Consider the following 57,671-nt stretch of genomic DNA (forward strand, 5'->3'; position numbering starts at 1 on the left):
TCCGTTCGATTCATATGGTTTTAGTATAGGAAAAGGAATTTCTCGGGGCCGCCTCTCGGCGGCCTTGCGAAAAACAAATCCAAGTTAGACCATTTCAAATGGTTCGATGTCTGCCCGGATGCGACACTCAATGTGTCCATCCTCGCAGTATCCGGTTCTCAAGGTGCACGCCCCGCGGCTGATCCGGTTCCACCGGGCCGCGCGGCAAGGAGATATATTGCCAGACCGGAGGGGCGCCGGGGGCGGGAATTCCACTCTTCACAAGTCCTACACAATACATCGCTTCCTATATAAGTAATAGAAAGGCTGGTGCAGAAATACTGCACGTATCAGATGATGACCCTTCGGTTAAGAGATATATAAAGATCGGTCACCTGTAAGTGTCTATCTACCCGCGCTTTTGCTATATAAACCAGCGCTTCAGATAAAAAGAGGGAGCGCCGCGCACAACGCGACACTCCCCTAGCGATTCAAGAGAATCTATTAGGCCTCGAGAGCCTTCTTGGCGATGGTAGCCAGCTCGTTGAAGGACTCGATGTCCTCGTAAGCCATCTGGGCCAGGACCTTGCGGTCGAGCTCGATGCCGGCAACCTTCAGGCCGTGCATGAACTGAGAGTAAGAGATGTCGTTCAGGCGAGCAGCAGCGTTGATACGAGTGATCCAGAGAGAACGGATCTCGCGCTTCTTGTTGCGGCGATCACGATACTGATACTGCAGGGAGTGCTGGACCTGCTCTTTAGCATGCTTGTAAGTACGCGAAGCGGCACCGTAGTAACCCTTCGCACGGTGCATAACGGTACGGCGCTTCTTCTTGGCGGCAACAGCGCGCTTAATACGTGCCATGTTCTATCAACTCCTAGACGGTAAAACGAAAAACGGGAACGCGAACTTAGGCGAGACGCGACTTGATGACCTTGCGGTCGGCAGCGGCGATCTCGGTCTCCTGACGGAAGCCACGCTTACGCTTGGTGGACTTCTTGCTCAGGATGTGGCTCTTGAAAGCCTTGGCGCGCATAAGCTTGCCGGTACCAGTCTTGCGGAAACGCTTTTTGGTGCCGCTGTGGGACTTCATCTTAGGCATGAAATACTCCTTAATCGGTTACAGAACACTAGTTACTTGGTATCACTTAGCCGCTTTATCCTCATCGAAGGCGCCCTTAATCGGGGCGAGCAGCATAAGCATGTTACGGCCTTCCATCTTAGGCTTGGACTCGACCGTAGCGTAAGGCTTGAGATCCTCGGCGAGACGCTCGAGAACGTTAAGGCCCTGCTCCGGGTGAGCCATCTCACGGCCGCGGAACATGATGGTGATCTTAACGCGTGCGCCCTTCTTGAGGAAACGCAGAACGTGGCCCTTCTTGGTCTCGTAGTCGCCAACGTCGATCTTGGGTCGGAACTTCATTTCCTTGACCTCGACCTTGGACTGGTTCTTACGAGCAGCCTTGGCCTTCATGGCCTGCTGGTACTTGAACTTACCGTAGTCCATGACCTTGCAGACCGGCGGCTCCGCGTTGGGAGCGATCTCGACCAGGTCGAGACCCTGATCGTCGGCGACGCGCTGGGCATCGCGGATGGCGAACAGGCCGAGCTGAGAGCCATCGACGCCAATCAAACGGCACGAAGATGCAGTAATCTCGTCGTTGATGCGGGTGTCATCAGACTTAGCTATTTTCCCTACCTCCATTCATAAAAAATAACCCGGCGCTTCTCAGCAACCAGGTCGTACACATAGACTTCCTCGATTTGAGGAAGGGAATCTAAGTTGTATGACCAGTCAGCTGCTCATTGGCGCCAAAAGGTGGGAGCCCTCGGGTTCCTCTTTAGGGCATTGTGGGAACAACGCCTTGCGAATAATAACACGTACAGCGCATTATCACATTACGTACACGAAAAAGGGGCCACAACCCCCTCAAAGCGCAGGTACATGTATGGTGCCCGAGGCGAGACTCGAAGGGCCTTCGCTTCGCGAAGCCCCGGGCTTCGGGCGCGCGGCGCCCTCGCCACGCTCCGCTACAAACAGGCCACAGGCCTGTTTGCTTAACGCTTCGCGCGCTCACGCGAGTTCGGCACGAAAAAGGGGGCCGCAACCCCCTTGAACGCTCGCTTGCATGTATGGTGCCCGAGGCGAGACTCGAACTCGCACGTTGTTGCCAACGGTGGATTTTGAGTCCACTGCGTCTGCCAATTCCGCCACTCGGGCACGTAATGCGTGAGTTAGTTTATCACAGCTTTCTAGCGATTAGTCCGAAAATGGAACTTCGAGCATTTCGATGAGTTCGACCGTGCGGAGCATCTCGCGCTGACGGCATCCGCGACCGTCGACCGAAGCCTCGCCCATCTGGTTATCGTAAGGGTCCTCGCGCATGCCGTCGAAAGAGGGGTCAAACCCTGCCTGGAATCGATTGTTGGCCACCATACGCCACGGGTCGAGATTGCCAAAGTAGTGACGGCGGCGCCACTCCTCCCCCATCCTGCGAGCAGAAGATCCAAATGACACGTCGGCGTTGAGCCAACCGGTCTGCGGCGTATAGAACTCTGCCCAGTCGTGCGACCCCACCGAATCGGGCGCAACGTACAGGCCGCTCTGCCAACGGGCAGGCACGCCCGCGATACGGCACATGGTGATAAACGTGAGCGCCATAACGCCGCAATCGCCGCGGAGCGAATGCGCGCAGTCATCGGCAATAGATCCCAAAAGCAAGTACGGCGGCTGATAGCGATAGTCGATATGCTGCGTCAGATAATCATAGATAGCACGAGCGCGATCGAGCGGATCCTCGAGTCCGTCAACAACACCGGCCGTCAGCTGCTGCAGATACGGCGTGAATGCAATGTGCGGACGGTCCTCAGAAATATCTTCGGGCAACGGCGCGTCCATACACGGATGCGACGGAAGCGCACCCCCATAAATATCGCGATAAGCGGCATTGATTTGATAGCGATAGGTCACCGAGAATGAGCGATCACTCGAAGAAGACCACGAGGCGGTACGCGCCGAAGCGTTCGCGGGAGCAACAGCACCCTCCGGCGTCATATCGAGAACCTCGATATGAGACTGTTGACGACAGGCGGCGGCAACGGGTAGCCAAGCGCGAACGGTCTCCCCCTCTAGAGCGCCGGGGACAGACAAGGACGCCTTAAGCGTAATAACGCGAGTCAATCCGTTTTGCGACTCCATCTCCTTGAGCATCTCGTTGCGCAGTGCTATTCCGTCCGTAGAATCGGGACGCATGCCGGGGACCTCTTTGGGATATACGCGAAGCGAATCGAGGAAGTTGTCGAGAACGAACAGCTCACCATCGATAAAGCGCCAGTCAATACGCTTACGGTCAATCAGATCGTCAAACTGCTCCTCGGTAAACTCAGGCCACTCCTCGCGAATCATCGCAATAGCCCGATCGCGCGACACCGAAAAATGAAGCGGCGTCTCAAGCATGCGATACCGCTCGGCACGAACGCAGGCAGCAAGCGAGGGATCGGGATTCTGCCCCAAAAGACGATCACAAGCCGCAACAGCCTGCGTCAAATATCCGGCATCCTTGAGACGAAGAATCTCGGGCGGCAGTCCAATATCGAGATGACGGAAATCATCACAGCAAACATCAACAGAGCAACCAACAGGACCCTCGTCAATGACCTTCCCATCCGAAGGCAGCACATTAATAACAGCCATACCAAAACTCCAAGTCACTAGAACGCTTGAAGCCCATTGTAGCGAGATAAAAAGAAAGCCCCAACAAGGGAGCCATCAACACCGCCGAACGGTAGTCAAAAAAAATGAATTCAGCCCAGTAACCCTGCGGCGTTAAACGAAGGAAGCCCCGTCCCCCGGAACTGTTTCCTTGGCGCGACTTCTGGCGAAGCCAGGTGAGCGCAAAGGAAACAGTGTAGGGAGACGGGGCTTCCGGCGGGAAGTTTAGCGACGCTTACGCCTTGTTGACGGAGCCAAACTCCTCCATGAGCTCCTTGGTGCGGGCAACGATGTTGTCGCGACCAGGCTTGAGGAGCTTGCGGGGGTCGAAGCCCTTGCCCTGCTGATCCTTGCCAGCCTCGATGTACTCGCGAACACCCTTGGCGAAGACGAGCTGCAGGTCGGTGTTGACGTTGATCTTGGAGATACCCAGGGAGATGGCCTTCTTGATCTGATCCTCGGGGATGCCGGTGCCACCGTGCAGAACGAGGGGCAGGTCGCCGGTCTCGGCCTTGATCTCGCCCAGACGCTCGAAGGAAAGGCCAGCCCAGTCGGCGGGATACACGCCGTGGATGTTGCCGATACCGCAGGCGAGGAAGTCGACGCCCAGGTCAGCAATCTGCTTGCACTCAGCAGGATCAGCGAGCTCGCCGCTGGAGGTCACGCCGTCCTCGGTGCCGCCGATGCCGCCGACCTCGGCCTCGATGGACATGCCCTTGGAGTGGGCAAGCTCAACGAGCTCCTTGGTGCGGTCGAGGTTAAGCTGGAAGGTCTCCTCGTGAGAGCCGTCATACATGATGGACGTGAAGCCGGCCTCGATGCACTTGAAGCAGTCCTCGTAAGAACCGTGATCGAGGTGAAGGGCGACGGGAACGGTAACGCCCGTGGCCTCGACGGCAGCCTTGACCATGTCGGCGCAGACCTTGAAACCGCCCATCCACTTAGCGGCACCAGCGGTGCACTGAAGGATCAGCGGAGACTTGGCCTCCTCGGCGGCCTGGAGAATAGCCAGGGTCCACTCGAGGTTGTTGGTGTTGAAGGCACCGAGACCGTACTTGCCGGCCTCGGCCTTCTTGAGCATGTCTGCTGCGTTGACGAGCATAAAAGAAACCTCCTGTAAGGTTGCTCCGATAACGCCTGAGATTTTACCACGACATACCCGAGCATAAACGTTCGTTTGTTCACGAATACCATCCGATTGGACAAATTTTGACCGTTTGCCCCACAGAATCGACCCACTGGGGAAAATAGCTTGACGATTGAGCGGTCTTCGTGGTTCGAAAGACGGCTTCGAGCCTACATCTGCATAAACGGGTTCTGCATAAGTTCGCGCGCCATCGTGGTCGAATCGCCATGGCCCGTCAAGCAAACGGTATCGGGCGGAAGCATCTTGGCAAGTTTGGAGAGCGAGCGCATAATCGCCGCCTCGTCACCGCCGGAAAGATCGGTACGACCGTGGCTGCCCGGGAAAAGCGTGTCGCCCACAAAGGCGATGTTCCCCTGCTCGGTCGCGGCGAACAGGACGATGCCGCCCGGCGTATGCCCCGGCGTCTCGATCACCTGCAGGCAGACGTCGCCCACCTCGATTGTATCGCCCTTGGCAAGCAAACGCGTCGGCTCACCCGGATCGGGCGTCTCGATACCCCACATGGCGCGCTGCTCCTCGATATTTGCGCGAGGTACCGTCACATCCTTAGCGCACAACTCATATAGTGCGCCGTCGCCAACGACAGCCCGAACCCCGGCAACCCCGCCAACATGGTCGGCATGACCGTGCGTGCAGACAGAGCCGAGTACACGCACCTCGGGATGCGCGGTGCGGATATGCTCCACAAGACGCTCGCCCTCCCACGCCGGATCGACGATTAAGCACTCGTCATTCGAAATCACGGCGTAGCTGTTGGTCTGAATCGGGCCGTTGACGAGCGCCTCAATCGAAGCCGTGCCTCGGGGTGTCAGGTCCAAAGTCATATCGTCCATGCGCATACCCTCCTTCTAAAATACGCTCGAGGCACCAAACGATGCCTCGAACGTAACCAATATCTATGATGCTGAGAGGCTCTCGCACCTACACACGGCGCTTGAGTTGCGCTCCGCCCTCGCCGGGCATAAGACGGCGAGCGTCGTAGACCGAATCGACACTGCTGATGGAAGCCAGCAGCGGATCCAGACCGCTCGCATCCGAAATTTCGACCATAAAGCGCAAGGTCGCAATACCCTCGCGGTTGGTCGACGTGGCGGCAGAAAGGATATTGCCGCCCGCATCGCCAATGGCAATGGTGACGTCCTTGAGCAGACCCATGCGGTCCAGGCACTCGACCACGATCTCGACCTGGAAGAGGGTGTCGGCAGCGCCGTCCCACTCCACATCGATCATGCGCTCGGGATGTTCCATAAGACCCTTGACGTTAGGGCAGTTGGCGCGATGCACCGAAACGCCACGACCGCGCGTGATGAAGCCGACGATGTCGTCGCCCGTCACGGGGTTGCAGCAATGAGCCAGACGGACCAGCAGGCCGCTGTTGCTCTCGCCCTTGACGATAATGCCGTTACTGGCGCTCTTGCCGCGCTTTTGCGGCTTGCGGTTGGAGCCGCGAGCGGGCTGCTTCACGACCTCGGCGATAGCCTCGGCCTTGGTGAGCTGTTCCTCGGGCTTGGGGTCCAAGATTTGCTCGACCTTATTGCCCACAGCGCGCGGGGCAACCTTGCCGGCGCCGACGGCGGCAAACAGGTCCTCGAGCTGCTTGAAGTTAAACTGCTCCGCCACGGCGTTGAGTGCACGCGTCGAACGCGGCGTAGAAATGCCATAGCCACGCTTACGCAGGTCCTTGGCCAGCATATCGCGACCAGCAGCAGCGTCGTCGTCCTTGGTCGCGGCGGCAAAATAGCGGCGGATCTTTGACTTGGCCGAAGGCGTCTTAACGATCTTGAGCCAATCACGCGACGGCTTGGAACTCTTGTTGGTCAGGATTTCAACGCGGTCGCCCGTCTTGATCTCGTGCGTGAGCGGAGCCACCGCACCGTTGATTTTGGCGCCGACGCAATGGTTTCCCACCTCGGTGTGAACGGCATAGGCAAAGTCGAGCGGCGTGGAACCGGCACGAAGCGCCATGACCTCGCCTTTGGGCGTGAAGACAAAAATCTCCTGATCGAACAGATCGACCTTCAGCGAGTGCAGGTATTCCTTGGCATCGGTGATCTCGTCGGAAGCCGCCCAATCGAGCGAATGCTTGAGCCAGTTGATCTGGTCGTCCAAACGTTGAGCGTCATTGGTCTTGGAAGCAGACGATCCGCCCGACTTCTTATATAGCCAGTGGGCGGCAATGCCGTACTCGGCCTGCTCATGCATCTCGTAGGTTCGAATCTGAATCTCGAGCGGACGAGCCGTGGGGCCGATGACCGTCGTGTGGAGCGACTGGTAGTTATTGACCTTGGGCATGGCGATATAGTCTTTAAAGCGACCAGGCATGGGGTGCCACAGCGTATGCACCGCACCGAGCGTGGAGTAGCAATCGCGCACCGAATGGGTAATTACGCGCAGCGCCACCAGGTCGTAGATCTCGGAGAACTCCTTGCCCTTGCGCTTCATCTTTTGGTAGATGGACCAATAGTGCTTGGAACGGCCGTTGATCTGGAAGTCCTCCAGGCCAATGCGGTTGAGTTCGTCGGTGAGCGTCTTGATGGTCTCGGCCAGATAGCGCTCACGGACTTCGCGCGACTCCGCCACCATGCGCGCGATGCGCTGGTAGGCATCGGGCTCCAGGTAGAAGAAGGACAGGTCCTCGAGCTCCCACTTAATAGAGCTCATGCCCAGGCGGTCGGCCAAGGGCGCGTACACGTCCATGGTCTCACGAGCCTTAAACAGGCGACGATCCTCGCGCAGGGCTGCCAGCGTTCGCATGTTGTGCAGACGGTCGGCAAGTTTAACGATGATGACGCGAATGTCCTTGGACATGGCGAGGAACATCTTGCGCAGCGTGAGCGCCTGCTTCTCGTCCATGCTGTCGACTTCGATGTTGGTGAGCTTGGTCACGCCATCGACGAGCTCGGCCACCGTATCGCCAAACAGGCCGGAAACATCGGTGAGCGAAGTCTCGGTATCCTCGACGGTATCGTGCAGTAGCGCGGCACACACCACATCGCAGTCCATCTTGAGATCGGCCAAAATGATGGCAACCTCGACGGGATGGTTAATGTACATCTCGCCCGAGCGGCGCTTTTGGTTGCAGTGCTTCTCGGCGGCAAAGCAGTAGGCCTGCTCAACCTTGGAGAAGTCATCCTCATTCATATATTTGAGGCACAGACGCTCCAGCTTGTCGTAGCTGTCCGCCATAATCTCGGGCGGCAGCTCATCGGCATGCTTATAGTGCTCCATCTCCGAAAACGGCTGGAGGGTGGAATCATGGGCGGTACGGGCTGCGGCATCCATCGAGGTCCCCTTCCCCTAGGCCCGCGGTACGATCGGGCGGTTAACTTTGGCTAGCATATCAGAAGCGCACGAATCGAGCGCCCAGCTCCGGAAAGCCGAGAACTCCATGCGCGAGCGCAAGCCCTCCAAATAGCGAATTGACCTGCTCAATTGAACGCGGCCGGGGTTTTCGGCCATCGCGATGCGACGGGTGTCGTCAAACCCCGAAACTCGACAGAAACCAAGCTCTTCGAAGATTCCCAGGCCGCTTTCCACCGAACGCTCGTCGACCGGCGTGCGAGCATCGATGGCAAGGCACATCTGCGCGATGTCGATATCGCTCGCGCTAAAGGAATCGTCCCCGGTCTTGCCGCGGTTGGAGCGCCACATGGTCTGCAGCGCGCGATAGAGCGTGACGAGCTCGTCGCGCTCGGGCGCATAGCAGTCGAGCAGGCGCTCGTTAATGCGGGCGTCGCGCGACGAATAGAGCAGATGGATCACGGCGGGCTGGCCATCGCGGCCGGCACGGCCGCTCATCTGGTTGAACTCGATGGCGCCAAACGGCATGTGGTAGAGCACAACATGGCGGATATCGGGCAGGTTGACGCCCTCGCCAAAGGCAGATGTCGAGACGATGCAGCTGAGGCTGCCGTCTCGGAATGCTTCCTCCACGCGACGGCGATCGGAACGCGCAAGCCCCGCGTTATAGAACGCGATATGGGTTGCGCAATCGGGCACACGCTTGCGCAACGTCTTGGCGAGCGCCACGGACTGGTCGCGCGAATTGACGTAGATGACGGTCTTTTCCCCCGTCGCCACAATCGACACCAAACGGTTCTCGCGACTTGCAAGATCGCGGTCGTCCTCGAGCTGCAGGTTCTCGCGCACCGTCTCGTCGACCACCGTGCGAGTGATCGGCAGCATGCGGGCAAGCTCGGCCACGACCGGAGCCGTCGCGGTGGCCGTCGCAGCCATAACGACCGGGTCGCCCAGGGCTTTGAGGATATCGGGCATGTCAAGATAGGCGCTGCGGTCGCCGCCCTTGGCAAGGCCGGCGTGGTGTGCCTCATCGATAACGACAAAGCCGATGCGGCCCGAACGCGCGAAGCGGTCACGATGGATAGACAGGAACTCGGGCGTCGTGAGCACGATACCGGTGCGGCCCGAAGCTAGGCCGGCGAACACGTCATCGCGTGCGGCCTCCACGGTCTCGCCGGTCAGCACGCCAACGCCAATGCCAAGCGCTGCCATCGTCGACGAGAGGTGATAGGCCTGGTCGGCAACGAGCGCACGCAGCGGATAGACAAAGATGCTCGCACGCCCGCGAAGGACCGCCTCGCGCGCGGCATGCACATGGAAGATGAGCGACTTGCCGCGCCCCGTTCCCATAACGGCCAGAACACTTTGGTGATCGGCCAGGGCATCGAGCGCCTCGACCTGCGCGCGGTGCGGCTGGTTCGAGCCGATAAAGCTATGGATAAGCGAGCGTGTCAGCTCGGTATAAGAAAGCTGGGCGAGCGTCTCGCGCTTGCGCGACTCCAGGCGCAGGCCGGAATCCGCCGGCTGCACGCCACGACGAAGCTCGCATGCCGGATCGTCGACGCTGGGCAGCGTGGTATCGCGGACCAGAACATCCTTGACCATGAGCTTGGGCTTCACACGACCCTGCCAATGCTCGGCAACGGCCTCGAACACCAAGTCGACGGCGCTGTCGCAATTGATAAGCTTGTCGATCTGCGGTACACGAAACATGATGGCCGACACACTCGCGGCGCCATCCGTCGCCACGAAGCGCATGTGCTCGCCGGTCTTACCCACCACGGCGCGATCACACATCGTCACGCCCTCGGCAGCCAGCAGCGGCACCTTATTACCCTGGCCAAACGGCTCAAGGCGGGAAATCTGCTCGATGGTCTCGATATTCAATTCGGAAAGGTCGACCGTGGCGGCAACCTCGTCGGTGTCCTCAAAGTCCTCGGCGGGAAGCTCGGACAACACAGCTGAAAGGCGACGGCGGAACTCATCGAGCTTGGATGCCTCGATGGTCACACCCACCGCACCGGCATGTCCGCCGCGACGAATCATCAGGTCGGAACAGCGCTCGATGGCGTCAAACAGGTTAACTTTGCCCACCGAGCGACCAGAGCCGCGCGCGATACCGTCCTCGATCGAGAACAGCAGCGCCGGCACGTGGTAGCGGTTGGTCAGACGGCTTGCCACGATGCCCTTGACGCCCTCGTGCCAGCCTTCGCCGCCCACGACGATCGCGCGTCCGCCGTCATAGGTCTCCTCGACCTTTGCCATGGCATCGCGCGTGAGCTCCGCCTCGATCTCACGGCGCTGGCGGTTGATTTCCTCGAGCTCAGCCGCCAGTGCGCTTGCTTCGATGGGATCGCGGGCAAGCAGCAGGTCGAGCGCCAGCTTGGGATCGGCCATGCGACCGGCAGCGTTTAAGCGGGGAATGAGCGAGAATGACAGGCCATCCGCCGTAATGCTCGAAAGGTCCGCCTTGGCGAGCGCGGCAAGCGCGATATAGCCGGGGCGAGCGGTTACGCGCATCTGCTGGATGCCCTCGGCAACCAGCGCGCGGTTCTCGGGCGTGAGCGGCATCATGTCGGACACGGTGCCCAGCGCCGCGACCTCGATTAGCGAACGCCAATACGACGGCTTGCCCAGGCGCTCACCCAGGACTTGCACCAGCTTGAGCGCCACACCAGCACCGGCAAGCTCACGCGAGGGGCCCTCGTCCTCGAGCTTGGGGTCGGTCAGGGGCACACCCTGCGGCACCTGGTCGGAGGGCTCGTGATGGTCCGTGACCACCAAATCGATCCCCAGGCTCTCCAGATAGGAAACCTCTTCCTTGGCGGCAATGCCGTTATCGACGGTCACGATCAGCTGGGGGCAAGCGAGCTCGTTAACGCGGTCGAGCGCCGCGCGCGAAAGACCGTAGCCCTCATCAAAGCGATGCGGAATAAACGGCGTGACATCGGCGCCAAACGTGCGCAGCGCCTCGGTCAACAGGCAGGTCGACGTAATACCGTCAACGTCAAAATCGCCAAAGACTGCAATGTGCTCGTGGTTGCGAATAGCACGCTCGACGCGGTCGGCAACGACCGACATGCCCGGGATAATGAGTGGGTCGGCCCAGTCGCGATCGAGCGAAGGCGTCAAAAACAATTGGCCCTCTTTGATGGAGCCAATACCGTGCGCGACCATAATGCGCGCCACCAGCCCGGGAATGCCCAGACCAGTCGAAAGCTCCTTTTCGAGCTCGGGGTTTTGCTGAGCGACCGCCCAGCGATGCGTCGTCTTAAGCGATGACATAGGCACCCACCCCCGATAGGGGCAGGTCGCCGCGATACCTCTCACGGTTCATAGCGATGAGTCCTCTGTGTATGCCCACTTCGGCAGGCAGATCTGTTGAACGGATTTATTATACCGTGCGGCGCGGACGCAAATCGCCGCAGCACGCCGCGGTTTCGGTAAACGATGCCGGTAATAGCCTCGAAATAATCGAGCGTTTCTGACGCACGGACACATGTGAGCGTCTAGCATATCCAGTCAAAACGGATTCACGAGCAAAGGGAGTCACAAGAGCATATGAAGCAATGGGTTGGACTGGGCAAGTTTCTCGCGGGGCACATGCAAATCATCGTTCCTATTTGCGTGGCACTCGGCGTGCTCTTTCCTCAACAGATCGGCGTTCTCAAGCCCATCGTTCCCACCTTGTTTGCCTTTATGACGTTCCAAGGTGCGCTCAGCAACACCTTTCACCAGGTAGCCGAGGTGTTCCACCGTCCGCTGCACCTGATTGTGGCATTGTTGGTCTCGGCGGCGCTTATTCCCATCGCGGCCTATGCCATGGGATCGTTGTTCTTTGGTTCCAACCCCAACCTTGTCTGCGGCATCGTGCTCGAATACAGTGTGCCCGTGGCAGTCACCGCTTTTATGTGGATCAGCATGTTCGGCGGCAACGGCCCGCTCGCACTCACCATCATCCTGACGTCCTCGGTCATCTCACCTGTGACGATTCCGCTTACGCTCAAGCTCCTGCTGGGCGCCACCGTCTCGATCGACGTGCCAAGTATGATGCAGAACATGGCCTTTATGATCGCCATCCCCGCCGTGCTCGGCATCGTGATCAACGAGCTCACGCGCGGATGGGGGCACGAAAAACTCTCCCCCGCGCTCTCGCCCGCCTGCAAGTTCATGATGATGGGCGTTATCGCCTCCAACTCCACCGCCATGAGCGAGTACGTGCTGCACATGAACGCGGTGCGCTTGGAAGTCGCCCTCTTTATTTTGGTCTTCGCCATCAGCGGCTTTGTCGTCGGCATTCTGGTCGCCCGCGCGCTGCATCTGCCATATAGCGAAACGACCACCATGTGCTTTACCTGCGGCATGCGCAATATCTCTTCGGGCGCCGTCATCGCCACGCAATACTTTCCGGGCGAAGTTGTGTTTCCCGTCATGTGTGGAACGTTGTTTCAGCAGGTGCTCGCCTCGCTTATCGGGCACTTCTTCGAGCGTCTGACCGGCGAGGAGCGCGCCGCCCAGCGCAAGCGCGTCGAGGCCGGCCGCGATGCAATGGCGCGCTAAACCGTCCGCAGTGTGCGGGCGCTCACTTTACGATGTGAGCGCCTCCAGATGTGCGCGGAGTCGCTCCGCATCGACATCGAGCGTGGTCTCAGCATTGACCTGAGCCAGCCGATACCCGACAAAGTAGGGTGAAACCACCCAACGTGGAAGCGCCTTGGCAATGGTCCGGCCGCTCATGTGATAGAAGAACAGGTTGTACGACTCTGCGCGACCACCATGGTGCTCGTTCAGGATATAGCGCAGAGCTACCTGAATCGCATCGGCGAAGAGGTCCGTCTCGGCTTGGTCTCTCGTGTCATCGCTGCCGGCGATTCCCTGCGGGGCTGAAACGTTGACCTCAAAGAACCCCATGATCGGTTCGGTTGAGATGTCGACCGAGATTCTCCCCTGTTGCCAGACACTGATGCCTTCAAAGTTGGCTGAGGTCAGCGCCGCATAGCCGTCCTCCTGTTCCAGGCCCACAATCTGCATGTGTGGATGGACGAGGCTGCCGCCCGAAAGCGGGCCTTTGTTCTTGTACATGAGCACACTGCGGTACTGTTGGGAATCGATCATCTGCTGCCAACAGCCCAGGGCAAACCGCATCACATGATGCAGCTCATCCGGTTCATAGGTCACCAGGTCGGCGTCGTGATTGGCAGACTCGATCAATACGGTCTGACGTGTGGCCCGCAAGGTCTTGAACTTATTCTCGAGCCAGATGCAGTCACCATCACGCTGGATGATATTGGCAAGTCCCTCCGTGTCGCAAAAGGGGCACGCGGTGCCAGGGCGACGATTATCGTCGGGCTTACCGCTCGCCTGCTGAACGTCAAATACCAGCGCCACGGGTTATACCTCCAGCGGCACGATCTTGGTGCCATGGAGCTCGGAGACGCCTAGCGCCGCCGCCACGGTATCGCGGTTGGCCGTGGAAATGCCGCCGCCGGGAAGGATGGTCAGGCGGTCTCCCGCACACTCGATAAGACGCGACAGATGCTCCAGGTTGTCCTCGATCGGCGTGCCGGCGGCGCCGCCGTGCGTCAGGATGCGCGTAACGCCGCAATCGGCGAGTGTGTCGACGGCATCGAGTTGAGCCTCGGGCGAGAGCTGGTCAAACGCCATGTGAAAGGTGATGTCGATGGGCTCACGCTTGCATTCCTCGGTCGCGCAGCCCGCGGCCATCACGAGGGCGCCCAACGTAAGCTCGTCGAGCGCCCATCCGCCAGCGCAGGGCTTGCAGCAGCCAAAGACCAAGCCGTCAACGCCGGCGCTCACGGCAAGGCCCAGGTCCATCTCCATCATACGCAGCTCGTCCTGGTTGTAGTGAAAGTCGCCGCCACGCGGGCGAATCATGCACATCACCCGTGCATCGTGCTCGTGGGCATAGTTGGTCGTAGCGCTGATAACGCCGGCCGAAGGCGTGGTGCCACCAACGGCAAGGTTGTCGCACAGCTCGATACGCCTTGCACCGGCATCGATAGCCGCCGGCACCCGCTCAAAGTTCTCGGCACAAAACTCGTACAGCATAGATGGACCCCCAGATGACATTTCTATTTCCACACGGCATTGTCGCACTTTAAAAACCAACCCGCATGACAGAGCAAAATGATTTGGTGGGGACGAAGGAAAACGTCCCCAACGACTACCTCCAACGCCGCAGGCAGAGGACCGACAGCGAGCGGGCGCCAGAGCGAACAAATTGGCATGAAAAGAGGGCGGCATAGACCTTCTGGTCATGCCGCCCTCTTTGAATGACAAGTTGTCGCTCTGGCGCCCGCGCAGCGTCGACTGGTCCGCCGTTCGGTAGAACGGCGGAACCGCCTAACCGCCCAGATAGGCCTTGCGGACGTTGTCGTCGTGCAGGAGCTCTTGGCCGGTGCCGGTCATGGTGATCTTGCCGGTCTCGAGCACGTAACCGCGTGTGGCGATGGAAAGCGCCATCTGCGCGTTTTGCTCGACCAGAAGCACCGTGGTGCCGGCCTTGTGCAGGTCCTCGACAATCTGGAAGATCTGTTCGATCAGAATCGGTGCCAGACCCATGGAAGGTTCGTCGAGCATAAGCAGTTTGGGGTTACTCATAAGGGCGCGCCCCATAACGAGCATCTGCTGCTCGCCACCTGAAAGGGTACCGGCGACCTGGCGACGGCGCTCCTTCAGGCGCGGGAACTGCTCGTAGACACGCTCCAGGCCCGGAGCAATTGTGGACTTGGGCTGTGTATAGGCGCCCATCTCCAGGTTCTCCTCAACCGTCATCTGCAAAAAGGCGCGACGACCCTCGGGGACCTGAGCCAGGCCCTTACCAACCAGCTTGTCGGCGGGCGTATGGGTAATGTCCTCGCCCATAAACTTGATGGAGCCGGTCTTGGAGCGCAGCAGGCCCGAGATGGTCTTGAGCGTTGTGGACTTGCCGGCACCGTTGGCACCAATCAAGGCCACGATCTCGCCCTCGTTAACGTTAAAGGAGATGTCCTTGATGGCGTGGATGGCGCCGTACCAGACGTTGATGTTGTAGACGGAAAGCATCGGCTCTGCCATTTAGTTCTCCCCCTTATCCTGCTTACCCAGATACGCCTCGATAACGGCGTCGTTGTTCTGGATTTCCTCTGCCGTGCCCTTGGCGATAACCTTGCCAAAGTTAAGCACGCAGATGCCCTCGCAGATGTTCATAACGAGCGACATATCATGCTCGATAAGCATGATGGCAATGCCAAAGGTGTCGCGAATCTTGACGATGTTCTCCATGAGCTCCGCGGTCTCGGACGGGTTCATGCCGGCGGCAGGCTCGTCGAGCAGCAGTAGCTTGGGGTTGGTGGCAAGCGCGCGGACGATCTCCAAACGACGCTGAGCGCCGTAAGGCAACGATCCGGCCTGCTCGTTTGCCAGATGCTCCATATCAAAGATGGACAGCAGCTCCATGGCGCGCTCGTGAGCAGCCTTCTCGTGCTTCCAATACGTCGGCAGGCGCAGCACGCCCTCAAAGCCGGAGTAGCGCTCCTGGTTGTGCAGGCCGACCTTAACGTTATCCTCCACCGTCATGGTGTTGAACAGACGAATGTTCTGGAAGGTACGGGCAATACCCATGCGGTTGACCTGATAGACCGACTTGCCCGAGGTGTCCTCACCGTCGAGCAGGATGGTGCCGTGCGTGGGCTGATACACCTTGGTGAGCAGGTTGAAGACCGTGGTCTTACCGGCACCGTTGGGGCCGATCAGACCGGCGATCTCGGTCTTGCCGATAGTCAGGCTAAAGTCGTCGACCGCCTTAAGGCCACCGAACTCAATGCCCAGGTGGATGCACTCGAGTGCCGGGCGCTCGCCCAGGTCGCGGTCGGGAACGATGGCGCCAGAAGGATACGGGACCATCTTGCCCTTGTTGAACTCAAATTTACTGGGCATCGGCTGCCACCTCCTTCTTGGAAGCAAAGCGATCCTTGACGCGACCGAAGAACGCCTTGAGCTGCGGGTTGTTGGTAAAGATCATGACCAAGATCAGCACGATGGCGTAGATGAGCATGCGGTAGTCCGAGAACTGACGGAGCAGCTCGGGAAGCACCGTGAGCAATGCCGCCGCGATGACGGAGCCGCGCATATTGCCCAGACCGCCCAGGACCACGAACACCAGGATGAGGATGGACGTGTTGAAGTCGAACTTGGTGGCGGAGAGCTGCGAGAAGTTACCGCCGAAGAGAGCTCCGGCAGCACCGGCGAGGGCAGCGGAAACCACGAAGGCGATCATGCGGTACTCGGTGACGGAGATGCCCACAGACTCGGCAGCGATCTTGTTGTCGCGCACGGCCATAATGGCACGGCCGGTACGGCTGCGAACCAGGTTGAGCACGATCACGAGTGCGACCATGACCAGGATGGCACCGGCGAGGAAGGTCGAGTACGTCGACACGCCCGAGGCGCCCTGGGCGCCCTTGATGATGGCGGTGCCGTCCTCGAGCAGGTGCAGGTCATCGATCGTGGAGTTACCCGTGATGTTAAAGATCACATGCAGGCCGCGGGAATCGACGCCCACAATGAGGCAGGTGACGATCTCCTTGATAATCTCGCCAAAAGCCAGGGTCACGATAGCCAGATAGTCGCCGCTCAGGCGCAGGACCGGGATGCCAATCAAGAAGCCCAGGATAGCGGCAGCGATGGCGCCGACCACGATGCTGATGATCAGGCGCACCGGATCGGAGGGAACGGCGCTCTCGAGGGCGACCGCGGTGACGATGCCCGTGTAGGCGCCGACACTCATAAAGCCCGCATGGCCCAGCGACAGGTCGCCCGCGATGCCGACGACGAGGTTAAGGGAGATAGCCATGACGATGTAGGCCGTAATGGGAACCAGCTGACCGGCGATCATGCGCGGAATCATGTGGTTAGACTGCATAAAGAACACGATGGCGAACGCCACAAGGCACATGGCGTACGTAACAAAGTCGTGACGCGTCTGCTTGTCTTTAAGAAACTTCATAACGCTCACCTACACCTTCTCGGGGACGTACTTGCCCAAGAGGCCGGCAGGCTTGACGAGCAGGACGATGATCAGAACACCAAAGACGATGGAGTTGGCAAGGCTCGTGGAAATGTAAGCCTGCGCCATCGCCTCGATGATGCCGATGAGAATGCCACCGACAAAGGCACCGGGGATGGAGCCGATGCCGCCGAAGACGGCGGCGTCGAAGGCCTTGATGCCAGGCATGGCACCCGTCGTGGGCTGCAGCACCGGCGAGTAGGAGCACAGGAGCACGCCGGCGATGGCGGCAAGCGCCGAGCCGATGGCAAACGTCATCGAGATGGTGCGGTTGACGTTGATGCCCATGAGCTGAGCGGCGGCCTTGTCCTCGGACACGGCGCGCATGGCCTTGCCCATCTTGGTCTTACCTGTAAAGAACATCAGGCCGGCCATGATAACCAGGCAGGCGACGATGGTGACGAGCGAGACGGCGCTTACGTTGAACTTGGCCAAGAACTCCGGCACCTGGAAGGTGACGAGCGAAGTGAAGTTCTTGGGCGTGGCGCCCCACAGAAGCTGCGCGGCGTTCTGTAGGAAGTAAGACACGCCGATAGCCGTGATCAGAACGGCCAGCGGGCCTGCTTGGCGCAGCGGCTTATAGGCCAGACCCTCGATGAGAACGCCGAGAACCGTGCAGACCACACAAGAAAGAATTACAGATGCCCAGCCCGGGAGGCCGAGATACGACGTGGCACAGAACGAGACATAGGCACCGACCATGATAACGTCGCCGTGAGCGAAGTTCAGCATCTTGGCGATACCGTAGACCATGGTGTAGCCCAACGCGATGATGGCGTAGACGCTGCCCATGGACAGGCCGTTGACCAGGTATTGGATAAAGACCGTCATGTTCCACATCCCCCTTTCGAATAGGTTTCCAGTTAATGTATGAAACAGGGACGTTACACTGTCCCTAGATACCAAGCAAGCAGGGAAGGCCAAAACCTCCCCTGCTTGGGATCAAAACCGCTCTATGTAAGGCGGCCAATTAGGCCTGTACGTACTTGCCGTCGGTGATGACGTACGCCGTGGGCTCCTTCTGGACCTGGCCCTTATCGTTCCAGGTGAGCTTGCCGGTCAGACCGTCAACGGTAATCTTGAGCATAGCCTTGGACAGCTTCTCGGCGGCCTCGGTCGGGTCGGCGTCGACACCAAGACCGGCCTCCTTGAGGGCCTCGGCCACCGCGTGCACGCCGTCGTAGGCGTCGGCGGCAAACTGGTCGGGGGTATCGCCGTACTTATCCTTGTAAGCGTTGACGAAGTCGGCGTTCTTCTCGTCGTCGGCGGAGAACGGGGTCATGAGCAGCAGACCCTCAGCAAGAGAGGTGTCGAAGCCCTCAACGCCCAGGATGCCGTCCATGCCGTCGCAGCCCATCATCTTGACGTCGTAGCCCATGTCCTTGGCGTTCTTGAGCAGGACGGACGCCGGCGTGTAGTAGATCGGCGCAAAGATCATGGTGGCGCCGGCCTGCTTGGCCTTGGTCAGCTGGTTGGTAAAGCTCGTGGCGGAGTCGTCCTTAAAGGTCTCCTCGTCAACAATCTCGAGCTTGGACTCAGCGGCCTGGGCCTTAAAAGAATCTGCGATGCCCGAAGAATAGGCGTCGCCGGAGTTATAGAACAGCACGAACTTCTCGTCCGCATACTTCTGCGCCAGGAACTTGGCAGCGTTGACGCCCTGGTTGGGGTCGGTGAAGCAAACCTGGAAGACGCAATCCTTGCCGTCGGTGACGTCCTCGGAGGACGCGGACGGGGTGATCATGAACGTCTTGGGGTCGTTGCCACACTCTGCGGCAACGGCAACCGACGCACCCGTGGTGGTCGGACCGACGAGGGCCTGCATGCCCCAGTCGAGCAGGGTGTTGAAGGCGTTGACGGCCTTCTCGCCGTCGGCCTGGTCATCTTCGGCCTTGCTGGCAAGCGGCAGCTCTTTGGTCGAGAAATCCTTACAGCCAAGCTCGACACCCTGGGTAACGGACTTGCCGTAGGACGCGTTGGCGCCGGTCAGCGGGCCGATGGTACCGATCTTAAACGAAGCGTCGCTCGAAGCGGAACCGCTGTCGCCGCCGTTGGAGGAGCAACCAGCTAGAATGGACATCGCCCCCAGACCTGCTGCGCTCGCGATAACGCTCCTGCGATTCATAACAGGGTTCAATGACTTACCGGTGAGGCTCGACATGCGGCTCTCCTCTCAAATCTCGTCGGGTTTCGGTTACCCGACAGGCCATCCTTCGCCGTGTTCGGCGTTCGCAAAATACTAGACGCTTTAGTTAAGGAAAGTGGCGATTATTTCAACTTTTCTTTGGATTTGTTCATTTATCCATAGTTCTGCGTATTTCTATTACTTTATGCAGTAATGCCACTTTATTGTGTGAAAGTAATGTTTCCGTTCTGTTACAGGCGTCCCTGCCCTGAATAAAACGGCCTCACCGGTCGCGCTTTATGCGCACTTAGGCGGCGATGTACTTGCCGTCCTGGATCACATAGGCTGTGGCGGGCTTTTCGACCTGGCCCTCGTCATTCCACGTCAGCTCGCCTGTCAGGCCCTCGATCTTGATCTTGCGCATGGCCTTGGCAAGGTCGCCGGCAATGTCGGCACCGTCGGCCGAAATGTCAATCCCCGCCCTATCGATAGCCTCGGCGATGGCGTGGACGCAATCGTAAGCGTCGGCGGCAAACTGGTTGGGCGTCTCGTCGTAGGCATCCTTATAGGCCTTGACGAAGTCGGCGTTCTTCTCATCGTCAGCCGAAAACGGGGTCATGAGCAGTACGCCCTCGGCAAGAGAGGTATCGAAGCCCTCCACAGAGAGCAGGCCGTCCATGCCGTCGGTACCCATGAGCGTCATGTCGTAGCCCATGTCCTTGGCGTTCTTGAGCAAAACGGACGCCGGCGTGTAGTAGATCGGCGCAAAGATGAGCGTGGCGCCGGCCTCCTTGGCCTTGGTGAGCTGGTTGGTAAAGCTCGTGGAGGAATCGTCCTTAAAGGTCTCGGTATCGACGATATCAAGTTTGGACTCCTTGGCCTGCTCGGCAAAGGCATCGGCAACACCCGAGCTGTACGTATCGCCGGAGTTGTAAAACAAGGCGATCTTGGCGTCCGCGTACTTCTCGGCCAAGAACTTCGCGGCGCTGGCGCCCATGGTGGGATCGGTGAAGCAAACCTGAAAGACCGTGGTCTTATCCTTGGTGACATCGAGAGACGAGGCCGAGGGCGTGACCATGAGCATGTCGTCGGCAATCTCGCCCGAGACAGCGACGGCAGCACCGGTGGTGACCGGACCGACGAGCGCCTGCATGCCCCAGTCACACAGGGTATTGAAGGCGTTGATAGCCTTCTCGCCGTCAGCGACGTCATCCTCGGACTTAAGCGAGAGTTTGAGGTCCTTGGTCGAGAAATCCTTGGCGGCGAGCTTGGCACCCTTCTCGGCCGAAACGCCATAGGTTGCCGCGGCGCCGGTCAGAGGGCCGATGACACCGATCTTGAAGGTCTTACCGTCATCGGCGGAGCCGCCGTCCGAGCCACCCGACGAGCAACCAGCGAACACCGCGGTGCCACCGAGCGCCGCGGCGCCAGCCAAGAAACTCCTGCGGTTAAGTACGTTGTTGATGCTAAACATGGTGTCCCCCTTTTCGCTGGCCGCGGTGCGGCCGTCTTGCAGTACAGGGCAAACCTTATGGTGCAAACGTTGACAGTTTGTTACGGAGTTCCGTTTGTAGCGAGCATGTTTCCAATGTTTCCGCAGCGTTTCGGGGGTGCCGTTTTGTGCGACTCCTGTTGCCTGGCGAGCACGCGCCCTCGGTTCACGCTAGAATGCACTCAACCTTTAAGCGGTTAATCCATCCATAAGATGCACGAAGGAGCTATCTATGAGCGAACCCCTGCGCACCGTGAACGTCGGTCTGATCGGTCTTGGAACCGTCGGCGGCGGCGTGGCCCGTCTGATCAAGAGCCACCACGATGAGTACCTGGCCGCCTACGGCATCGACCTTAAGCTGACCCGCGCCTGCGCGCTTGCCTGGGAGCAGGCCGAAGCTGCCGGTATTGAGCGCGAGGCCTTTACGAGCGACTGGCACGACGTCGTCACCGACCCCGCCGTCGATATCGTCGTCGAGCTCATCGGCGGCGAGCACCCCGCGACCGAAATCTTCACCACCGCCTTCGAGAACGGCAAGCACGTCGTCTCTGCCAACAAGGCCCTGTTGGGCCGTCATGTCGAGACGCTCGCCGAGAAGGCACGCGCGTGCGGCGTGCAGATTAAGTGCGAGGCCAGCTGCGGCGGTGGCATCCCCATTGTCAGCACGCTCGAGCACGACCTGGTGGGCAACAAGATCCTGACCATCGCTGGCATTCTCAACGGCACCACCAACTACATCCTGTCGCGCATGGACGCCGAGGGCGCCGATTACGCTGACGTGCTCGCCGACGCCCAGGCAAAGGGCTATGCCGAGGCCGACCCGTCCGCCGACGTCGACGGCTTCGACGCCGCCAGCAAGACGGCAATCCTCGCTTCCATCGGCTTTGGCACCCGCGTGACCACCGACGATGTCTACCAGCAGGGTATCCGTACCATCGGCGCCGAGGACATCGCCCAGGCCCGCGAGCTCGGCTTCACCATCAAGCTGCTGGGCATCGCACGCAACACCGACGCCGGCGTCGACGTCCGCGTGCATCCCACGCTCATCCCGGCAGACCATATGCTCGCCAAGGTCAACGGCGCCATGAACGCTGTCTACGTGGTAGGCGACGCCGTGGGCGAGACCATGTTCTACGGTGCCGGCGCAGGCTCCTTCCCCACCGCGAGCGCCGTCGTGGGCGATATCCTGTCGCTCTCCGAGCAGATCAGCCGCGGTGTGGCTCCGCTGCCCGAGATTGAGCCCTATGGTCACAACCTCGCCTTTAAGCCCATGGACGAGCTCCAGACCAAGTACTATGTGCGCCTGAAGGTCGCCGACCGCGTAGGCGCCCTGTCCGAGACGGTCGACATCTTTGCCAAGCACAACATCTCGATCTCGCTCATCAACCAGGTCGAGGACGGCAAATCGGGCGTCAGCGATGCCTGCTCGGTCATCTTCCTGACGCACCGCGCGCTCGAGAAGGACGTCCAGGCTGCCGCCGCCGAGCTTGCCAGCGTCGACTGCGTGGCCGAGGTCGCCAACGTCCTGCGCATCGAGGACGTCGAGGCCTGGACCGAAGGCGTTATGGCGAACTAATTCGCTCTTCGCTATACGGCATATATGTTTTCCTGGCGAGCGATATGTCCTTCCATGTCACGGGCGCGTGCTCCCCGTCGACAGAGCCGCCCGCTCCTAAAGGTCGCAAGCCACGATTTCGAACCTCAACGAAGCCCAATGCAAAAGGCGCGCTGCCTGCATCAACCGCAGGCAGCGCGCCTTCTTCTGTTTGAAAGGGAAACTATGTCCCACCATTTCGAATCAGAACGGGGCACGGTTTCCCCCAGGACCTCCTTGCGGAAACTGCATCCCAGTCTGAGCGCCCATTCCGGGACACAGCTTCCCAACGGCCCCCGTTTCGGAAACCGCATCCCGTTCCGAGCCTTCAAAGCAGGACGCGCCTTCCCCTAGGGAAGCATCTCGTTATTTGCCGTCGTCGTCCTCGGCTTCTTCTCTTGCATAGAGCTCCAGCATGCGGCGGCGGTATTCGCGCACGGCGAGCTTGGCGCGCTCCAGGCGGCGACGCTCGCGCGGAGTCAGCTCGGACGGGTCGACCTCGTCTCCATAGGTCTTATCGGCAAGCAGGTGTGCAGCGTCCACGATGCGGGCATCGATGTGGCCGCTCGCCGCCTCGGCGGAAAGACGCTCGGCAATCGTATCGAGCGTAGGCAGGCCCTCGAATACGCGACCGTGACCATGCGAGGTCAGCAGCTCGTGCTCGCGTGCGAGCAGGCTCGCCAAATCGTGATGGGCACGCAGGATGTCGAACGCATCGGATGGATGCTCGGCAACCTCTGCCACGGCGGCGACCGGCGCGGCGTCGACCACGCGGTAAAAGAGCTGCGCGAGCAATGGCATCAAGAACACCGTAATGGCACCGGCGGCAACCATGACCGACGCAATATCTTGTGACAGCGCGCCCGCGTTGACGGCAACGCTCGTCACGGCAACGATGATCGGCAGGGCCGTGGTGCAGTACAGAGCCACGGTAATGCGACCATACGCCGACACATCGCGCGTCGCGGGACAAATGCCCATAGAGATGAGAATGGGCACGGCACGAATAATCAGCAACGCCACGATAAAACCCGCGAGCAAGCCCGGGCGCGACGCCACGGCCGTCAGATCGATCTTTGCGCCCGATACGGTAAAGAACACCGGAATCAAAAAGCCGTAGGCCAGGCCGTCGAGCTTGGTCTCGAGCGTATGGTTGCCCTCGGGGATGATATAGCGCAGGACAAAGCCGGCGGCAAAAGAACCCAACACGATGTCGAGATCAAAGACAGCCGAGAACGCCACGAGCGTGACCAGGATGAGCACCGTCAGGCGCACGAAGGTCTGCGACGTGGTATCGGCGCGTTCCTCGACAAACGCAAAGAAGCGGCTGCCGACGCGCTTGGAGCGGCTCGGGACCACGGCCAGCAACACGCAGACCACCGCAAACAAGCCAAGGATTACAAGCGTTTGGATGCCGGTGCGGGCAGACAGCAGCACCGACATGGCGAGCACGGGACCGAGCTCGCCCCAAGTGCCATACGCGAGAATCGAGTCGCCCACACGCGTGCCGGTGAGCGAGCGCTCGCGCATGATGGGCACAAGCGTACCGAGCGCCGTGGAAGTAAGGGCAAGCGTCACGGCGATACCGTCGAAATGACTGACCGAGAACCACGGGGTAAAGCGCACGGCAAGCCAGGCGATACCAAACGTGACGACCCACGTCGCCAAGCCGTAGCGCCCCTCCACACCCGTGATGCTCTTGGGGTCGATCTCAAAGCCGGCAAGCAGGAACAAAAAGGCCAGGCCGAGCTCGGACACGAGCGAGACCTCGGCATCTACATGGATAATGTCGAGCATATGGGGTCCCAGCACCGCGCCAAACACGAGCAAAAAGACCGTCTCGGGAACGGGTTTCCCGGGGATCGCCGAGGCGATGAAGGGGCTTGCAAAGGCCACGAGCGCGATGATGGCGAGTGAAACGAATGCCATGTGATGCCTTTCTCTTGTTTGCGCTTCACTGTAGCACCCTCGCCGTCCTCAACGCGCCGCGAGCTGTCGTATCATAGTGAGGTTTACAAACATGTGGCTCAAGGCGACCGCGAGGCTTGCCCCGCAAACCGACCGCTGCCGCATACCGTACCGTACGCCCAACCGATCAGGAAGGCAGGAACCAATGGTCTCTCGTATCTACGTGGAGAAGAAACCCGGGTTCGACGTCGAGGCTCAGCAGCTCAAGGGCGAGCTGACCGAAATTCTCGGCATCAAGGGCATCGAGGCCCTGAGGATCATCAACCGCTACGACGTCGAGGGCATCGACGAGGAGCTTTTCCGCTCCTGCGTGCCGACCGTCTTTAGCGAGCCCCAGGTCGATGTGACCTACGACGAGCTCCCCGCAAGCGATGGCGCCGTCTTTGCCGTCGAATTCCTGCCTGGCCAGTTTGACCAGCGCGCCGACTCCGCCAGCGAGTGCGTGCAGCTCATCAGCCAGGGCGAGCGCCCCGCCGTGCGCTCCGCCAAGGTCTATATGATCTCGGGCGCTCTGGACGAGGCCGCCATCGATGCCATCAAGCACTACGTGGTGAACCCCGTCGAGGCGCGCATCGCCTCGCTCGACCTGCCCGAGACGCTGTACATGGAGACCCCCGAGCCCCAGCCCGTCGAGGTGCTCGACGGTTTCCGCGAGCTCGACGAGGCCGGCCTTGCCGCCTTTATCGCCGATCGCGGCCTTGCCATGGACGAGGCGGACATCGCCTTCTGCCAGCAGTACTTCCGCGATGAGGATCGCGACCCCACCATCACCGAGATCCGCGTGATCGACACCTATTGGTCCGACCACTGCCGTCACACCACCTTCGGCACCGTCCTGGATGACGTGACGATCGACGACGCCGTGGTGCAGCAGGCCTTCGACCGCTACATGGAGATGCGCCATGAGCTCGGTCGCGACGCCAAGCCCGTCTGCCTCATGGACATGGGCACCATCGGCGCCAAGTACCTCAAGAAGACCGGCGTCATGACCGATGTCGACGAGTCCGAGGAGATCAACGCCTGCACCGTCAAGGTGAAGGTCGATGTCGACGGCGAGGACCAGGACTGGCTGTTCCTGTTTAAGAACGAGACCCACAACCACCCGACCGAGATCGAGCCCTTCGGCGGTGCCGCCACCTGCGTGGGCGGCGCCATCCGCGACCCGCTCTCGGGCCGCAGCTACGTGTACCAGGCCATGCGTGTCACCGGCGCCGGTGACCCCACCGTCCCGGTTTCCGAGACGCTCGAGGGCAAGCTGCCGCAGCGCAAGCTCGTGACCACTGCCGCCGCCGGCTACTCCAGCTACGGCAACCAGATCGGCCTTGCCACCGGTCAGGTCAACGAACTCTATCACCCCGGTTACGTGGCCAAGCGCATGGAGGTTGGCGCCGTCGTGGGCGCTACCCCGGCAAACCACGTTCGTCGCGAGTGCCCCGCCCCCACCGACAAGATCATCCTGCTGGGCGGCCGCACCGGCCGCGATGGCATCGGTGGCGCCACCGGCTCCTCCAAGACCCAGAACACCGAGTCCATCGAGACCTCGGGTGCCGAGGTCCAGAAGGGCAACGCCCCTGTCGAGCGCAAGCTGCAGCGCCTGTTCCGCCGCGGCGACGCCTGCCGTCTGATCAAGCGCTGCAACGACTTTGGCGCCGGCGGCGTCTCGGTCGCCGTGGGCGAGCTTGCCGACGGCCTGTACGTGGACCTGGACACCGTGACCAAGAAGTACGACGGTCTGGACGGCACCGAGCTCGCTATCTCTGAGTCCCAGGAGCGCATGGCCTGTGCCGTCGCCGACGGTGACGTCGAGGAGTTCATGGGCTACGCCGCCGAGGAGAACCTCGAGGCGACCGTTATCGCCGAGGTTACCGCCGAGCCGCGCATGCGCATGGCCTGGAACGGCGTCGCCATCGTCGACCTGTCCCGCGAGTTCCTCAACTCCAACGGCGCACCCAAGCACCAGGTCGCCCACGTGTGCGCCCGTAGCGTGTGGCAGCCCAGCTGGGCCGGCACCACGCTTGCCGAGCGCATGACCTCGCTCGTCACCGACCTCAACGTCGCTTCCAACAAGGGCCTTTCCGAGCGCTTCGACTCCACCATCGGTGCCGCAACCGTGCTCATGCCCTTTGGCGGCAAGACGCAGCTCACCCCGAGCTCGGCCATGGTCGCCAAGTTCCCCGTGGACGGCGAGACCACCACGGCGAGCGCCATGGCATGGGGCTTTAACCCCTATCTGATGGAAGCCGACCAGTTTGCGGGCGCCTACCTGTCCGTGGTCGAGTCCATCGCCAAGCTCGTGGCTGCCGGCTTTGAGCACAAGCGCGCCTATCTCTCCTTCCAGGAGTACTTCGAGCGTCTGCGCACCGAGGCCGAGCGTTGGGGCAAGCCCACGGCAGCCGTCCTGGGCGCCCTTATGGCCCAGGTCGACCTGGGTGCCGGCGCCATCGGCGGCAAGGACTCCATGAGCGGCTCGTTTGAGGACGAGGCCGGCGAGCTCAACGTTCCGCCGACTCTGATCAGCTTCGCCGTCGCCGTGGGCAAGGCCGCCCGCGCCGTCTCGCCCGAGTTCAAGGGCCTCACGCACCGCGTCGTCCGCATCGCCCCCGCTACCTATGGCGAGGACTACCGTCCCGACGCCCAGCAGCTGCTCGCCGCGTTTGACGCCGTCGAGGCGCTCACCGCCAACGGCAACGCCCTGGCCATCTCCACGCCCGGCTACGGCTGCGGCGCCGAGAGCCTCTTTAAGATGTGCGTCGGTAACCAGATCGGTATCGAGCTTGCCGAGGATGTAGACGTGGAGAGCCTCTTCACCCCGCTCTACGGCAGCTTTATCGTCGAGCTCGCCGAGGACGCCGAGCTGCCCGAGGTCGCCGACGGCGTTGTCGTCGAGCCCCTGGGCACCACCGTCGAGGGCTATGTCATCGACACCGGCTCCGAGGTCATCGAGCTCGCCGAGCTCCAGGAGGCCTGGGAGAGCGGCATCGAGGGCGTCTTCGCCTACCGCAGCGCCGGCGAGACCCCCGAGGTCGAGACCATCGACTTCTGCGCCAAGGATATCCACGTGTACGGCGGCGCCAAGATCGCCCGCCCGCGCGTGATCATCCCCGTGTTCCCCGGCAACAACTGCGAGTACGACAGCGCGCGCGCCTTCCGTGCCGCCGGTGCCGAGGCCGACACCTTCGTGATCAACAACCTCACGCCCGAGGCCGTCGCCGAGAGCACCCACGAGCTTGCCCGCCGCATCCGTGCAAGCCAGATCGTTATGATCCCCGGCGGCTTCTCGGGCGGCGACGAGCCCGACGGCTCTGCCAAGTTCATCACGGCGTTCTTCCGCGCTCCCGAGGTCACCGAGGCAGTCCGCGACCTGCTCAAGGCCCGCGATGGCCTGATGCTGGGCATCTGCAACGGCTTCCAGGCCCTGATCAAGCTCGGCCTGGTGCCCTACGGCGACATCGTCGACGCCACGCCCGATGCGCCCACGTTGACGTTCAACACCATCGGTCGCCACCAGAGCCGTCTGGTGCGCACCCGCATCTCGTCCAACCTATCTCCGTGGCTGTCGCAGTGCAGCCTGGACGACCCCTACACCGTCGCCATCAGCCACGGCGAGGGCCGCTTTGTCGCCAATGACGAAGTGCTCGCCCAGCTGATCGCCAACGGCCAGGTCGCCACGCAGTACGTGGGCGAGAACGGCAAGCCCAGCATGGACCTTTCCGTCAACCCCAACGGCTCCGCACTCGCCATCGAGGGCATCACGAGCCCCGACGGCCGCGTCCTGGGCAAGATGGGCCATGCCGAGCGTCGCGGCGACAACCTGTACCGCAACGTGCCCGAGCATGTCCCCGGCGATAAGTTCATGCCGATCTTTGAGAGCGGCGTGGCCTACTTCGCTTAAACCTTTCCCATCGGGTACAATCCCTTCGGGTAACAACACCCGCCACCGGCACATCCGGTGGCGGGTTCTTTTTTGCTTCGCGCATGTAGGAAGGACATCATGGAAAGCCGCAAGCCGTATCTCGCCACCCTGCCCGGACTCATCCTGGGCTGCCTCGTCTGCTGTGCACTCTGGGGATCGGCCTTTCCCTGTATCAAGATCGGTTACGCGCTCTTTGGTATCCCAGCGCACGATAGCGCCTCGCAGCTGCTCTTTGCGGGCTTGCGCTTCACGCTTGCCGGCGCCCTGGTTATCGTTGGGATGAGTGCGGCCCAACGCCGCCCCCTCATTCCGCAGGCTCGCGACATCAAGCCCATCTTTGTCTTGTCGCTCTTCCAGACTATCGGGCAGTACTTCTTTTTCTACCTGGGCCTCTCGCGCGCCAGCGCCATGTCGAGCTCCATTATCGAGGCCAGCGCCAACTTCCTCGCAATCCTCTTTGCCGCCCTGGCATTTCACACCGAGAAGCTCAATACGGCCAAGGTGCTTGGCTGCGCGTTGGGCTTTACAGGCGTCGCGCTCGTCAACCTTTCGGGCGCGGATGGCACCTTTGGCTTCACGCTCGATGGCGAGGGCTTTATCCTAGCCTCCACCGTCGCGGGTGCCCTTTCGACCTGCCTGATTGGCATCTTCTCGCGCGAGCACGACGGCGTCTTGCTTGCCGGGTGGCAGTTTTTAGTCGGTGGCGTGGTCCTTACCGCCATCGGGTTTTTGATGGGCGGCACGTTGTCCCCCACCGAAATCGCCCCCGCCATCGCGCTCATCATTTATATGGCACTCATTTCCGCCGTCGCGTACTCGCTGTGGTCGCGCCTGCTTGCCGTCAACCCCGTCAGCCGCGTCTCGGTCTTTGGCTTTATGAACCCGGTCTTTGGCGTGCTGCTGAGCGCGCTGCTGCTCGGCGAGGGCGCTGGCACGAGCCCCGTTACCGTCATAGTTGCCCTGCTGTTGGTCTGCGGCGGCATCATCATTGTCAACAAACCCAAAAAAGCCTAGCGAGCTCACCTTTTTAGGAAGGGCATTCGCATACTTTAGCTTAATGGAATACATCGATGAGCTGAGGGCCGCCACGCACGCAAGCGTGCGACCCTTTTCCTAGCGTATCTGGATGCCGGCTTTCTTTTTCTCGGCCTTGACGCGGTAGAGCTCCGCATCGGCAGCGCGAAGTAAGTCTTGCCAGGTATCAACACTATCGCCGACCCGCGCGTAACCGATGGACATCCGCAATGCATACGGTACCTCGGCACGAGCGAGCTCGTCGTCAATCGCCGAACACAGGTCTATGATGTCCTGTTCCGCCGCTGCCTTTTGGAGCACCACAAACTCATCGCCACCATAACGTGCGATAAAGCCACCAGCCGGCGAGCAGACGTCCTTGAGCGCCGTCGCAACAACCTGAAGAGCATGGTCGCCCTCAACATGTCCATAGTGATCGTTAATCTGCTTAAAACCGTCAGCATCCATCATCAGCAGATACACACCCTCGGCCTGGTCAGTACCCGAGAACAGCGACAGCATATAGGTCTCAAAACGGTTGCGATTGTTAAGGCCAGTCAACGGGTCGGTCGAGATCAGCTGCTCCTGGCAGATGATGTAGAGCAGCAGGATGCTCAGCGTTATACCGACGCAAAGGCCCGGTACCGAAAACAAAACCTGGAAGGTACCGCCCACCAGAGCGGGAACCGCAAAAAAGGCGAGGGTGCGATAAATGGCCTTCTTTTGCAGGCTTTCGACTTTTCGAGCCTGAATAAAGGCATGCAAGGACGTATATATGACGTAGCAGTAGCTCACGATGGGCTGGATCATATAAGCAAAGCCGCGACGATATACGCCCTGCACATCGATATAGAACATAGCGTGCGTCCAGTAGCTGGTAAATGCCAGCACGACCACCAATGCGGTTGGCAACGTTAAAAGTACCGCCCTGTAGGGCGTGGTCAGGAGCCGTGAGCCCTGCATCGTCTCGGAATAGAAAAACCAAATGAGGCACGCGATGGCGAACAGCGAAAACGAAACCGCGTTGGAAATCCAGTTGGCCGTGATGCCTACAGGAGTGCTCACGCCGTCCGAGAGCGTCCAGATCATATCGAAGAAAATGTAGGCAGCAGACGTGTAGCCCAGCATGCTAAACAAAAGCTGCTGGGTGCTCGAGAACAGGGAGCGACGGCTTCGCACGGCAAGCCCGATAAGAATAATCATGCACAGCAGGAATATCTCGATCTTGAGTGCCTTAACCACTAGACGCCCTCCCTTCAATATCCAAGTGGTCAGAATCGCCCGATTCGTGTCTGGGCAATAAACGCCCCTTACTCCGCAGGGGTAAAGGGAATAATAGCAGAGCGCCCGAACGTTGCTGTAAGACAGCTCTCGTTCGGGCGCTCTGACGGCGCGAATTGCACACGCCGGCTTAATTGACTCGCGTCGACGATTACTCGCCGTCGATGTCGGTCGCGACGGCCTCCTCGATGGCCTCGACACCGGCAGGCGACAGGTCCTCCTTGCCCTGGCAGAACTTCTTGTCGACCCAGCCGGTCAGAATCGGCGCCATGATTGCCGTGATGATAACGGCGGTGGCGATCTGCGCATACGCGGTGGGCGCAAGCTCGGCATAGCGTGGCGCGACCTCGGCGAGGGCAACCGGCGTGGTCATAGCCGTGCCGGCGATGGTGGAACAAGCCACGGCAGCCTTGCCGTTACCACCGCACAGGCGCTCGAACGCAAAGGTGATGGGACCGACGACAAACAGCGTGACAAGGCCCAGCAAGATGCCGGAAATACCGCCGGTGATAAAGCTCGACAGGCTCATGGACGCACCGAGCTGAAATCCGATGACAGCGATCGCGGGATTGGCGCCGGGGACCAGCAGGTTCTTGATAAACGGGAACAAGTTGCCCAGGACCATGCCGATAACAAGCGGCAGGATGGATCCGATGATAGTGCCGACGGGGATGTTGGCGAGACCCGAGACACCGAGGATGATCATCGTGACGGCGGGGCCGGCCGTAAAGAACAGGATACCGACGGCGCCCTGCTCGGACTCATCGCCGAACTCGCCCATGATGCCCGTATAGAGCGCCATGTTGCAAAACGTGATGCCGCCGATGATAGACACAGAGCTCAGGCCCAGGAAGTTGTCGTTAAAGAAATATGCCACACCCAAGCCGAGAGCCGCTGCGACGACCAGCTTGGGAATCAGCACGACGATGCCGGTCTTGATGGCGCCCGGCGTGGACTTAAAGCTGATGCCGGCGCCCACAAACAGCAGGATCGCGGCGACGATGGTATTGGAGCCACCGCGGCAGGCAGCCGTAAAGAAGCCGCCGATCTCAAAAACCTGCGGGCAGAAGGTGTTGAGCAAAAGACCGACGATCATCGGATAGATCATGATGTCGCCCGGAATGCGCGGGACCTTGAATTTCTTTTGCTCGTTGGCGGTTGCTTCCTGTGCCATGAAACCCCCATTTCCGCTGACGGGGTACAAAAGCCCACGTCACGCTTTGCTACAGTAAAGTTTGACCATGGTACCAGAAGAAATAGACCAGCTCGGTGAAAAATTCGACAAGTTGGGATGGAACGAGATTCGGCGCCCGCGACGCCACCCCTATATAAGGCTCAAGACGATATAGAGTACGATGCCCGAGACGCAGCACCACAGCATCGATTTTGTCTTGAGCGCCACGACCACGACGCCGGCGGCCGCAATCCAGGGAACCAAGGCAGGCCAGGGTCCCGCGTCGAACGCGCCGGGGCTCACCAAGTCGTTGGCGACCAGCGCGGCAAAGGCAGCGGGCGGGATATAGCCCAGGGCCTCGGTAATGCGGGGCGACAGGGTCCGCCCGCGCAAGGCGAACGCCGGCGCGATGCGAAAGAACGCGATAGCAGCCCACGACGACAGCCACAGAACCAAGAACTCGTTAACGGGCATCGCGGGCACCTCTTCCGTCAAATACAGCATCGCACGCCAGCGCAATGGCAATGCCGACCACGACGTTTGCCGGCACGGCAATATTCGCGAGGCCCAAGAACTTGCATACGGCGACGGACACCGCGCCCGACACCGCCGCGACAACGTTGCCGCGCGACAGCCGCTGCGAAAAGAGCAGGCAGATAAAGAGCGAGGTGCAGACAAAGGCTGCAATGGCGGTGGGAACATCGACAACGGTGCCGACGATGCCGCCCGTCGTACACGAAACGCCCCATGTTGCGATAAGGATCACGTTGAGCACGAAGGACTCACGCGGGCCCCAGTCGTCCTTCTCGACCAAATTGGCTAGCGAGATGCCGTACGCTTCTTCGGTAAGCGTCGCGGTGACCGCCAGCGTCTGACACTTCGAGGCACTCTTCAGATGCGGGGCAAGCGATGCCGAATATAGTGCAAAACGCGAGGAGATGGCGGCGACGCTCGCGATAATCGAAGGTGCCGGTACGCCCGCCAGCCAAAGATTGCAGATCATAAACTGGCCGCTGCCCGTCACAAACGTGCTGCTCAGGGCAAAGACCATCCAGGGTTCCATTCCCGTCTGCCCCATGATCATTCCGCACGGCGCGCCTATTGCAACATAGGTAAGCATCACCGGCCAGACGGTTCTAACGATTTTGAGCACCATACGCTTCTCATCCTGACAAGGTCTCCGAACCGCATGTAGCGACACGGCAGAATCATCATCCGACAGCAACCGAGTTCACCTACAATTGCCACCGGATCGAAAGACACAACTTTTTAGGAAGTCATTATGACAGCTATCGATCGAGACCGGGCGCGCGCGGCCTTCAAAAGCTACACCGATGCCTACGACGCCACCAACCCACGCATCGCGCTCAAAATCGAGCATACGTACCACGTGGCCGAGGCATGCGATGCCGTAGCGCGCGAGCAGGGCTGGTCGTCAGAAGATATTGACCTGGCATGGCTTTGCGGCCTGCTACACGATATGGGCCGCTTTGAGCAGCTGCGACGCTGGGACACCTTTAAGGACGCCGAGAGCATGAGCCATGCGGCGCTGGGCATCGAGGTCCTCTTTGGCGAGAATCCCGCCGATGCACCCGCCACGACAAACATCCGTGACTTTATCGAAACCGGTGCGCATGACGAGCTCATCCGAGCGAGCATCGCCTATCACAGCGACTTTCGCCTGCCGGCACAACTCGACGAGCGTACACGGTGCTTCTGCGATATCGTGCGCGATGGTGACAAGATCGACATTATGCGCACCATCGCCGACAGCACCGTCGACACCATCCTCAAGGTGGACGAGAAGACGTTTCTCGGCAGCCGTTTCTCGTCGCCGACACTTGCCGCCTTTGACGAGCACCGCTGCGTCGCACGCGATGAACGCAACGAGCCGGCGGACTACCTGGTGGGGCTCATCTGCTTTATGTTTGAGCTCGTCTATCCAGCGAGCCGCGCGCTGGCGCGCGAACAGGGCGATATCCACCGCCTGCTCGACGCGCCCTTTGGCATTACGCGGCCCTTTACCAATCCCGCCACGCAAGCGACCTGGGAGCGCCTAAAGGACGAGATGCGCGACTGGCTGGCGCGTACCTAGCGCTCAAGCTGGGCCAGCAGCTCCTCGACGACCTCGACGGCATCGCCGACAACCTTGTACTGGGCAGCACCAAAAATGGGGGCATCCGGGTCCTCGTTGATGGCGATGATGCACTCAGCCCCACCGATGCCGGCAAGATGCTGGATGGCGCCCGAAACACCGATACTCACGAGAAGCTTGGGCGAAACCGATACGCCCGTCTGGCCAATCTGATGGCGATACTCCAACCAGCCGGCCTCCACGACAGGTCGCGTGCAGCCAAGCTCGGCTCCCAGAGCCTCGGCGAGCCTTCGCATCAGCGGCAGGTTTTTCTTGGAACCAATGCCGCGACCCACCACGACCAGGCGCTCGGCATCGGCGATCGAAGCCTGCTGTCCCCACTCCTCGGCGGGAATCGAGATCTCGACACGAGCCTTAGCATCATCCGCAAGTGATATCTGGGTGATCATGCCGGAACGGCCGTAGTCGAAGTCGGGAGCCTTAAAGATACCGGAGCGCACCGTTGCCATCTGCGGACGGTGGTTGGGGCAAATGATGGTGGCCATCAAGTTGCCGCCAAACGCCGGGCGCGTCTGCTGCAGTAGGCCCGTCTCCGCATCCATCGAAAGCACGGTGCAGTCAGCCGTAAGGCCCGTCTGCAAACGCACGGCAACGCCGGGTGCAAGTTCTCGACCAAAAGCGGTCGCGCCGTATAGAATGGCCTCGGGTTTGCATTCGGCTACCAAATCGCAGATCAAGCGGGCGTAGACCTCCGCATCGTTTTGGCGCAGGCGCTCGTCGCGACAGGCCAGGACTTCGTCGGCGCCCGCGCAAACCAGATGCTCCAGGTCGCCGAGAGAACCCTCGGGACCCATACCGACCAGTGCCACCAGACGGCAGCCGCGAGCATCGGCAAGCTCGCGGCCCTTGCCCATAAGCTCATAGGCAACGGGAGTCACCGTATCGTGCTCGTCGGTCTGCACGAATACCCAAATGTCTCGATATGCATCAAGGTCCACCGCACCAGCGGCCTCGTCACGCTCGATCGAGATAGCGTTAACAGGGCAGGCGTCGACGCACCAACCGCATAGGATGCAGCCGTCGGTTACGCGGGCGCATCGGCTGGGTCGCTCGCCTTCCACTACGATGCCGCCCGAGGCACAGGCGCGAACGCAGCGACCGCAGCCGATACAGGCTTCGCTATCGATAATCAGTCCGCTCATCTATGCCATCCCCTCGATAATCTTGGTAAGTTTTACCGCCTGCTCGAACGCCGTTCCCTCAACGGCTTCGCACGTTTGGTCACGGTCGGGTACAAACGAGCGCACGACCTGTGTCGGCGACCCGGCAAGACCGCAACGCGCGGGGTCGGCGTTCACGTCGGCGGCACTGACCACGCGCACGTCCGCCTCCTCCGCCGCGCGAATACCGGCAATGCTCGGCATACGCAGCTGGCCGATCTCCTTGGCGGTCGTCATCGCACACGGCATCTCAAGATAGACCGTCTCCTCGCCGGCATCGCATCCGTGAACGAGCGCCAGCGAGCCACACGTCGTAAAGCCCGCGCTTTGCACGCAGCTCACGTCGGTCACGCAGGGAATCTCAAAGGCACCGGCAAGCTCGGGACCAATCTGGGCCGTATCGCCATCCACCGCCATCTTGCCGCAGATGAGCAGGTCGAAGTCCTCGTCGAGCGCCTCGATGCCGCACTTGAGGGCATAGGTGGTCGCCAGGGTATCGGCACCTGCAAAGGCGCGATCGGTCAGTAGCAGCGCGTCGTCGGCACCGCGGGCGATGCAGTCGCGCAGCAGTGACTCGGTCGCGGGGATGCCCATCGACACCACCGTCACGCGCACATCCATGCCAAAGCTGATAAAGTCGTCCTTCAGCGCCAGCGCGCATTCCAGAGCGCTTGCATCGAACGGGTTAATGACCGCCTGTTTGCCATCACGCACGATAGTATTGGTCTTGGGGTCCATCTTGACCTCGGTGCTTCCGGGCACCGCCTTGACGCACACCACCATATGGAAATCACTCATCTTCACGCGCCCCCTTTCTGGACAAGCTCATCCAAGAGCTTCTCCGCAAACAGGTTGCCGCGACCAAGCTGGCCGGCAGGATCGAGCTGGAGTTTGAGACGCGCCGACTCGACCATGGCCTCGTGGCCGTACATCGTCTCCAAGAAGCCCGCCTTGATCTTGCCGACGCCGTGCTCGGCAGAAACGGCGCCACCCATGGCCGTGACCTCGGAAGCCCACTGGGCAAAGAGTTCTCCACCGCGACGGTAGTCTTGCGCATCGCGCGGCAGAATGTTCACATGCAGATGGTTGTTGCCGATGTGTCCCCAGGCAGCAGATTCAAGCCCGCTTTCGGCCAGTGTGCGGCGATAGAGGGCCACGACATCGGCAAGGCGTGCATTGGGCACCGACATGTCCGAACCCAGTTTGGTGATGGTGGGATCCGTGCGGCGGCGCTCGTCGATAAGCATATTGACGCTCTCGGGGACCGCGTGGCGGAAGAACCGCTGGCATTCGCGATCGGCCTCGGTGCGCGCAACCCAGGTCGCGTCGTCGTGGCCGCCCGCAAGCTCCAAAACCCATCCCAGGTGGTACAGCTCCTCGGTCGCCTGGGCCTCGTCGTCGCAGTCGAGCTCCACGTAAACACAGACCTTGGCGTCTTTGCCGAGTGCCGGCAGCGAGGCGAACGCGGTCGACTGCTCGCGCTGGCGACGTAGAATATCCAGGGCGCCAGCATCGAAGTACTCGATGGCAGCCGCATGGGACAGGACGGGGCGCACGGAATCGGTAAAGGACACGGCCTTGTCTTCGCTATCGAAAAAGCAGCTCACACCCCAAACGACCGCAGGCGCCGACTGCAGGGCAATCTCGAGCTCGGTGATAACGCCGAGCGTGCCGCAAGCGCCGATAAAGAGGTCGATGGCGTCCATTTCGTCCGCAACGAAATAGCCTGAGGCATTTTTTGTCTTGGGCATGGTGTAGTCAGGAAGATCGAGCTCGAGTGCACGGCCCGCTGCCGTCACGAGCGATAAGTGGCGGCCCCGGGCAAAAGCCTCGCCGCGCTGAAGCTCAAGCAAATCGCCATCAGCCAGCGCGACGTGGAGTCCCGTGATATGCGGGCGCATGGGGCCGTAAGCGTAGCTGCGGGCGCCGGAGGCGTTGCATGCCGCCATGCCGCCCAGACAGGCAGACGCCTCGGTGGGATCGGTGGGAAAGAACTGCTCGGGGGCCTCTTGGAACTCCTCGTAGGCCTCAAGCGATGCCTGGTCCCAACCAGCGGTCGGCAGCACCTTCTTGCTCAGCTGCTTGCGCAGCTCCGAGAGAACAACGCCCGGCTCCACGCGCAGCAGAAATTGGCCTTGTTCATCGCGGCGAAGGCCCAAGTAGCGATTCATACGGGAAGTATTGAGGATATGCCCGCCGTGGGGCACGGCACCGGCGGCAAGGCCGGTTCGGGCGCCCTGAACCGTTACCGGGACGCACTCGGCATGGAGTTTTCCCAAAATGGCGCGGACCTCGTCTTCCGTCGTCGGAAACGAGATGCTCGAGGCCTCGCCCGATGCGCGAGACTCATCGCGACCATACTCTTCGAACTCGTCGGTGAAGGGTTTGATGGTTGCAGACACGCGAACTCCCCCTTTAGCTAACTACAGTGTTTGCAGGGAGATGTTACCGCATCGTTTCGTCGACGTGTTCGAGACCGTCTCCATAATTGGCGATTTTTACGTTCGTGCAATTCGGCGAACGGCAAGGCTTCCTCGGCAGACGATGCTTTTGACACATATGGCCCCGCCGTCGCCGACCGCGCGATTGTCGCTCGAAAAAAGTTGGAGTATTTTTTGCCGCCTTTTACCTGCGGAGACGCCAATCCGTCAAGCATTTGGTCAGAAATTGGTCAAGTAGCGGCTGATACGGTCGGCGTCGACAGCCAAAACCGATAGAAGTTTTGGCCCAGAAGCAGGGAGGTTCCCATGGCATATTACTGGCCCCAGTACGGCATCGCCATCGAAGTCGACGACGATCCCCATCTCCTACCTTTCGACGAAGAGGCATTCCCCGATACGACGGTCTACCACGTTACCACCGATGTGATCTGCGACCCCGAGTCGTTCTCGGCGCTCGCCCACCACATCGCGCATATCCACGACATCGAGCTCCCTCCCGACTTCGACGAGCTCGTCTACTCGCGCCGTCTGATGCTTCACATGCTCTTTGGAGCGGACCCGTCCACCTTTGCGCGCGTCTATACCACCAAGGATGCCGCATGAGCGCGAAGAGGCCACCCCACTTTGTAGGCCTGGGTCGTCGCAAGAAGCTCATCGTTGCCTGTTTGGCCATCGTCTGCGCCCTTGTCGCCGTAGGACTATACGCTTGGCAGTCGCAGCCCGTACCCGAGGCGGGCGCTTCGGTTACGACGGCCGAGGGCAAAACGCGTCAGGAAATCCAAGATGAGCTCGACGCTATCGTCCGCGACAACATGATGACGATCTCGGTCGCGCCGGTCGCTCAGCTGCAGGAAGACGGCAAGCTGCGCGTCAACGTGCAAAACGTCCAAGACAATAAATTTCCCCAGCGATTCCGCGTCATCCAAAACGACGAGACCATCTACGAATCCGGTGTGGTCGAGACCGGCAAAACGGTCGAGACATGCCCCGCCGGCGACATCAAAGAAGGCGAGGCGTACATCGAGATCCAAGCACTCGATGCAAAGACCCTCGACAGCCACGGCAATCCGACACGTGTCAAGGTACGGGTTGAGCAAGCCGAGAACTAGCTTTCCGGCCGACGCGGCACCGCACACAATTCACCAGCATTCGTCCAATCATCGCGGGGACGGCCCGCGGCGAATAGAAAGGAACGGCCATGGACATCACCAGGAACATGAACGGAGCCAGAGCGCTCGTCGTGGGCGCAGGGCTCGCGCTCGCGCTCGCAATGGGCGCCGCCCCGACGCCAGCTATGGCAGCCGGGCGCGTTGGAACCACAAAAGTAATGGTCAGGACCGAGATCGACAACGTTGAGTTCAAAGTTCCGACGGTTATTCCCTTCGTCGCCAAGGCCGACGGCACGCTTCAGGGCCCCTCAGAAGACGCGACCACCATCGACAATCATTCGGCCTACGGCATCCATGTCACCAACATGAAGATCGACGCCATAAACACCTGGACCATTACTGCCGACGCCAAAGCCGGAACCGCACAGAACTCCATCGACTTTAAGGTCGGCCCCGACGGCGCACTCCAGAACGCCAGCGCCGCAATGCAGGGGACGGGCCTCGATCTTTCCAAGAACGCAGCCTTCGACATGGGCTACCAGGGCATTGCCGGCGGCACGGACAAAATTAAGCTCAAGACAAGCGGAAACGTCGCCCGCGTCACGCGCGACATCTTCCGCGTAACTGGCGAAGGCGATCAGGTTGCGACAATCACCTGGACGGTCGAGCCCGGTGCGCACACGGCATAAGGCCGTCGCCCTGGCCGCCGCCGTCAGCATCCTAGCATTTGGGCCAGCCATGGCCTTTGCCCAGCAAGAACAGGCGCAGGCCGCCACGCAAGTGACGGTCGACCTCTCGGAGCTCGACCGCGGCGACCGCGAGGAACCGTTGGCGCAGACAGGCGACAGACGATGGCTCTTGGCAGCAGGCGCCACAGCAGCAGGCGCGGGGACCGCCGGCCTCGGTCTGCACATCAAACGCAGCCAGAAACAAAACATGGACAGGCCGCACTAAATTAGCTAAGGAGACCCCATGGCATCGAAGAACCTTTTGCCCGTCGTCGCACTCTGCGGCGCGCTCGCAACCGGAACGCCTGTCGCCGCTTGGGCGACTCCCGTCATGGCAGACTCCTTACCAGCAGCCCTAAGCTCCGCACCAAATCCGCCGAGCGCCATTGCGTGCAAGCGTTTTTCGATCGCACAGGCCGCAATCTCGACCTCGGGATGCCTTCGTCGTAATACGGACGGCTCGATAGTCGTGGATATCAATCGTTCGAACAAGACAAACGGCTCCCAGACGGGGTGCGCCGTCTGCACGTGGCGCCCGGTTGCGCTCGATGCAGATGGCGATCCATGCAATTTAGAGCTGCGCATCGACATCGCTTCGGTCGATGACTCGGCGAACGGAGCGAAGGTCGCCTTCGACGGTACGTTTTTCGAGAAAGGAGGCGGTATATGTCTGGGCTGCGCCGCCGCGAATGCAGACGATGCGCAGCCCACCCTCTCATTCACGGCATCGTTGCGGCTGACCAAAGCCGGCACCGATGCCATCGCGGCGGGAGAAGCGTCCCTGCTGTTCTACGCCGTCAGTACCAAAGACACAGACGCTCATTTCGAGAAGCCAGCCGGATCGCTCAGCCTTACACGAGGGATAGAGGCAGGCCCTATTGAAATCGATGCCCACGCGCAAAGCAGGCAACGCATTCTTGCCGACCCGGCGCTTCTCGAAATGGAGTGGAACGGATCCGGAGCCATCGGAATTCTCCCCTCCGCGCTTGACGCCAAGACGCTCCCCTCAAACGACGAACCCATCAACGCAACCATACAAGAAGAGAGCGCGGACAACGAAGCAGGTGCGGGCGACACGCCGTCGCCGACAAACAGCGTCCCAGCTTCTTTCGAAGCATCGAATGAGCCCGCTGCCGTTCCAAACGACCCCGAGCTCGCGGACAGTCTGGGGCTTGCTGATCCTCAAGAAATTGATGAGGGTAACTGCTGCGTGCTTGCCGCGCTCGACCACACAGAGGTCATCGACGCTGCGAACATCGAAGTTGCCGCCGCCAATCAGCCCGTCCGCAAGTCGGCCATCATCGCATTTCCCGAATCCATCGAAGTCGTCTTTTTGCCATCGGGCGAGGTCGTGGCCCCAACACTGCTCACCTTGTTGGGCGCCAAGAATACTCGAAACGAAATAAAAAAGGTCACGGTTGTCGACCCTGTAACCACCGCTAAACTGCGTCTATACGCCGTTGCCCCAGACGGAGGCAAGACCTTGGAATTCGATGGCGACACACTCCTAGCCTGGCGACGTCTGGACATTATGCAAGACGTCTCGTATCAGATCGAACTCGTAGGGTTTGATCGTGCCCGCGATGCCAATATCATCGCCGCGGCTATTGAATCCCCACAGCGGCTTATGACGTTGCGCTTTGACTACTATCCCTATGTCCCGACAACCACCTGAGGCTTAAATGCTGCGCACCATTCCTAATACCACTTATATAACGTATTAGATGAGTCGCGATGTGCCTCGCATTTCGTTCTGTTACGATTGCCACGTTGGCATCAATACAGGAGGGCTCATGCCGGGCTTGGGAACAATCATCAACGTTGTGCTTTTAGTTGCGGGCGGTCTTTTGGGATTAGCGGGCGGCCGCTTCATTACACCGCGCATCCAAGACACGCTCATGAAAGCATCGGGGCTGTGCGTCCTGTTTATCGGCCTTGGCGGCACCATGCAAAAGATGCTCCTTATCGATGGGGAGGCGCTGGCGACCACCGGTACCACCATGCTCATTGTCTCGTTCGCCCTCGGCTCGCTCATCGGCGAGGCCATCAACTTGGAGGCCGCCATTGAAAACCTTGGCGAATGGCTCAAGCGCAAGACTGGCAGTGAGGGCGATAACGAGTTCACCAACGCTTTTGTCTCGACTTCACTCACCGTGTGTATCGGCGCCATGGCAATTGTGGGATCGATCCAGGACGGCCTGCTCGGCGACTGGTCAACGCTTGCCCTCAAGGGCGCACTGGACTGCATTATCGTCTGCACCATGACGGCGTCGCTCGGACGCGGCTGCATCTTCTCGGCCCTGCCCGTAGCCGTGTTCCAGGGGACGATCACGTTGTTTGCCGGCGCGCTCTCCCCCATCATGACCACGGCAGCCCTCGACAGCCTTTCGCTCGTAGGCTCCATGCTCATCTTCTGCGTCGGCGTCAACCTCATCCGTCCTCAGACCTTCCGCACGGCCAACATGCTCCCCTCCGTCATCGTGGCGGTCATCTACGCCCTCTTGTTCTAAATCTATCTACATAGCGGTATCTCGAACACCTGTTTGATGCTGTGCTATGATATGAGGTCACCGAAGCTGCGTTAGGAGAGGAGAAGCGGTGGCCGACCAGGACATCAAGATGCTCATCGAGCGCATTATGGCCGAGGCCCGGACCCATCAGTCCGCCCGTTTCTCACATGAAGTCTACGCAGACGAGCCGATTCTCAAAACCGGTCGTCAGATGCAGAACTTCCTCCCCGACCAATACCGCAAGATGCGCGAGATATCGCGCTGGCAGGATGACCCCAAAGGCGGCGCGGGTCGCTGGCTTTCGGAAGCCGAGCTTTTCTACCGCCAAGGCCTACTGATGGCCGACTTTGAGGACGACTGCCCCTACAACGGCACCTTTAAGTCGTACTTTCCCACCTACAATGCCATGAGCGATCGACAGTTGCGCGGCTACTTTACCTGGCGTGCCCAAGTGCGTCGCGGAACCGTCGAGGAAACGTCTACGTCCTTTGCCTTTCTGTATCTCTATGAGCTGATTTGCGGCATTGGCGTAGATGACCCGCTCGATGGTTTTAACAAGATCAAGGCCTTTTGGGATGTCTATCGCGCCTTCGAGCCCGGCATCGACCGGTTTGCACGCGTGTGGTTGCAGGACTACGCCGTGTTCCACGGGCTCGACCCCAAGCTGCTTCGTGACTCTAAAACCGTCATGTTCGATAACGCCCTTATCGAGCTGCGGCGCGCGGCACGAGACCTTGCACCAGCACCGGCACCGTCCGGCCAGACCCCCAAGCGTCGCAAAACCTCCGAGCCCACGCTCCCCCTTCCGCCCGATGAGGTGCGTGAGGAGCGACTCATGGCCGCCATCAACGCCCTCTCCACGTACAACCTAAGTAACTCGCGGCTCGACCGCAGCCACCACCGCGATTTGCGCCACGTGGCATGCGCCGTGTATGTCCGCATGGCGCGCTACTATGACACGCACCGAAAGACCGGCATCGTGGCAAGTTTATTTGGGGAGGAGACGGCCATGCCCTACACCATGTTTGCCTCGGCCGTATTCTTTGCACCCGAGCGCCACGAGGACTGCGAATACCGCCTGGATCCTATCCATATCTACCGTTGCCAAAACGGCTTTTGGGAATGCATGCGTATCCACGGTAGTAGGCAAAAGAGCAGCAAGCTCGGTGAAATGATGCGCGCCTGCGACCAACGCCTGCGCCTGGCGCTGGACCCCGCCCATCCCCTTAAGGAAGAAAAGGTCCCCAAATATCTGGCCAAGATTATCGATGACGAGATTGTGGCATGGCTTTCGTGGGATGCCGCGCACCAACCCGTCAAGATCGATATCGACTTGAGCCAGCTGGGGCACATTCGGAACGCCGCTGCGCAAACGCGCGAAGCGCTTTTGATCGACGAGGAACGCGAGGACAGCGCGTCCGCAGAAGCTGAGGCAGCGGACTCAGGGCAACCGGAAGCCGAGCCCGTAGCCGACGCGATTGTCGAGGCGGTCGCGGCACCCATTCGGCAGGACGAGGCCGACGAGCCGACCATATCCACCGAACAGTTTGGTGTCGTGGCACCGCTTCTCGCGTCAACGTCAGCGTTCGCAGCCGCTGCGCCCGCTGACGCAACGAACGAACTCGCGCCCGCCGCAGACGCCTATCTCCGCGCGCTGCTCGAGCACAACGCAGTACAGGCGGAATCGGCGGTAGCGCAATCGGGGCAGAGCGAGGACATGCTCGTCGATACCATCAACGAGGCGCTCTTTGACCTGGTAGGCGACACCGTAATTGAATTTAGCGCGGCAGGGCCGCAGATTATTGAGGACTACGAAGCAGACGTGAGAGGATACCTAGACCATGAGTGATACCGCATCCGCAGCACCCCGCGTGCCCAAGCGCGTCGCTGCCGTCATTCTCAACTCGCTCAAGGGCGGCGTGGTCCCGCGCATCGGCCTTCCCTATATCACCGTGGGACGCGAGGTCGAGATTCGCGCCCTGCTCACCGATTTGAGTCTCATCGCCGACGGCGGCGCAAGCTTCCGCTTTCTGGTCGGTCGCTACGGCGCCGGCAAGAGTTTCTTGCTTCAGACCATCCGCACGCACGCCATGGGCGAGGGATTCGTCGTCGCCGATGCCGACCTGTCGCCCGAGCGCCGCCTGCAAGGCGGTCAGGGACAGGGCCTTGCCACCTACCGCGAGCTCATCCGCAATATATCGACCAAGACGCGCCCCGAGGGCGGCGCGCTCAACCTTATTCTGGATCGCTGGGTTGCCTCGTGTGCCGACGTCGACGAGTCGGTCGTTAATGCCCAACTGGCCCCGCTCGAGGAGATGGTCCACGGCTTTGACTTCACCCGCATGCTCCGCCGCTACCGCGCGGCCGTATCCGAAGGCGATGAAGAAGCTATGAGCCGGGTGACCAAATGGATTCGTGGCGAATACCGCACCAAGAGCGAAGCGCGCGCCGAGCTGGGCTCCTCGACCATCATCAGCGACGACGACTGGTACGACTACGTCAAGCTCATCGCACGTTTTTTGGTCTGCAGCGGCTACAAGGGTATGCTGGTGCTCATCGACGAGCTCATGAACCTGTATAAGATTCCTAACGCGATTACGCGCCAATACAACTACGAGAAAATCCTAACGATGTACAACGACACGCTGCAGGGCAAGGCACAGTACCTGGGCATGATCATGGGCGGCACGCCGACCTCTATCGAGGACCGCCGCCGCGGCGTCTTTTCCTACGAGGCCCTTCGGAGCCGTCTCGCTCAGGGCCGTTTTGCGCGCGATGATCTCAAAGACATGCTCGCTCCCATCATCCGCCTGCAGCCGCTCACCTACGAGGAGCTGCTGGTGCTCATCGAAAAGCTCATGCAGATCCATGCCGGCTACTTTGGCTGGACGCCCACGCTTACCGAGAACGACTTGGTGGACTTTCTCAAGATTGAGTTTGGCCGCGTGGGGGCCGACACACATCTGACGCCGCGTGAAGTCATTCGTGACTTTATCGAGCTGCTCGACATCCTATGCCAAAACCCCGACGCCAACGTGGCCGAGTTACTGCAAAGCGTCGGCGGCGACGCGCTGGCGCCGGCAGCCGCAACAGACGACACCGGCACCGCGGACGACGACCGCAACTTCGCCGAATTCACCATCTAACCTGCCAAAAAGGGACAGGTTTATTTTGGCAGGTTTTATCTGGGCAAACGTTGAAGCAGTAATGCAGCAAGCCGTTGCCAGCCGCGTTGAGAGATTCGTTTTCGAGAGGAGGCCCCGTGAACGCCTTTGACCGCTACGCCCCGTTTATCCAAGACTTCATCTACTCCCACGATTGGGAGAGCCTGCGCTCTATCCAGGTTGCAGCAGCTGATGCCATCTTTAACACGCAAGATAATGTGCTCCTGACGGCATCCACGGCTTCCGGCAAAACCGAGGCAGCCTTCTTTCCCATCCTGACCGAGTTTTGGGAGAACCCGCCCGCGAGCGTGGGCGCCCTCTACATCGGCCCCCTCAAAGCGCTCATCAATGATCAGTTCGTCCGCCTCAACGACCTCTGCGAAGAGGCCGATATCCCTGTCTGGCACTGGCATGGCGATGTCTCGCAGTCGCACAAGGCTAAGCTCATCAAAAAACCGGGCGGCATCTTGCAGATTACGCCTGAATCGCTCGAGGCGCTCCTGATCCATAAGCACATGGCAATCCCTCGTATGTTTTGCGACCTGCGCTATGTGGTTATCGACGAGGTTCATTCGCTCATGCGCGGCGACCGCGGCGGTCAGACGCTCTGCCTTATCGAGCGCCTCTCGCGCATGGCAGGCGTGCAGCCCCGCCGCATCGGCCTTTCTGCCACCATCGGCGACCCCGAGTGCACGGGCGCCTTTCTCTCACAGGGAACAGGACGCGATTGCATCATCCCCCGCTTTGAGGAACCGCGCCGCGTGTGGCGCATCTCCATGGAGCACTTCTACAACTCGGGTCCCCAGGCACAGCAGCGGGGATTCGAGAGCACGGATCCTCAAGAGGCCGAAGTGCTTGCGTGCGAGCGCATCGAGGCGGCGGCATCCGCGGCACTGCCCGCCGGCGCCCAAGACATGCGTCACAGCGGACAGCTCACACAAGAGGAGCGCCGTCAACGTCGTGAGCGGGCACGGGGCAAGGCCGCTCCCAAAGACCGTCGCACTTCCTCGACCCCTGAGGGCGAAGCCGACATCCCACGAGCGACCGAGCAGGCGCTTCTCAACCCCACCGACACGGCGCCCGACAACGCCGACCCCGGCATGGGCTATATCTTCGAACACACCCGCGGGCGCAAGTGCCTGGTCTTTGCCAACTCGCGTGAGGAGGCAGAGGCCGTGTGCTCCATGTTGCGCAGCTACTGTGAAAGCCGGCACGAGCCCGACCGCTTCTTGATCCACCATGGCAATCTTTCGGCATCGCTGCGCGAGACAGCCGAGGAACTCATGCGCGACGAGGAGCAGGCACAGACAACCGTCACCACCTCTACGCTGGAACTCGGTATCGATATCGGCCGTCTGGAGCGTGCGTTTCAGATCGATGCGCCGTTTACCGTCAGCTCCTTTTTGCAGCGAATGGGCCGCACGGGGCGCCGCGATCTTCCGCCCGAGATGTGGTTTGTCATGCGCGAGGAGGAACCCGAGCCGCGCACGATGATGCCCGAGACCATTCCGTGGAAGCTCCTGCAGGGCATCGCGCTCGTACAACTCTATCGCGAGGAAAAGTGGGTCGAGCCACCCGAGCTCGATCGACTCCCCTACAGCCTGCTCTACCACCAGACCATGTCGACGCTTGCCAGCACCGGCGAACTCACGCCGGCAGAGCTTGCCCAGCGCATACTCACACTCAGCTATTTCCATCGCGTCTCGGCCGATGACTATCGCGTGTTGCTGCGCCACCTCATCAAGATCGACCATATCCAGGTCACCGAGGGCGGTGGGCTCATTGTGGGTCTCGCAGGCGAGCGCATCATTAACAACTTTAAGTTCTACGCTGTATTCCAGGAAAACGAGGAGTTTACCGTTCGCAGCGAGTCGGCCGAACTGGGCACGATTGTCAATCCGCCACCGCCGGGTGAGCGCATCGCCATCGCAGGCCATTGCTGGATTGTCGAGGAAGTGGATTGGAAGCGTCATACCGTCTTTGCCACGCAGGTCAAGGGTCGTGTACCGGCCTACTTTGGCGACTGCCCCGGTGACATCAACACACATGTACTCGAGCGCATGCGCAAGGCGCTCAACGAGCACGCAACATATCCGTACCTCATGGGTAACGCACGGGCTCGCTTGGCGCAGGCTCGTCATACCGCCGAGATTTCGGGCGCGGGAACTAAGCCGCTCATCAACCTGGGTGGCGACACCTGGGTGCTCTTCCCCTGGCTGGGCAGCTACGCCTTTTTGGCGCTCGAGCGCATGCTCAAGATTAAATGTGCCGCGGAGCTGGGCCTTCGCGGACTCGACCCGTCGCGCCCGTACTTTATGCAATTTAAGATGAAGGCCGACGAAGAGATGTTCTTTGAAGTGCTCGCCGCCGAGGCCGTGAAGGACTTCGATCCCATCGAGCTCGTCTATCCCGGCGAGGTGCCTTACTTTGATCGTTACGATGAGTTCGTTCCCGAAGAGCTCGTGCGCAAGGGCTTTGCCGAAGGCGTGCTCGACATAGAGGGCATGAAGCAGCGCGTTCTCGGCTGGCGCGACCACGTCTAAGACCAGTCTTTTTGGGACGGGGAGACTTACTTGTCGTGAAGGACGGTGCCGAGGAAGTCGGTGTCGAAGGGCACGGCTTCGGCAAAGGCATAGTCGCCGTCGCTGGCGATGAGCAGGTAGTTTTCCTCGCCGCCAAACTTCGCATCGCCACATGGGACCACCCAGGCGTGGACGAATACCTCGAGTGCCGTGGCAGCGCAGTCGCGCAGGAACGTCACATCGCTCCCCTCGTTTGCGCTCACGATATTGGCCACGTAGATACCCCCGGGGTTCAGGCCGCCCCGCACCAGGCGCAGCGCTTCAACGGTCGCCAGCTCGCGCACGGGCTCGGCACCGCCAAAGCAATCGCTCACGACCACGTCGTAGCGACGATGGCCCACGCTCGACACACCCAGATACGAGCGAGCCTCAGCGGTTATCACCCGCAGGCGATCGCCCGCCGCGCGCTCTAGCTCGTCTAGGTAAAACCAGCGGCGCGCCAGACGCGTAATCTCTCCGTCATACTCGATGACGTCCATGCGCAAGCCCTCGTGCGACATCAGGGCGAATTTAGGATAGGCAAACCCGCCGCCGCCCAGCATCAGCATGCGGTCGATACCGTGACCATAAGCGTCGCGCATCGCATCCTCGGCCTCAAACACGTCGTCAAACGCGCGATAGTACGCAAAGACGGGCTCTGCCCAGCGCTCGCCAACGTAACTCGCGCTTTGGTAGACGCCGCCTTGCACCAATACGCGGACTTCGTCGCCGCCCTCGTCGTGCACGCGTTTCACACGCGCCAACCCATTGCGGGTTCGCGCAACCTGCAGACAGGCAGCACGAACAGCGACAGCGGCCGCACCAAGCGCCGCGGCTCCCAGAGCAACGCCGGCAACGACGCCGGCAGAAACACTCGGCTTGTTCATCTAGAGCTCCTTTTGCAGATAAAGACCATGGTCATAAAATCCAAGATGGCGATAGTACTCGCGCGTACCGATCGCGCTGATCACGTTGATGCGCGCATAGCCGGCATCCCGGGCAATCTCGCACGCACGCTCTACGAGCAAACGCCCCAACCCGTGATGCTGCGCCGCCTGGCCCTGGTCGCCCACGCGTGCCGCCATGCCATACACGTGCACCTCGCGAATCATCGCCTCGTCCGGCGACGTCGGCAACTCGTCCGCATGCGCGGCAACAAACGAATGGTCGGGCAGCGACAACCGCAAAAAGCCCGCGATCTTGCCCTGCGGCGTCACCCACTGCAAAAAGCGCTCGTAAGTCACCGGCGTCTCGTACGCCACTTCCTCATCAAGAGATAGCTCATCCAAGTCGGCACCCGCCGTACTGATCTCGCGATAGCGAATCTCGCGCACCGTCGCACCGTCACCCCGAGCAGCCAGGCGGTTCTCAACGAGCTGACGCAGGTTGGGTTTCTTGTTGCCCACCATAATGTCGTCGGAACTAAAGTCGCGGATCATGCGGCTGATACGGCAGAACGCCGGCGTCACCACGATGTCGTCGGCCAGTACATCGAGCAGCTCCTCCTCGGTATAAGGACGCCACTCGCCACGCTCGTAGCAGCCCACCAGACGCGAGCCCTCGATGAGCGCACACGGATAGACCTTGACCTCATCGGGCATAAAGGTCCCCTCGGTCATAAAGCGCTCGTAGTCGCGCTTGTCCCCCTCCGGCGTGGCGCCCAGCAGGTTAAGCATAAAATGCGCATGGATCTTAAAGCCGAACAGGCGTGCAAGCGAAAACGCGCGCTCAATCTGAGCCACCAAAATTCGACGCTCGTTGATATCGAGCAGGTGCTGGTCGAGGCTCTGGATACCCATCTGAATCTTGGTGCAGCCCAGGCGACGGATGAGCGTGAGGGCTTGCGGCGTTACGGCATCGGGACGCGTCTCGATAACGAGCCCCACCACGCGATGCTTCGCCGTCTCGTTAATGCGCTGCTGACGTTCAAGCTCCTCCATCGTTGCCGTCTGCCACTCGGCGACCTGGCCCCACGGCGTGCCGGGGCCGTACAGACGACGCACCGCGCGGTTATAGCCACCCACGGCAGCATCCACACGACCTTGCTCGTCGACAACGCCGTCAGCGAGCTCAGCCTCGTCTGTCGCAATGCCGGCTGCCCGATAGCGCTCGCGGCGCTCTGCTACCACCGGCGGCAGGGCATCGGCGGGAGCGTCATCGAGCAGGCGCCCTGCCTCGGCACGGCTGATGCCCGGGCGCGCCAACATGGGATTTGCCGCCACGCCCGCCACCGCATCATCATTGAGCGCACGGAAGAGCTCAGACATAAACCATGTCTGATAGCCTTCCGGATAGTCGCTCCAGGTACCGCCAAGCACAATGAGCTCAATCTTGTCGGTCGCATGCCCCATCTGCGAAAGCGCCGTCAAACGGGCACTCACCTGCAGATACGGGTCAAAGCAATTTTGCTCCGCACGGGCGCACGCCGGCTCGGCATGCAGATAGCTTTTAGGCATGCGCAGATCGTTGGGGCAAAACAGGCAATCGCCCGAGCACGGCCAGGGCTTGGTGATAACGGTAATGGTCGCCACGCCCGAAGCCGTGCGACGAGGCTTCATGCGCAGGACCTGCAGCAGTTGACGTTCCAGATCGGAATCGACATTCCACGCAGCCCACCGAGCCGGCTCCTCGCGTTTAACCCGCTGGCAGAATGGCAGCAGGCGGCGCTTGGCCAGGTCACGTTTGTCGGCGCCCTCACGGCGCGCCTCGGCATGTATCAGTTTGACGAGCGCCTTGTCGTCCACGGTCTCGCCGCGACGCAGGGCCTCGAGTATGTTCAAGATAATCTGTTCCATGTCCCCATTGTAAAGGTAAAGGCGCCGGAGCCGATCTCGGCTTCGGCGCCTTCATCAAACAGCGCGTCTATATCTTCGCCCAGGCTTTCGTCTGCCTCACTACTCCGAATCAAACGACATGTCGCCCGAACCGACCTCAAAACGATACGTAGCAGACTTATCGCCGTTATCGAATTCAAGATTCAAAATGGTCTCGCCGTCGTAGTCAAGCGGAAGGAAATCGCTCTCAAAGTCGCCGCTGCCCAAGGTGAGGCTCGCCTTAAAGCCCGTAGAGTTCGGAACCGTTATCTCCACATCGCCCGAGTCCACGCTTACGTCCATCGACTTCGCGGGGGCCTGGTAGAGCTCGAACGTCACATCGCCCGAACCGACCTCAGCCCTGAGCGCATCAGTCACGTTGCCCGTAAACTCTACATCTCCCGCACCCAGGAAAAGGTCAAGACCATCACAGATGACACCGGCAATTTGCAGATCACCCGAGCCCACGTGCGCGTTGATCCCCTTCAGATGTTCGGCAACACGGCGTGGCAGCTCAACCGTAACCGAGCGGTCAATTGCCTTACCGTCATCACTTCCAGATTGGGAAACCTTGAGCGTCGAGTCCTCGACAGATGCGATGTTTTGCGTCGCGGCCTTGGAGGCATCCACGCCCTTGGCAACGCGTCCCCGCTCGATAACGCGAACCTTGTTGTCATCAACAACCTTGACGTCCACCGTAGCCGCGGCGATATCGAAATCGAGGTAGCGAAATTGATCGGCATCAAAGGTCGCACTCGAAAGCTGCTGAGGCTGAGCGGAATATTTACCGCCATCGTTCATAAAATCGTCGTCGTCAACCACATCGTCCATACTGGACAAGCCGAATACAACATCGTCGAGATCCCACGGACCATCAAAATGAATCAATGTCCGCGAAATGCCAAAGACAAGTCCAATGATAAGCACAAACGCTCCGATGCCAATGCCCAAGCGCCTCTTAGACTCATGCGAGAGCTTCATCATTCATCACCTTCTTTGGCACTCGACTCAGCGGTGGTCGCGGCAGCCATGTCAGCGTCAACCGCTGTGGAAACGTCCTCCCCCTTAGTCCTAGCGACCGCCGGCGCCGGACCAACCTGGATATCCCCGCGCGCCCAATCGCCATCGAGCGCACGTGCCACCCAGTGATAGATGGGAATCGTAAAGAAAATCAGCGCGGCAAAGGGGCCGGCGCCAAACAGGAACATCAGTAAAAAGAACAGTAGCCAGCACACGGCCCAATACGGGAACGACTGGAACGGACCCTTCACCGGAGTCGGGCCGGCCGCACCGGCACCCGTCACCTGAGCCGTCGCCGCATTGGCAGCCTGCGCACTCCAGCTTGCCGCCTGCGCCGCCTTGGCCGCCGCGTCACTTGCCTGCGTTGCCGCCTCGGTGGCGCGCGCTGCCGCCTCATGGGTGCGGGCGCGCTCTGCCGCCTCGGCCTCGCGCTGACGGGCGCGGTCCTCGTTCTCAAACTCGATATCGTCCTCGATCTCGTCGCTCGGATTGAGCAGCTCGTCCAGGCTCACGCCATAGAGTTTGGCGAGCGAGATCAGGTTCTCGGTATCGGGCGAGCTCTCCGCGCGCTCCCATTTACTGACCGCCTGGCGCGACAGCCCCAGCTTTCGCGCCAGTCCTTCTTGGCTAAAGCCCTTGCTGCGACGAAGGTCGGCGAGCCGCTGCGCAGTTTCTACATTCATGGTTCCTCCTATGTGATGCCAGCCGTGCCGCCGGACCGTTTTTGTTCTTAAGGCGCCTTGCACAGTTAAAAATCTATCCGCCACCGCCAAAAGCATGCCACCTATTCTAGTGAGATTTTTGACAACCGGCGGTTGCGGGCGCATATGAGCTGCGGAAATGTGTCCAAACAAAGCAATGACCCGCAGCTCGGTTGTCCCCGTTGCGGCGTTAACGGTAGTATGGTCGTACTGTTTATTTCGCACCGCTAACGGAGGGAGTTCCGCGCCGTGAACCGCGATTTCGCCTCATCGCTCATCCAGCTCAACAACACGTTCTATCGCGAGCACTCTGCCTCCTTCTCCGATACGCGCCAGGCCCCGTGGCCCGGCTGGGTACGCACCATGGATATCGCGCTCGAACAGCTCGACGTCGCCACGATCGAGCATCCCGTCCGCGTCTTCGATCTTGCCTGTGGCAATATGCGATTCGAGAACTTTGCCGCCGGCGGCGCACTTGCCGCCAAGGGCGTCGATGGCGCAAACCCCTCGGCAGATGCCAGCTGCCCGTTTGAGTTCTATGGTGTCGACTCGTGCCAAGACCTGGCCATCGATGCACATGGCCACGCGCTGCGCATTCCCAACCTGCACTTCCAGGAACTCGACGCGCTCGACGCCCTTATGAAGCTCAACCCCGCCGAGACGCCCGACGTGCTTTTCGACGCCCCGCTCGCCGACATCTCGGTCTGCTTTGGCTTTATGCACCATGTGCCGTCGTGCGAGTACCGTGTACGCGTGCTCGACGCTCTGGTGCGCCAGACGCGCCCAGGCGGCATCATCGCCATCAGCTTTTGGGAGTTTATGAACGACGAGCGCATGGCGCGCAAGGCCGTTCGAGCCGAGGCCCGCGCCGAGCTCACCCCGCCGTTTGAGGGTTACGATTCCGCGCAGTTTGAAGCCGGCGACCACCTCATTGGCTGGCAAAACGACCGCCACGCCTACCGCTATTGCCATCACTTTGACGATCAGCAGATCACCGACCTAGTGCGCGGCGTCCGTACGTTCTACAAGAGCGGCGAGGTCCCCGTGCGCGAGCTTGAGCGCTTCCATGCCGACGGTCGCAGCGGCGAGCTCAACCGCTACGTGATTCTCAAGCGTCTGTAGGCATCGACGACTCGTCGCCGAGCCGCACCGCATCTTTCGGGCAAACTATGCCCACCCTTTTTTCAACCCATTGACGGAACGTGCAGCTATGCGTTCCACACGTATGACCAAGGAGCCTCATGGGAGCCGTCCACGTTCGCACGCCTAAGAACTTTGTGCTCGAGGAGCGCCTGGAGCGCTACGCCGATGCGATTGAGACGAACCCCGAGGCCTATGTCGGAGATTGGCGCGCGGCTTGCGCGCCCGCAGGCAGCACGCCCTTCGAGCACCTTCACCTGGATCTTGGCTGCGGCAAGGGAACGTACCTTGTAGAGCGCGCGGTCCACGAGCCAAACACGCTCTTTATCGGTATGGACCAGGAGCCCATCTGCATCGCCTATGCCGCACAGAAAATCTACGAGCAGGAGCTATCCAACGCACTCGTCCTGCCCCGAGGCGCCGCATCGCTGCCGCAGCTGTTTGCCGCAGGCGAGCTCGATGCCATCACCATCAACTTTCCCACGCCGCAGCCCAAGGCCAAGTACGCCAAAAAACGACTCGTCCATGTCGACCATCTGATGCTCTACCGCCCGCTCTTTTCAGCCGGCGCTACCGTCACGCTGCGCACCGACAGCAAGCCGTTGCGCGATTACGCCCTGGGACAGTTTGCCGCGGCCGGCTACGACACACTTTGGGTAAGTGACGACGTCCGCCGCGACCATCCCGAGCATCCCGAGACCGAATATGAACACCGCACGCGCGAGATGGGTGCCGTCGTCTATGGCATTTGCGCCACACCCGGCGCACAGCCTAGCGATGAACAGCTTGCGGCGGGCCACGCGCAGGAGCAAAGCCTTGCCTGCTACCTGCCCGAAAACCTCGATGCGCTCACCTATGTGCCTCTCGGCATGGAAGAGGCCGTCGAGAACTTCAGAAACCGTGCCCGCAAGGGCAAGAAGCGCCTGCCGCAAGAGTCCTAGGGGCTTCTGATGGTCGCGGCGTCGGCAAACAAGCGCAAATAAGCGCCGGCGAACGTCCCTTAAACCTAAGTGAGTAGACTTTTTTGCAATAGCCAAGCACAGCCCGCATAGCGAAAACTAAAATCGCAGGTAGAGCCCTTGCGCAAAAGCCATGTGCTCGCGACATCGCAAAAAGTCTACTCACTTAGCTGGCAACTGCACCAAACGGCCGGGCAGAACGCCCATTTCCTGCATTTTCTCGCGCGCTGGCACCCCGCGCCGCTGCTACGCCATAATAGTTGGCGGACAAACGGCGAGAGAAAGCAACCACATGGCACAGACCACGACAGATACTTCCGCCAGCACCGTTTCTGGCGCCGGCGCCGCCAGCTCGTTCTCGGGCGGCACGGGAACCGAAGCCGAATTCGGCTCGCTCGGCGCGCTCTCCCCCACCTGGTGGGAGCCCGAGGATGGTAGCGAGCCCGAACCATGGCTCACGCCCGATCAGGCCTTCGAACGCTTCTTTGAATGGACAAGCGACCGCGGTATTGAGCTGTGGGATCACCAAGAAGAGGCCCTCATGGACCTGGCTGCCGGCGATCACGTCATTTTGGGAACACCGACTGGATCGGGTAAATCGCTCGTCGCGCTGGGCATGCTCTTTATGGGCATGGCGCAGGGCAAGCGTTGCTATTACACGGCCCCTATCAAGGCCCTGGTCAGCGAAAAGTTCTTCGATCTGGTACAGGTGCTCGGCCGCGATAACGTCGGTATGATCACCGGCGACACGCATATCAACACCAAGGCGCCCGTCATCTGCTGCACGGCAGAGATCCTTGCCAACGACGCACTGCGCGAGGGCGAAGATGCCGACGTGGGCTGCGTAGCCATGGACGAGTTCCACTACTTTGCCGACCCCGACCGCGGTTGGGCCTGGCAGGTGCCGCTGCTCACCCTGCCCCACACGCAATTCATGCTCATGAGCGCCACGCTCGGCGATGTCACTGCCATCGCCGCCTCACTCGAGGAGCACACCGGTGCTACCTGCGACTTGGTCGTCGATGCCCCGCGCCCCGTGCCGCTGAGCTACGACTACGTGACGACCTCCCTCGAGGGCACGGTCGAGCTCGCCATGCGCCGTGGAGAGGCCCCGCTCTATATCGTGCACTTTAGCCAGGACGCCGCCCTTGCGACGGCGCAGTCGCTTGCCAATTTCGGCATCGCCAGCAAAGAGCAGCGCGAAGCCATCAAGGAAGCCGCCAAAGGCACGAGCTTCTCCACGGCTTTCGGCAAGATCCTCAAGCGCTTGCTCGGCTGCGGCGTCGGCGTGCACCATGCTGGCATGTTGCCGCGCTATCGCCTCCTGGTCGAGCGCCTGGCGCAGCAGGGCCTACTGCCCGTCATCTGCGGCACCGACACACTCGGCGTCGGCATCAACGTGCCCATCCACACCGTGGTGCTCACCGCGCTCACCAAGTTCGATGGCTACAAGATGCGTCGTCTGCGCGCCCGCGAGTTCCATCAGATTGCTGGTCGCGCCGGCCGCTCGGGCTTCGATACCGAGGGCATGGTCATCGCCGAGGCCCCGGAGCACGAGATCGAGAACGCCAAGCTCATGGCCAAGGCGGGCGACGACCCCAAGAAGCTCCGCAAGATTAAAAAGAAGAAGGCCCCCGAGGGCTTTGTCACCTGGAACAAGCAGACCTTTGAGCGCCTGATCGAGACGCAGCCTGAAACGCTCAAGCCACGCCTTCGCATCACACACTCCATGGTGATTAGCGTGGTCGAGCAGGGCGGCGATGCCCGAGCCCGCGTACACGACCTCATCGAGACGAGCCTGCAGACTCCCGAGGAAAAAGCTAAGCTCGAGGTTCGCGCCGACGAAATCTTCGCCACACTCATCGATTCCGGCGTCGTCGTTCGCACCGAGGTGCCGCCCGCACCCGACGCCCCGGCTGACGCCGCACCAGACATCGACTACGCACTGACGGTCGATCTGCCCGAGGACTTTGCGCTCGACCAGCCGCTCTCGCCATTTTTGCTTGCCGCGTTGGAGCTACTCGACCCCGAGAGTGAGACCTATACCATGGATCTGATCTCGATGGTCGAGGCTACGCTCGAGGACCCCAAGCAGGTATTGCGCGCACAGGAGCGCGCCGCGCGCGACCACGCGATGGCCGAAATGAAGGCTGACGGCATCGAGTATGAGGAGCGCTTGGAGCGCATTCAAGACGTCACGTACGAAAAGCCGCTCGAGGATTTGCTCGACGCCGCCTTTGACAAGTACTGCCAGGAAGTGCCCTGGGCAAACGACTACCAGCTCTCTCCCAAGAGCGTCCTGCGCGATATGCTGGAAAGCGCGAGCGATTTTAAGGGCTATATCCAAAAGCTCGGAATCGCCCGCTCCGAGGGCATTCTGCTGCGCTACCTGGCAGAGGCTTACCGTTCACTTGACCGCACCGTACCCATCGAGAAGCGCGACGAGCGTCTGCGCGACATTATCTCGTGGCTGGGCTTTGTGGTGCGCTCGGTGGACTCGAGCCTGGTGGACGAGTGGGAGAACGCCGGCAACCCGGCAGCCCTCGATGCTGCGCCGCCGCAGGGCATCGACGAGGTCGTGGCGGACCGTCGCGGCTGCACGCTGTTGGTGCGCAACGCGCTCTTCCGCCGCGTGACCCTTGCCGCCCGCGAGCACGTTCGCGACCTGGGCGAGCTCGACGACAACTGGGGCATGAGCGAGATCCGCTGGCAAAAAGCACTCGACGCTTACCACGAGCAGCACGAGGAAATCCTCACCGACGGAAATGCCCGCAGCGCCGCGATGTTTTCCATCGATGAGTCCGACGAGAAGACCGCGCACGTATGGCACGTGCACCAGATCTTTGCCGACGAGGATGGCGACCACGATTTTGGCATCATGGGCGATGTCGATCTGGACGCCACGCAAGACGGCGGCGAGGTCATCTTCAAAAACTACCGCGTCGGCTTTATCGAGGACCTGCTCGAGGACTAGCCGTACATACTGGAACGAAATGAAGTGGGGCCGCTGGTAACATCGCCAGCGGCCCCGCTTTTGCGCTATACGCTATGCCTTACTCGGCACCCTCGACCTCATACGAATCCGCCTCGGCTGGCTCATCGTTTGTCTCTGTCGCAGCCCCGCGCGCCTCGTCAAACGCGGCCTTCATGGTCTTGTTGCCCCACGTGAGCTTGCGAATGGTAAGATCGTCCGCCTTCTTGTTGGCTAGGCGCAGATTGTTCTCGGAGGACAGCAACGCCTCCTTGGTTTTCTGCAGATGGCTAATCGTCTTGTCGATCTCATCGATCGCCGTTTGGAACTTGCGGCTCGCGATCTCGTAGTTGCGACCGAAATCATTCTTGAACTTCTCCATCTTGGCTTCGAAGTTCGTGACGTCGATATTCTGCTGTTTGTACTCCGCCAGTTCCTGCTTATAGCGCAGCGAACCCATGGCGGCGTTGCGAAGA

46 protein-coding genes and 1 tRNA gene (1 of these 47 running past the window's edge) are annotated in these 57,671 nt (G+C 60.6%); 17 read left to right on the plus strand and 30 right to left on the minus strand.

Annotation, left to right across the window (positions count from 1 at the left end):
* Window positions 1–483: 483 nt before the first annotated feature.
* From rplT to recJ, 9 genes are all read right to left on the minus strand, one after another.
* Window positions 484–843, minus strand: a complete 360-nt coding sequence (rplT, locus tag GDJ93_RS07775; RefSeq protein WP_006234421.1) for a 50S ribosomal protein L20 — start codon at window positions 841–843, stop codon at window positions 484–486.
* A gap of 46 nt (window positions 844–889) precedes the next feature.
* Entirely contained in the window at window positions 890–1,081 is a 192-nt protein-coding gene (rpmI, locus tag GDJ93_RS07780; protein WP_006234422.1) for a 50S ribosomal protein L35, read from the minus strand.
* 42 nt (window positions 1,082–1,123) lie between these two features.
* Window positions 1,124–1,684, minus strand: coding sequence for a translation initiation factor IF-3 (gene infC / locus GDJ93_RS07785; RefSeq protein WP_152068360.1), 561 nt, complete (start codon window positions 1,682–1,684; stop codon window positions 1,124–1,126).
* 429 nt (window positions 1,685–2,113) lie between these two features.
* Window positions 2,114–2,200: transfer RNA gene (locus GDJ93_RS07790), tRNA-Leu, on the minus strand.
* A 39-nt stretch (window positions 2,201–2,239) separates the two neighbouring features.
* Window positions 2,240–3,673, minus strand: a complete 1,434-nt coding sequence (locus tag GDJ93_RS07795) for a transglutaminase-like domain-containing protein (RefSeq protein ID WP_152068361.1) — start codon at window positions 3,671–3,673, stop codon at window positions 2,240–2,242.
* A gap of 253 nt (window positions 3,674–3,926) precedes the next feature.
* Window positions 3,927–4,793 carry a class II fructose-1,6-bisphosphate aldolase gene (gene fba / locus GDJ93_RS07800; protein ID WP_117638198.1) on the minus strand — a complete coding sequence of 289 codons (867 nt, stop codon included), beginning with the start codon at window positions 4,791–4,793 and terminating at the stop codon, window positions 3,927–3,929.
* A 194-nt stretch (window positions 4,794–4,987) separates the two neighbouring features.
* Window positions 4,988–5,671, minus strand: coding sequence for an MBL fold metallo-hydrolase (locus tag GDJ93_RS07805; protein WP_152068362.1), 684 nt, complete (start codon window positions 5,669–5,671; stop codon window positions 4,988–4,990).
* Window positions 5,672–5,759: 88 nt separating this feature from the next.
* Entirely contained in the window at window positions 5,760–8,120 is a 2,361-nt protein-coding gene (locus tag GDJ93_RS07810; protein WP_117758813.1) for a RelA/SpoT family protein, read from the minus strand.
* 15 nt (window positions 8,121–8,135) lie between these two features.
* A complete protein-coding gene (recJ, locus tag GDJ93_RS07815; protein ID WP_152068363.1) occupies window positions 8,136–11,423 on the minus strand; it encodes a single-stranded-DNA-specific exonuclease RecJ in 3,288 nt (1,095 codons plus the stop codon).
* A gap of 276 nt (window positions 11,424–11,699) precedes the next feature.
* On the opposite strand from recJ, the gene GDJ93_RS07820 reads away from it, so the two are divergent.
* Window positions 11,700–12,698 carry a bile acid:sodium symporter family protein gene (locus tag GDJ93_RS07820; RefSeq protein WP_152068364.1) on the plus strand — a complete coding sequence of 333 codons (999 nt, stop codon included), beginning with the start codon at window positions 11,700–11,702 and terminating at the stop codon, window positions 12,696–12,698.
* Window positions 12,699–12,725: 27 nt separating this feature from the next.
* On the opposite strand, the gene GDJ93_RS07825 is transcribed toward GDJ93_RS07820, so the two are convergent.
* The 8 genes from GDJ93_RS07825 to GDJ93_RS07860 all read right to left on the minus strand — a co-directional run bounded on the left by GDJ93_RS07825 (window position 12,726) and on the right by GDJ93_RS07860 (window position 20,801).
* Window positions 12,726–13,526 carry a DUF4931 domain-containing protein gene (locus GDJ93_RS07825; protein WP_152068365.1) on the minus strand — a complete coding sequence of 267 codons (801 nt, stop codon included), beginning with the start codon at window positions 13,524–13,526 and terminating at the stop codon, window positions 12,726–12,728.
* Between the two features lie 3 nt (window positions 13,527–13,529).
* Window positions 13,530–14,207 (minus strand): copper homeostasis protein CutC, encoded by a 678-nt coding sequence (locus tag GDJ93_RS07830; RefSeq protein ID WP_152068366.1) that lies wholly within the window; start codon window positions 14,205–14,207, stop codon window positions 13,530–13,532.
* 294 nt (window positions 14,208–14,501) lie between these two features.
* Window positions 14,502–15,215 carry an ABC transporter ATP-binding protein gene (locus GDJ93_RS07835; protein WP_226812547.1) on the minus strand — a complete coding sequence of 238 codons (714 nt, stop codon included), beginning with the start codon at window positions 15,213–15,215 and terminating at the stop codon, window positions 14,502–14,504.
* Window positions 15,216–16,076, minus strand: a complete 861-nt coding sequence (locus tag GDJ93_RS07840) for an ABC transporter ATP-binding protein (RefSeq protein WP_055287178.1) — start codon at window positions 16,074–16,076, stop codon at window positions 15,216–15,218.
* Window positions 16,066–17,145, minus strand: coding sequence for a branched-chain amino acid ABC transporter permease (locus GDJ93_RS07845; protein WP_117821257.1), 1,080 nt, complete (start codon window positions 17,143–17,145; stop codon window positions 16,066–16,068). The genes GDJ93_RS07840 and GDJ93_RS07845 overlap by 11 nt, the downstream gene beginning before the upstream one ends.
* A gap of 9 nt (window positions 17,146–17,154) precedes the next feature.
* Window positions 17,155–18,036 (minus strand): branched-chain amino acid ABC transporter permease, encoded by an 882-nt coding sequence (locus GDJ93_RS07850; protein WP_117582912.1) that lies wholly within the window; start codon window positions 18,034–18,036, stop codon window positions 17,155–17,157.
* Between the two features lie 139 nt (window positions 18,037–18,175).
* The gene (locus tag GDJ93_RS07855; RefSeq protein WP_138375195.1) at window positions 18,176–19,363 is read right to left on the minus strand and encodes an ABC transporter substrate-binding protein; all 1,188 of its coding nucleotides are present in this window, start codon (window positions 19,361–19,363) and stop codon (window positions 18,176–18,178) included.
* Between the two features lie 271 nt (window positions 19,364–19,634).
* Window positions 19,635–20,801: an ABC transporter substrate-binding protein gene (locus GDJ93_RS07860; protein ID WP_152068367.1), complete on the minus strand. Its 1,167-nt coding sequence runs from the start codon at window positions 20,799–20,801 to the stop codon at window positions 19,635–19,637.
* Between the two features lie 250 nt (window positions 20,802–21,051).
* On the opposite strand from GDJ93_RS07860, the gene GDJ93_RS07865 reads away from it, so the two are divergent.
* A complete protein-coding gene (locus tag GDJ93_RS07865) occupies window positions 21,052–22,395 on the plus strand; it encodes a homoserine dehydrogenase (RefSeq protein WP_152068368.1) in 1,344 nt (447 codons plus the stop codon).
* Between the two features lie 384 nt (window positions 22,396–22,779).
* On the opposite strand, the gene GDJ93_RS07870 is transcribed toward GDJ93_RS07865, so the two are convergent.
* Window positions 22,780–24,342, minus strand: coding sequence for a cation:proton antiporter domain-containing protein (locus GDJ93_RS07870; protein WP_152068369.1), 1,563 nt, complete (start codon window positions 24,340–24,342; stop codon window positions 22,780–22,782).
* A 184-nt stretch (window positions 24,343–24,526) separates the two neighbouring features.
* Between GDJ93_RS07870 and GDJ93_RS07875 the strand changes: the two genes are divergently transcribed.
* Together GDJ93_RS07875 and GDJ93_RS07880 are read left to right on the plus strand one after the other, a co-directional pair.
* Window positions 24,527–28,273 (plus strand): phosphoribosylformylglycinamidine synthase, encoded by a 3,747-nt coding sequence (locus tag GDJ93_RS07875; protein WP_152068370.1) that lies wholly within the window; start codon window positions 24,527–24,529, stop codon window positions 28,271–28,273.
* 99 nt (window positions 28,274–28,372) lie between these two features.
* Complete coding sequence (locus tag GDJ93_RS07880) at window positions 28,373–29,308, plus strand: DMT family transporter (protein ID WP_152068371.1); 936 nt, start codon at window positions 28,373–28,375, stop codon at window positions 29,306–29,308.
* Window positions 29,309–29,407: 99 nt separating this feature from the next.
* Here GDJ93_RS07880 and GDJ93_RS07885 read toward each other — a convergent pair whose 3' ends face one another.
* From GDJ93_RS07885 to GDJ93_RS07900, 4 genes are all read right to left on the minus strand, one after another.
* Window positions 29,408–30,550 carry a GGDEF domain-containing protein gene (locus GDJ93_RS07885; protein WP_152068372.1) on the minus strand — a complete coding sequence of 381 codons (1,143 nt, stop codon included), beginning with the start codon at window positions 30,548–30,550 and terminating at the stop codon, window positions 29,408–29,410.
* 190 nt (window positions 30,551–30,740) lie between these two features.
* The gene (locus GDJ93_RS07890; RefSeq protein ID WP_148332576.1) at window positions 30,741–31,763 is read right to left on the minus strand and encodes a 2-keto-3-deoxygluconate permease; all 1,023 of its coding nucleotides are present in this window, start codon (window positions 31,761–31,763) and stop codon (window positions 30,741–30,743) included.
* Window positions 31,764–31,913: 150 nt separating this feature from the next.
* Entirely contained in the window at window positions 31,914–32,237 is a 324-nt protein-coding gene (locus tag GDJ93_RS07895; RefSeq protein WP_152068373.1) for an AzlD domain-containing protein, read from the minus strand.
* On the minus strand, window positions 32,227–32,919 hold the full coding sequence (locus GDJ93_RS07900; protein ID WP_152068374.1) for an AzlC family ABC transporter permease: 693 nt from the start codon (window positions 32,917–32,919) through the stop codon (window positions 32,227–32,229). The genes GDJ93_RS07895 and GDJ93_RS07900 overlap by 11 nt, the downstream gene beginning before the upstream one ends.
* A gap of 126 nt (window positions 32,920–33,045) precedes the next feature.
* On the opposite strand from GDJ93_RS07900, the gene GDJ93_RS07905 reads away from it, so the two are divergent.
* Complete coding sequence (locus GDJ93_RS07905) at window positions 33,046–33,858, plus strand: HD domain-containing protein (protein ID WP_152068375.1); 813 nt, start codon at window positions 33,046–33,048, stop codon at window positions 33,856–33,858.
* On the opposite strand, the gene GDJ93_RS07910 is transcribed toward GDJ93_RS07905, so the two are convergent.
* From GDJ93_RS07910 to GDJ93_RS07920, 3 genes are read right to left on the minus strand one after another with little or no spacing between them, the layout of a single operon-like run.
* On the minus strand, window positions 33,855–35,060 hold the full coding sequence (locus GDJ93_RS07910; protein WP_152068376.1) for an electron transfer flavoprotein subunit alpha: 1,206 nt from the start codon (window positions 35,058–35,060) through the stop codon (window positions 33,855–33,857). The two genes, GDJ93_RS07905 and GDJ93_RS07910, sit on opposite strands and share 4 nt — an antisense overlap.
* Window positions 35,061–35,876: an electron transfer flavoprotein subunit beta/FixA family protein gene (locus GDJ93_RS07915; protein ID WP_152068377.1), complete on the minus strand. Its 816-nt coding sequence runs from the start codon at window positions 35,874–35,876 to the stop codon at window positions 35,061–35,063.
* Between the two features lie 2 nt (window positions 35,877–35,878).
* The gene (locus GDJ93_RS07920; RefSeq protein ID WP_226812549.1) at window positions 35,879–37,480 is read right to left on the minus strand and encodes an FAD-binding oxidoreductase; all 1,602 of its coding nucleotides are present in this window, start codon (window positions 37,478–37,480) and stop codon (window positions 35,879–35,881) included.
* 345 nt (window positions 37,481–37,825) lie between these two features.
* On the opposite strand from GDJ93_RS07920, the gene GDJ93_RS07925 reads away from it, so the two are divergent.
* The 9 genes from GDJ93_RS07925 (at window position 37,826) to GDJ93_RS07965 (ending at window position 47,573) form a co-directional block, all read left to right on the plus strand.
* Complete coding sequence (locus tag GDJ93_RS07925; RefSeq protein ID WP_152068378.1) at window positions 37,826–38,122, plus strand: hypothetical protein; 297 nt, start codon at window positions 37,826–37,828, stop codon at window positions 38,120–38,122.
* Entirely contained in the window at window positions 38,119–38,628 is a 510-nt protein-coding gene (locus GDJ93_RS07930) for a hypothetical protein (protein WP_152068379.1), read from the plus strand. The genes GDJ93_RS07925 and GDJ93_RS07930 overlap by 4 nt, the downstream gene beginning before the upstream one ends.
* A gap of 89 nt (window positions 38,629–38,717) precedes the next feature.
* Window positions 38,718–39,317, plus strand: a complete 600-nt coding sequence (locus GDJ93_RS07935) for a hypothetical protein (RefSeq protein WP_152068380.1) — start codon at window positions 38,718–38,720, stop codon at window positions 39,315–39,317.
* Entirely contained in the window at window positions 39,301–39,582 is a 282-nt protein-coding gene (locus GDJ93_RS07940) for a hypothetical protein (RefSeq protein WP_152068381.1), read from the plus strand. The genes GDJ93_RS07935 and GDJ93_RS07940 overlap by 17 nt, the downstream gene beginning before the upstream one ends.
* Before the next feature lie 18 nt (window positions 39,583–39,600).
* The gene (locus GDJ93_RS07945; protein ID WP_152068382.1) at window positions 39,601–41,031 is read left to right on the plus strand and encodes a hypothetical protein; all 1,431 of its coding nucleotides are present in this window, start codon (window positions 39,601–39,603) and stop codon (window positions 41,029–41,031) included.
* A gap of 118 nt (window positions 41,032–41,149) precedes the next feature.
* Window positions 41,150–41,866, plus strand: a complete 717-nt coding sequence (locus GDJ93_RS07950; protein ID WP_193221497.1) for a DUF554 domain-containing protein — start codon at window positions 41,150–41,152, stop codon at window positions 41,864–41,866.
* Between the two features lie 88 nt (window positions 41,867–41,954).
* On the plus strand, window positions 41,955–43,715 hold the full coding sequence (locus tag GDJ93_RS07955) for a TerB N-terminal domain-containing protein (RefSeq protein ID WP_226812550.1): 1,761 nt from the start codon (window positions 41,955–41,957) through the stop codon (window positions 43,713–43,715).
* On the plus strand, window positions 43,708–45,012 hold the full coding sequence (locus tag GDJ93_RS07960; RefSeq protein ID WP_152068383.1) for an ATP-binding protein: 1,305 nt from the start codon (window positions 43,708–43,710) through the stop codon (window positions 45,010–45,012). The genes GDJ93_RS07955 and GDJ93_RS07960 overlap by 8 nt, the downstream gene beginning before the upstream one ends.
* A 116-nt stretch (window positions 45,013–45,128) precedes the next feature.
* Entirely contained in the window at window positions 45,129–47,573 is a 2,445-nt protein-coding gene (locus GDJ93_RS07965; protein ID WP_152068384.1) for a DEAD/DEAH box helicase, read from the plus strand.
* A 26-nt stretch (window positions 47,574–47,599) separates the two neighbouring features.
* On the opposite strand, the gene GDJ93_RS07970 is transcribed toward GDJ93_RS07965, so the two are convergent.
* From GDJ93_RS07970 to GDJ93_RS07985, 4 genes are all read right to left on the minus strand, one after another.
* Complete coding sequence (locus tag GDJ93_RS07970) at window positions 47,600–48,478, minus strand: spermidine synthase (RefSeq protein ID WP_152068385.1); 879 nt, start codon at window positions 48,476–48,478, stop codon at window positions 47,600–47,602.
* Window positions 48,479–50,386: an elongator complex protein 3 gene (locus GDJ93_RS07975; protein ID WP_152068386.1), complete on the minus strand. Its 1,908-nt coding sequence runs from the start codon at window positions 50,384–50,386 to the stop codon at window positions 48,479–48,481. It abuts the gene before it with no gap.
* Between the two features lie 99 nt (window positions 50,387–50,485).
* Window positions 50,486–51,385: a DUF4097 family beta strand repeat-containing protein gene (locus GDJ93_RS07980; RefSeq protein ID WP_193221498.1), complete on the minus strand. Its 900-nt coding sequence runs from the start codon at window positions 51,383–51,385 to the stop codon at window positions 50,486–50,488.
* Window positions 51,385–52,107, minus strand: coding sequence for a helix-turn-helix domain-containing protein (locus tag GDJ93_RS07985; protein ID WP_117582890.1), 723 nt, complete (start codon window positions 52,105–52,107; stop codon window positions 51,385–51,387). The genes GDJ93_RS07980 and GDJ93_RS07985 overlap by 1 nt, the downstream gene beginning before the upstream one ends.
* Before the next feature lie 267 nt (window positions 52,108–52,374).
* Here GDJ93_RS07985 and GDJ93_RS07990 point away from each other — a divergent pair, with 267 nt between their 5' ends.
* From GDJ93_RS07990 to GDJ93_RS08000, 3 genes are all read left to right on the plus strand, one after another.
* Window positions 52,375–53,247, plus strand: coding sequence for a class I SAM-dependent methyltransferase (locus GDJ93_RS07990; RefSeq protein WP_152068388.1), 873 nt, complete (start codon window positions 52,375–52,377; stop codon window positions 53,245–53,247).
* Between the two features lie 119 nt (window positions 53,248–53,366).
* Complete coding sequence (gene trmB / locus GDJ93_RS07995) at window positions 53,367–54,206, plus strand: tRNA (guanine(46)-N(7))-methyltransferase TrmB (protein WP_152068389.1); 840 nt, start codon at window positions 53,367–53,369, stop codon at window positions 54,204–54,206.
* A 310-nt stretch (window positions 54,207–54,516) separates the two neighbouring features.
* On the plus strand, window positions 54,517–57,198 hold the full coding sequence (locus GDJ93_RS08000; RefSeq protein ID WP_152068390.1) for a DEAD/DEAH box helicase: 2,682 nt from the start codon (window positions 54,517–54,519) through the stop codon (window positions 57,196–57,198).
* 79 nt (window positions 57,199–57,277) lie between these two features.
* Here the strand turns inward: GDJ93_RS08000 and GDJ93_RS08005 are convergent, their stop codons facing one another.
* Window positions 57,278–57,671, minus strand: partial view of a DUF2130 domain-containing protein gene (locus GDJ93_RS08005; protein WP_152068391.1) — the 3' portion only. The gene runs 1,364 nt beyond the window's last position; the window shows 394 of its 1,758 coding nt (coding positions 1,365–1,758); its start codon lies off the right edge, out of view; it ends in the stop codon at window positions 57,278–57,280.

Source organism: Collinsella aerofaciens (assembly GCF_902501475.1).
Classification (GTDB): Bacteria; Actinomycetota; Coriobacteriia; order Coriobacteriales; family Coriobacteriaceae; genus Collinsella; species Collinsella aerofaciens_AL.

Excerpts from the sequence above, each read along its gene's own strand:
- rplT (WP_006234421.1), bottom strand. The coding sequence starts at position 843 with ATGGCACGTATTAAGCGCGCTGTTGCCGCCAAGAAGAAGCGCCGTACC.
- rpmI (WP_006234422.1), bottom strand. The coding sequence starts at position 1,081 with ATGCCTAAGATGAAGTCCCACAGCGGCACCAAAAAGCGTTTCCGCAAG.
- infC (WP_152068360.1), bottom strand. The coding sequence starts at position 1,684 with ATGGAGGTAGGGAAAATAGCTAAGTCTGATGACACCCGCATCAACGAC.
- GDJ93_RS07795 (WP_152068361.1), bottom strand. The coding sequence starts at position 3,673 with ATGGCTGTTATTAATGTGCTGCCTTCGGATGGGAAGGTCATTGACGAG.
- fba (WP_117638198.1), bottom strand. The coding sequence starts at position 4,793 with ATGCTCGTCAACGCAGCAGACATGCTCAAGAAGGCCGAGGCCGGCAAG.
- GDJ93_RS07805 (WP_152068362.1), bottom strand. The coding sequence starts at position 5,671 with ATGGACGATATGACTTTGGACCTGACACCCCGAGGCACGGCTTCGATT.
- GDJ93_RS07810 (WP_117758813.1), bottom strand. The coding sequence starts at position 8,120 with ATGGATGCCGCAGCCCGTACCGCCCATGATTCCACCCTCCAGCCGTTT.
- recJ (WP_152068363.1), bottom strand. The coding sequence starts at position 11,423 with ATGTCATCGCTTAAGACGACGCATCGCTGGGCGGTCGCTCAGCAAAAC.
- GDJ93_RS07820 (WP_152068364.1), top strand. The coding sequence starts at position 11,700 with ATGAAGCAATGGGTTGGACTGGGCAAGTTTCTCGCGGGGCACATGCAA.
- GDJ93_RS07830 (WP_152068366.1), bottom strand. The coding sequence starts at position 14,207 with ATGCTGTACGAGTTTTGTGCCGAGAACTTTGAGCGGGTGCCGGCGGCT.
- GDJ93_RS07835 (WP_226812547.1), bottom strand. The coding sequence starts at position 15,215 with ATGGCAGAGCCGATGCTTTCCGTCTACAACATCAACGTCTGGTACGGC.
- GDJ93_RS07840 (WP_055287178.1), bottom strand. The coding sequence starts at position 16,076 with ATGCCCAGTAAATTTGAGTTCAACAAGGGCAAGATGGTCCCGTATCCT.
- GDJ93_RS07845 (WP_117821257.1), bottom strand. The coding sequence starts at position 17,145 with ATGAAGTTTCTTAAAGACAAGCAGACGCGTCACGACTTTGTTACGTAC.
- GDJ93_RS07850 (WP_117582912.1), bottom strand. The coding sequence starts at position 18,036 with ATGACGGTCTTTATCCAATACCTGGTCAACGGCCTGTCCATGGGCAGC.
- GDJ93_RS07855 (WP_138375195.1), bottom strand. The coding sequence starts at position 19,363 with ATGTCGAGCCTCACCGGTAAGTCATTGAACCCTGTTATGAATCGCAGG.
- GDJ93_RS07860 (WP_152068367.1), bottom strand. The coding sequence starts at position 20,801 with ATGTTTAGCATCAACAACGTACTTAACCGCAGGAGTTTCTTGGCTGGC.
- GDJ93_RS07865 (WP_152068368.1), top strand. The coding sequence starts at position 21,052 with ATGAGCGAACCCCTGCGCACCGTGAACGTCGGTCTGATCGGTCTTGGA.
- GDJ93_RS07870 (WP_152068369.1), bottom strand. The coding sequence starts at position 24,342 with ATGGCATTCGTTTCACTCGCCATCATCGCGCTCGTGGCCTTTGCAAGC.
- GDJ93_RS07875 (WP_152068370.1), top strand. The coding sequence starts at position 24,527 with ATGGTCTCTCGTATCTACGTGGAGAAGAAACCCGGGTTCGACGTCGAG.
- GDJ93_RS07880 (WP_152068371.1), top strand. The coding sequence starts at position 28,373 with ATGGAAAGCCGCAAGCCGTATCTCGCCACCCTGCCCGGACTCATCCTG.
- GDJ93_RS07890 (WP_148332576.1), bottom strand. The coding sequence starts at position 31,763 with ATGGCACAGGAAGCAACCGCCAACGAGCAAAAGAAATTCAAGGTCCCG.
- GDJ93_RS07895 (WP_152068373.1), bottom strand. The coding sequence starts at position 32,237 with ATGCCCGTTAACGAGTTCTTGGTTCTGTGGCTGTCGTCGTGGGCTGCT.
- GDJ93_RS07900 (WP_152068374.1), bottom strand. The coding sequence starts at position 32,919 with ATGGTGCTCAAAATCGTTAGAACCGTCTGGCCGGTGATGCTTACCTAT.
- GDJ93_RS07905 (WP_152068375.1), top strand. The coding sequence starts at position 33,046 with ATGACAGCTATCGATCGAGACCGGGCGCGCGCGGCCTTCAAAAGCTAC.
- GDJ93_RS07910 (WP_152068376.1), bottom strand. The coding sequence starts at position 35,060 with ATGAGCGGACTGATTATCGATAGCGAAGCCTGTATCGGCTGCGGTCGC.
- GDJ93_RS07915 (WP_152068377.1), bottom strand. The coding sequence starts at position 35,876 with ATGAGTGATTTCCATATGGTGGTGTGCGTCAAGGCGGTGCCCGGAAGC.
- GDJ93_RS07925 (WP_152068378.1), top strand. The coding sequence starts at position 37,826 with ATGGCATATTACTGGCCCCAGTACGGCATCGCCATCGAAGTCGACGAC.
- GDJ93_RS07930 (WP_152068379.1), top strand. The coding sequence starts at position 38,119 with ATGAGCGCGAAGAGGCCACCCCACTTTGTAGGCCTGGGTCGTCGCAAG.
- GDJ93_RS07935 (WP_152068380.1), top strand. The coding sequence starts at position 38,718 with ATGGACATCACCAGGAACATGAACGGAGCCAGAGCGCTCGTCGTGGGC.
- GDJ93_RS07945 (WP_152068382.1), top strand. The coding sequence starts at position 39,601 with ATGGCATCGAAGAACCTTTTGCCCGTCGTCGCACTCTGCGGCGCGCTC.
- GDJ93_RS07950 (WP_193221497.1), top strand. The coding sequence starts at position 41,150 with ATGCCGGGCTTGGGAACAATCATCAACGTTGTGCTTTTAGTTGCGGGC.
- GDJ93_RS07960 (WP_152068383.1), top strand. The coding sequence starts at position 43,708 with ATGAGTGATACCGCATCCGCAGCACCCCGCGTGCCCAAGCGCGTCGCT.
- GDJ93_RS07970 (WP_152068385.1), bottom strand. The coding sequence starts at position 48,478 with ATGAACAAGCCGAGTGTTTCTGCCGGCGTCGTTGCCGGCGTTGCTCTG.
- GDJ93_RS07975 (WP_152068386.1), bottom strand. The coding sequence starts at position 50,386 with ATGGAACAGATTATCTTGAACATACTCGAGGCCCTGCGTCGCGGCGAG.
- GDJ93_RS07980 (WP_193221498.1), bottom strand. The coding sequence starts at position 51,385 with ATGAAGCTCTCGCATGAGTCTAAGAGGCGCTTGGGCATTGGCATCGGA.
- GDJ93_RS07985 (WP_117582890.1), bottom strand. The coding sequence starts at position 52,107 with ATGAATGTAGAAACTGCGCAGCGGCTCGCCGACCTTCGTCGCAGCAAG.
- trmB (WP_152068389.1), top strand. The coding sequence starts at position 53,367 with ATGGGAGCCGTCCACGTTCGCACGCCTAAGAACTTTGTGCTCGAGGAG.
- GDJ93_RS08000 (WP_152068390.1), top strand. The coding sequence starts at position 54,517 with ATGGCACAGACCACGACAGATACTTCCGCCAGCACCGTTTCTGGCGCC.